Source organism: Sulfobacillus sp. TH-112 (genome assembly GCF_057473405.1).
Map to the genome: position 1 here is coordinate 1 of NZ_JBYCKN010000164.1, position 46,020 is coordinate 46,020.

The following is a 46,020-nucleotide window of genomic DNA, read 5'->3' on the forward strand; positions in this document are numbered from 1 at the left end:
ATTGACGTTCTCTTCCGAGAACATCGAGGAAATGAGGGCGACCGCGGTGTGGATACGTCGTAGGGTCCCATCTTTTGACCATTCAACAAGCATAGTGAGGGTTTCTTCAACAGCGGACAAGGTGTCCGATGGAACAATATTTGCGGCATGTTCGACATAGTCAATCGCCACGCTCCCAAGAGGTCCCTCCAAGGCCTCATGGACAACATTGACCCACTCGCCCAGTTTCGCAATGCCCTGCCACTGCTCTTCAGATAATGGGCACACCGCGTGTGTACCAGACGCCATCATGGCACACTCCTTCCCAGAAGTTCGGCAAACAGGTCCGCAGCGGGCAGTCCCCACGGTGGCACCTTTCCATTAGTGCGAAAGAACATATTTTTGTATTGCAATTTTAAGAGGAAGGGTATTCGACCCATACGGAAAATCTCTCGGTCTCCCCCGTACCAGGTGTTTGAACTAATATAGAAGGCTTCATTGGCTCCCATGTCTCCAATACAATCGACAATAGGTATGAACTTACCCTCATCTGTGCCTAGGCGAATTAATCCTAAATCGTGACTAATTTGTTGCGCTACGACTTCCGCTTCCCGGTGTGCTAAAATGCCTAACTTAGGAACGGTGACGGCCGCGGCATCGCCGCATGCAAAGACATTAGAATATTTGGGATTACGCATCGTCATATCGGTTTCGATGAAGCCCACATCGTCGGAAATAGGGAGATCGTGAAGAAACGGATGAGCAACCCAATCCGGAAAAATAATCTTGAGCTCCGCTTCAATGGACGGCCCATGAATAAATTCAATGCCGTCTTTGGTCAGACGCTTGATGTCTCCGGTCTTATTAACATAGTGATATCCCATATCACCAGCGATTTTGAGGAGACCATGAACGATGCCCATCCCGGCATCTTCGGCAATCCACTCGGCCGGAGTAAAGACAGAAACATTTTCCGGCCCCCCATAGTGATGTGACTTTAACCAATTGCCCATGCTCAACATGACCTCAATCGGTGGTCCTTCACAACCGGCGTCTGCGCTAGGGACATATTGCGTAGAGTAGCTCCCTTGGTGAAAGTGGGCGGATCCTACGGCCACTGGTCCTCCTTGGTATTGCCCGTATAGATAGCGTCGCAATTGATTGCCGTAATAGGTATCACTGACGGTGTGCCCGAATTCCGCAAACCCTTCGATTTGGTCATAGGCTAATCGCGCGCCCAAAGCTACGACCAAGTAGTCATAGTGAACTTGAGCCACTGCACTGCCCAATCTTTCCGTAGGCATGAATTCTACGACTTGTCGTTCTACGTCGATCGAGTGGACATCGCCTAAGATAAAGTTTAGATTGTCCTCTTGCATGGCGGGGAGGAGAGGCATCTGCATAGAATACAGTGGATTACGATTTTCTAATACCTCGATACCAATATTCGGTACAAACAACAAGTAGGGCTTTCGATCGATGACCGTAATATCCGTGTTGTCCTGCGTTTTTTGACGCAATTCCTGCGCCACTCCCAATCCAGCGAAATTGGAACCAAGCACCACAATATGCGGTTTTGCCATAAAATACTTCACCTCCGTGAATTGGTATTCCCATTAGAAGTCATCGCACTCTGGAATGATTTGTATCCGCAACTCCAACGTGCCACTTCTTTTGGCCCCGTGGGAATGGGATTTCGCAGACCATCCGGAAATCCGAAAACTACACGCAGATTAATGCAACAAAATGTAAATGCTGTCCCGGACGCTCCAACAGTCACTGCACCTTGGTGAGTGGTTCTCTCCACAAACAGGGCGCCGTTCTCAGCCGAGGCAACGGTGACCGTGGCTCAAAGGACGCGACGTCGAAACCCGATGATAGTCAACCAATTAGTGAAAGGGTTACTCCCCGATCATGAAGCGGTGCAAGGTCCTATGTCCTCTAATCCCAATAGAGGCCGATTATGGCCCTCCCTATCCATGACAATTTACAGGCATTGAGTCCATTAAAGGCGAAGACAGACCTTGAGGAGATCGCATAAAACGCTGGGGGTACAAGATGCACCCTCACCTTGTCCGAACGCCACACGGCACGATTTAAAGTCCCAGCCTGGTTTCTCTACCATCACGATTGTCGCCCTATCATTTAGACGCTCTGTAGAGTGTACTTGAGGCAGTCACATCTGGCAGCGCCTTTCCATCAGATTGATTATAACCCCATCATATTGTAATATCAGAATATGAGCGCGTGGAGGTATCCAATGAACGACTATACTATCCAGAACTATCCATTGTGGGCTGACTTTTGGCAGGCTTTAGGTCATCCGATCCGCTTGCAGGTATTAGAAGCTCTACGCAGAGAAGGTAACCTTAATGTGGGGCAGTTGGTAAGTCATCTCAAAGTGGGACAGGGTCACTTGTCGAATCATCTTGCTTGCCTCAAGAACTGCGGCTTGGTCACCACGGAGCCTCGAGGGCGCTATGTATACTACCGATTAGCGGATGAGCGCGTTCATACGCTATTGGACCTCGGCGCTGCCATCTTCGGCGACCATTGGACAGCAGTGGCAAGCTGTACCATCGTCAGCCGGCATCCGTGACAAATAATTTGTAAAGTACGGTGAATACATTTCCCTTTCAACTGCCCTGATAGAGAGATTCGGTACCATGAATCGATAACGGAGGAAGATATCGTGTCCAGTACCCAACACTATGAGATGACGATTGATGGAATGACGTGTAGTGACTGTGAATTCCACATTAGTCAGGCACTCGCGCTCTGTGGCGCTGAAGATATCCACGCCAATTTTCATCGTGGCGAGGCCACGTTTGTTGCGAGCGCGGATGTCGCCTACCACGAAGCACGCCTCGCCGTAGAAAAAATAGGTTATCATGTGGTGGGTATTCGACAAAATCAGTCATTCCCGGTCCAAGAGGTGCTACCTAATCCGGCTTTTGACTATGACTTAGTCATCGTGGGATCCGGAAGCGCAGCCTTTGCGGCAGCCATCGAAGCTCGCGGTGCGGGTGCGCGGGTAGCCATCATTGAACGCGATACGCTGGGGGGGACCTGTGTCAATGTGGGTTGTATTCCATCGAAAGCCCTCCTGCGCGCAGCCGAGGTACATCACCAAGCGTCACACAACCCGTTTCTGGGTTTAAGAACTAGCGCCGAAAGACCGGACTTGAGCACCCTAGTGAAAGAAAAAGACGCTCTCGTGAACGTGATGCGCCAAGAAAAGTACGCCAATCTCATTCGTGAATATCACATTGACCTCATCTCAGGTGAAGCGCGATTCCTAGACGATCAGTCCCTCGTCGTCGGCGATCGCATCATTAAAGGAGACCGCTACATCATCGCCACAGGCGCTCGCCCGCATATCCCAAGAATTGCGGGATTAGCTGATATCCCGTACATGACAAGCACATCCATACTCAACCTATCTGAACCGCCGCGCCATCTCATTGTCATCGGTTCGGGCTATATCGCGATGGAATTAGGACAATTGTTTCGTCGTCTGGGATCAAAAGTCACCTTGATTCAGCGCGGAAAAGAACTGATGCCAACTTATGATGTCGAGGTGCGTGAAGTCATTACCAAGATGCTCAATGACGCCAAAATCAATATTATCTCGGGAGCGCAATACCAACGTGTGGCAGGAAAGGCACAAGATATCAACGTGGTTCTCACTGTAAAGGGAAGAGAGCAAGTGATTCATGGCGATGCATTGTTGGTCGCGGCGGGTCGAGATGCCAATATTGAGGCGCTCAATCTTTCCGCTGCACGAGTTGACATGGACGTGCATAATCAGCCACTCTTTGATGCTCATTTAAAGACCAGCAATCCGCGCATATACTTGGCGGGAGATGTCACCTTGGGTCCCCAATTTGTGTACGTGGCCGCCTATGAAGGAAAAATCGCCGCGCAAAATGCGCTTGGACTCACTCCCTCACCCGCAACCCTCAATTTGGAGGTGGTGCCCACGGTCACTTTTACACAGCCTGCCATAGCGTCTGTGGGACTCACCCAAGGAGAAGCAGAGCACCAGGGCATCCCGGTAAAATCTTCGATTTTGCCGCTTTCTGCTGTGCCTCGAGCCCTGGTGAACCGTGATACTCAAGGAGTCATCAAATTAGTAGCCGAGATTGATACCGGGCGCATCCGCGGGGCCCAAGTGGTCGCCGAAAATGCTGGAGATCTCATCTATTCCATGGTACTCGCGATTAATCATCGACTGACCATTACCGATTTAACGAATACCCTGGCACCATATCTTACGATGTCGGAAGGGTTGAAGCTAGCAGCCCTGGGTTTTGATACCGACATCACCAAGTTGTCGTGCTGTGCTGGGTAGCACGCCAGATTGGCCTACTGCGCTGTATCCAACCTTGGACGCGAACGAAAATAGAAAAGTGCGCGTAATGCCCAAAGCACGGCCAGTTCCATGACTAAATAATATCCCGCCAGCGGGTCGAACCCCTTCACTAAAAATCGACTCGATGTTTGAGGGGAGGTGATGGCGAGCGCAATACCCCCCCAAAGAACCACTGCAGCAGCAGTCAGTCCCTGGCGCCAATGAAGCGTCAGGGGTTTTAGCATCAATCCGATTCTAAGATGAATAATGAGCCCCAACGTGACGCCGAGGGTCCACGTAAATACAACCACGATTCCCACACGTGACAGGAAAAAGGTACTGTCCAATGTGACGTTTTCCATCGTCATCACCACCGGCCAACGGCTAGCAATAATCCCATCAGGTCCGAGTGATCCCATTGCCACAGCATACAGTGCAACCAAAAATACCCACGGCAATCCTACAGCCAGCACCCGCCACTTGGCCGATGGCGGCTCGGCCAAGCGCGCGCCGATGCGGCGCAACGTCAGGCCCAGTGGAAGACCCATATACGCCATGGCGCGTAGTCCGTGAATAAGGGGAAAAATCGCGATGACCTGGTTTGGAAAGAGAACCCGAGGATGATGGACATTCAGGCTCGCCAAGGCAAAGAGCCCGAACGACACGACCAAGAGAATGGGCACCCAGAATTGGCTCAGACGCCAGGCTGTCGACGCAGACCGATTGACCGCCCACCATACCGTGCATAGCAACGGCGCCATCAAGGCCCATCGAGGTGTATTGAAGTAATAGAACATTTGTAACATGCCGCCTAGTTGGTTTAGCAAGAGACCATCCAAAAGCCACACTCCGGCTAACGCCACTCCATCCAACATCAATGTGACTTTCGGATGCCCACTCTTTCCGGGGACACTGAGCGCAATGGTGATTCCCCAGGCGAGTGCCATCATTAATATCAACCCGGCATTCTGCCCAGCTGCTTTCACAATGTAGAGTGGCCAAATGAAGAGTCCGGCCGTGAGCATACTCGCTGACATGATCCACAAGAGATTGAGCCGATTGAGCTGCTCCACAGCTATTGTAAGACCCCCTCTTCCCGTAAGTGAAAATGAACCGTGGTGACCACCGACCACCCTCTCCACGATAGCGGGCCGCCCTCGTCTTTGGAGTGTTCCCACAATTCCGCGCGGTGCCATCCCATGGGGTCAGTGTGCGTCTCTTTGGCCTCCTGCCATGCCGCTGCCACTCGTTTGAGAATAGCTTTTGCTGCGGCATTTTCGACCTCCTGGTCTCGGGCTATACTGTCAGATGGTGTGGTAGTCCCTAACACCACCCCGGAATAATTGAGTGTCACGTGCATGACCACCTGACGCCCGTGTCGCGAAAATTGCCATCTCCGTGAGCCTCGAATGAGCCCCACGACCAGCGGCACGTGCTGCATCTCAATATTGATACTATCTTTGAGCACGCGACCCGTGAGATACGCCCAGCCAGCCGTCGCCTGGGCGGGCCAGGCGACCATCCGATTCGATCCCATCACTGCGAGCTGTGTCAAGCGGAATCGTTCCCCCTTTGCCGCAATCATGACCACGGCGGGAGAGATTCCGGACGTAGCATCGGCGTCCCACAATCTCCACGCGCGCCCAGGCCAGCGAAATGCTTGACATCGACACACCATCGCATTGTATACAGCAACCTCGGGAACGACTTCGGTTGGAGGCGCTAATGCTGCCACCGCTCCTGCATGCTGCGCTCCAACAACCCAAGTGGTGAGTACAAATCGCCCGGAGTCGGCCATGGTGTTCAGTATCGAGCGCCACGTTTGCGGTGCCAAACGAGTGGACAGACACAGCACTCGCACTTGACCTAAATACAACGTCCGGCTCTCTTCTCGTTGAGCCGCCAGGAGTGCCTGAATAAGATTTCTACCGGTCACGTGAACGGTATAAAACTCCTGCGACTGGGGAGTTGTAGCCAAACTTCCCGCCGTCGCGGTCACATTCGGAAAGGTAAATGTATAGTCTTCGGTGCCGCGACGACTTCCGGGATCAATACCGATGGCAGAGACGGCGGCCCGCGTTTCGACCGGATGTTGGTCCCAGCACCCTCCCAGACATAGTGTCAGGCAAACCAAGCCCAGAGCGAATGCCTTTTTCTTCCTCACGAAAAGTCGTCCATCCACTGCAGTTCCGTGGCTTGGCTCTCAGTCAAACGCCGTCCCAAGTGGCGCCAGGGAATTCTCCATAGCGAATTCGTTAAATCTTTTGGACGCCACGGGCTAAATGGTACTAAATAGGGGGTCCCAAAAGAGGTCAAACTCAGTAACTCAATCGACAACAAGAGGGTCACCAAAACCATGCCGTAAATCCCCAACACAAAAGCACTCAATAAAAGAGCCCAGCTCACCAGGCGCCAACTGGCTAAGAGTTCATATGTCGGCACGCTGAAGAGGCTAAGTGCCGTAAAGGTCATAAGCACAATAATCTGAGGGCTGACAAATCCCGCCTTAATGACCGCGGTGCCCACCACGATCGCTCCCACCGTACCGATGGTCGTCGCTAACACTTTGGGTAAGCGCACGGCCGCTTCGCGCAGAATCTCGATGACTAAGATCATCACTACCACTTCCACAAACGGAGTAAAGGGTAGTCCCGTGTGGCTGCCGGCTACGATATCAAACAGGGTGGGCGAGATGAGGTCAGGATTCACTTCCGTGAGCGCAATATACCAGCCGGGGAGCATGACGCCAAAGGCAAACGCCATCAGGCGAATAACGCGAACGAACGAGGCGTCATACCACGCCGCACTATAATCCTCCGAAGTTCGGTAGAAATCCCCGAGGCTACACGGGACCGTAATCATAAAAGGATCCCCATTGACCGCGACAGCCACCTTACCACTGGCCAATTGTAGCGTTACCCAATCAACTCGCTCGCTATATCGTACCGTAGGAAAGAGAGCCCAGGGTTCATCGCGAATGAGACTCCCGATACGCGTGGCATTAGTCGGCGTGTCGATTGATAGCTGTTGCAGCCGCGTTCGTACGGTATTAACCACCTGGGTGGAGGCCAATCCCTCCACATAGAGAAGAGCACAAGCCAAGGGAAACCGTGTCCCGATCGTGATTGTCTCCACATGGACTGACGGCTCGGGTAACCGCTCCCGGACCTGTGCGATCTTAAGGGCATTCGGTTCCACAAACGCTTCTTGTGAGCCGCGGATGGACTGCTCCGTTCCTGGTTCGTTGACCGCACGGTGCGGAGGATTCGCGACATCTAGCGATACCGCCCCCGACACCCCATCTGCGACAAACACCGCTTGTCCCGTCCATACCGCATATAGTACCTGATGCCAGCCAGAAAGCTTGTGGCGAAGGAGGCCCGAGTGCATCATTTCTTGAAACGGTTTGCCCGCAGTCAAAATGGTGGCGAGAAGGTTCTGTTCGATGAGTCCGCCCAGATAGATGACACATCCGCCTTGAAGTGTCTGCACCACCAAATCTGCAGCCGTGGATCGATATTGCCCCAGTATGGTTATAAGCGCTTTCACATCTCCGCGATCCAAGGCTGCTTGAGCAACCTGGCCTTGCAGCGAAACGGTCCATGTCTCCAACATGGTGAGTAGTCGCTGAATCTCTTCCTGAGGAAACACCGCTCCGTTCATGTGGGTCCTCACTCTCAGATTTTCCCTTAGCATGGCCGGATTAAATCGCAATATACACTATTGACACCTCTATACCCATCAAGAAAGAATCAGCTCAAAGTCCGCCTTTCGATAAACTCAGTGGCAGATCTTCCGACAGGCTCCGCACGAGCGGTTGAGGTATATTCTGTCCCATGTCCTCGTCAATATCTCGGTACCTCTGATGGTCCTCTACCATGGTCACTATGGTCTGGTACACGAGCGAAGCCAACCTACTATCTTACTCAGTGCTTCTGGATCAAGTGACGTACCGTCTGCATTGTAGCGACGAGCCACCTCCGGAGCACTTAATGCTGACCGTTCTACTGATTCATACTTTAAGAGATGATTGGCATTGGACGGATAGACAAAGGCGATATGGGGCATATCGGCGGTGGCCACCTCTAACGGCTCACCATCACTCCGCCAATCTACCTGAATATCCTTCTTCCCAATCACCACCAATACCGGAACCTCAATCTTCGTAATCAAGGGCACTGTATTTTCTCGCCACAATTCCCGCGAAAACGGAAGATTCATCGGCGATTCCAGTGAGGCAATGAGGGCTTGAACGCCTTCCGGAAGCGCAGCATCGGGACTCGCCGGTTCCCCGTTCTCAAACCGCCCGATGGCTTCATCATATAACGCCAAAAGGGCATCGCCATTGGACACCATTTGTGCCTGCTCGGCCAATTGCGAACGCGCAACCACTGCCACCGGACGGCCGGGAGGCGCGGCTAATATGATGCCTGCCAAAGGAATAGCGGGCTCTTCCAACTGATAGTGAAGAACGTGCAGGGTCCCCTCACTATTACCCAATCCAAAAATCTCCTCGGGTCGTATAAAAGGCATGGATGCCAATTTTGCTACTGCCCCCGCATACTCCTCGCGGTGCGAATTCATACTTAAGGCGCCGGCTAGAGAACGCATATTCTCCATCGCATGCGCTCCCGAAGCGCGCTTATCATACCGTAATGTGGCAAATCCGTGTTCTGCTAGGGACTCAGCCAAGAGCCGAGCACTACCATTTTCCCCAGGCAACAATGGCGAATTCCACTCTCGATCGGTCGGACCACTACCCGCGGCCATAACCACGGCGGGAAACGGCCCTTCACCGTCAGGGACGACGATACTCCCGTACACCGTGGTCGACTCTAATGGCCATTGCACTTCAAGACTCTTTGACATTGATTCAGCCCTCCAATACAATCTTGATGCCACCGAACCATCTACCGTAAGATGTTCCGCCGACATCAATCGCTATTCGTGAGCACCCATGCCGGTTGCACGCGGCTCCAAAATCACTGCGGTTCCGTAGGCAACAATTTCACTCATGGTTTGACCTAATTCCGATGAATCGAACCGCATGGCCACGACACCATTAGCACCGAGTTCCGCGGCATTCTGCTTCAGCCGGTCTAATGCATGGCCTCGCGCTTGTTCCAGCATCTCCGTATATTCCTTAATCTCCCCTCCGGCTAGTGAACGCAATCCTGCGACAACATTGCCCCCAAATCCACGACTTCTCACCACCACCCCAAAGACCGTCCCCAGTGTCTTTACCACAGACATTCGTTCTACCGTCGGTGTTGTTACCGTCACCACGTCCATAGCATCACTCATAGTTGATCCCTCCCATGATAAGGTACAAATTCCTGATTTCCCGCCACCCAAAGACTGATGAGCCCCACCCCTATCGTCATCACCACAGCAAGTGCTAAATGTTCCCATAGTAATGACAGGTGCGCATATGGAGAGGTATTCGCGATATATTTTAATGGCGAGAACACGCCCATCGCGGGCACACTCGCCGTAATCACACTCCACACAAAAATCCCTAGTCCAACCCCCATAACCGAATAGCCACTGTGTAAAAGCCACACGACGGCACTCATGAGCCAAAGCACTCCAATAAATCCGACCGTGATCAAAACCACCGATAGCACATAGGGAATAATAGGTAGGTAGTGTCCTGTGAAAAGGCTCATTAACCACAATACTGCGCTCGAAGAGCAAGCGATGAACGCCACCTCTCCTGTGCCAATCACCGCTTTTCGCCAAGCGACTTGCCACCGCGTTAGTGGCAACTGCGCCAAAAATTCCACGGTACCTGATTGCCACTCTCGAGCGATGCTCCCATACGCCCAAGCCACCACAGCGACCAAAAGAATTTCCGGCAAATCCTCACCAAACCATCCGTAGGCAAAATGCGGATACTGAAGTAAAAGCAACATACTGTGGGGCAATCTCTGTGACGATGATGGATGAATGAGTCCGAACAACAGCGGAAATATCACCGCAATCAGCCATCCACTCCCGGTAAGAATGGGTACGCGCCACCTCCCTTCCCACAACTCCTTATTCCACATGGTCAGCCACCCGATCTTCAAACAGTTGCTCCAATGATACGGGATAGTGCGTCCAATCCACGATGCGTCTGTACTCTAACCAAGCGCGAACCTTTGTCTCGTCGAATCCTCGAACATATACGGTTGCTTGCTGCTCACTGCACACGATACGGTGAGCACCGGGAAGTCGAGCTAAATCGAGCACCTCCTCATGATGTCTAAGCGTTACCAGATGGTCCTCTTCTAAGAGTGTTTCAAGCGATCCAACGGTAACTAACCGTCCTTTGTGCAAAATAGCAACATCCTGTGCGACATCGCGAATTTCCTCGATCCTATGCGACGACATAATCACGGTCCGTCCGTTATCATACGCCCCTTCGATTAACTGAATGAGGAATTCTCGTCTCACTAGAGGGTCTAATCCGTTGGTCGGTTCATCCAACAACAGGAGTTCAGCCTGATGGGCTAGTGCAAAGGCCAACGCTACGAGAACCCGCTGCCCTTGACTCATCAAGTAGACGCGCTTGTCCCGAGGAACGGAAAAACGTTTAAGTACGCGATCAAACTCGCCGCTATCCCACGAAGAAAATACGGATCTGCCGATTCGCTCCAGTCGATTGGCCGTGAAGGACGCTGGTATAGTACTTCTTTCGGCAATATAACCGACACGCTGACGCATGGCTGGAGAATCAGCGACAATATCATGGTCACCAATCCATCCACTTCCTTCACTGGGGCGCACAATGCCCATGAGCAAGCGTAAGAGGGTTGTTTTCCCTGCTCCGTTCAATCCCAAGAGCCCGACAATGTGTCCGACTGGAACAGCCCACGATATGTCCTTCAAGATGGACACGCCATCATACTCCTTGCCGATACTCTGCAAACGCACCGCCGATGCCGACCCCATGGTCAATTTTCCTCGCTTTCCATAGCTTGGAGCGCCTCAAGACACCAGTGTTTTACCTCTCCCGCAGTCCATCCCAATTCGTAGAGTTTCCGCATGCCCTCAAGAATGGTGTGCTTCCACCGACCAACCTCCTGAGTGGTATCTAATACAAATGACCCTCGTCCTATGACCGTCTCAATCACGCCCGACTTTTCTAGCTCTTGATAGGCACGAGCCACGGTATTAGGATTGACTACTAAGCTTGCGGCCACTGCACGGACTGTAGGCAGCCTATCACCAGGTTGATAGATACCGCGACGGATGTCTTCTTGAACCGCCATAACTAATTGGCGGTACAATGGTTCATTCCCCCCTGGCAACAAAAACACCCGGCTCACTCCTCTATTGTACTAGTACAATGTAAATGTCTACCACACCGATGTCAATAATCGGTGTGGTTAAAAGCCAATACGATTCTCCAACAACGCTTTCTTTTCCGCCTGTAACTCCCTCATTAATAGTCATCGTAAATCGGGAAGCTAAACGCAAGTTGGCTGCCATCAGACGGCTTCCACCCTGATTCGGACATGAAGTGAACTCCGAGCCTATTAGGGCTCTTCAGAAGCGGACCTCGGACTCTCTACTTTTTTAGGAGAAGGTCTAATGCCGGGTTCCTTCCGCACCGGTACCGTCACCGCACGCGAGTCAGGGATATGGAGCGATAGGGTCAGCCCGAAGACTCCATATAGTGCGAGCAATAATGCGACGATACCAGCCACAACCCAGGGCCACGGCAGTACGACTTTCCGCTGACTACTTTTTACACGCTGATGCCGATTTTCTTCCATATCATCCCTTCTTTCACACCCTTAATCTGGTAGGACGATGCTACGCATATCATCGAAGCCAAAACCTTTCGTCCCATAGCCGATGTAGTGCACTTCTCCAACGATCAATCGCCGTCACCATCAATTAAGAGCTTTGGGAGCCCACCATTCTTTTTGCCTCTGTTTTACCACCCGTCGCAAGCTCCAGGCAACCCCTATCGTGTAGGCGATGCCAGCAAGACTGGTTCCCAAAGCAAGCCCTCGACCTTGCAAAGGATGTACCAACAAAATATCAGCTACCACGTTAGTCGCGGTCGACACGAGACTCCATAAGGCCAGAGACTGAGTGCGCTGTAATGACACCAGTCCTTTCACCACTAACTGATTAATCGCCATGCTCACCAAGCCAATTGCGAAAAAAGGCAAAATGCCGCTAGTCAGAGCAATAGAGTGTTGATTAAAGGCCCCGTGGTGATAAATAATCCGGATAATCCACGTTCTCCCTAAGATGACCAATAAACTCAGTATCGCCATCGCCCCTCCAAGCATCAATGCTCCGAAGTTTAGCGTCTTGCGCCAATCCGCAAATCGCCCATGGGCAATATGCTGAGAAAGGCGAGTAAACACGGGCACCACCAAGGGGGTGACCGCAATGCCAAGTGGCAATTGCACAATGAGATAGCTATAGTTTAGTGCTGCAATCGTCCCTACCGGCAAACTGGACGCAAAAATCCGGTCAACAATGATGCCCAATGAACTGGTCAATGACGTCAGTACAATCGGGAAAGCCAATTTCACCAAGCGCCGAGTTAACGGATGGGAAAAAGACCAGGTAATACGGAAATGAATGTTTTGACGCAACATCGGTCCTACCATAATCAGAATTTGCACGCCAACACCCGCCGTAAATCCCCACGCCACGCCCCGAATGCCCAACCACTGCTTCAAAGCCAAGATGGACGTGATCCGCACCACATTTAATAGCACAGGAGCCCATGCCGGAGGCCCATAGATGGCGAGTGATTGCAGAAGCGAAGAGAACAGTCCTGCCCATAACCAGAACAGAAATGTCGGCAACATAATTCGCGTCATGCTTACCGTGAGGAGATATTGCTGACCTGAAAATCCTGGGGCCAACAAATGGACGATGATGGGCGTGGCCACGTAAGCCACTAGCGACAGGCTGATTGAGATTGCAGTTAAAAGCGTAAACACCTCTTGAATAAACTGGGTCGCATACGCTGCACTGGGATGGCGTTTAGCCTCAATATAGAGTGGGACAACCAAGTTCGCCACGGCCCCGTAGAGGGCACCGAATAGTAGATTCGGAAGCACACTCGCCATCAGCCAGGCGTCAGTGGCCATCGAGGTTCCGAAAAATGAGGCCATAAAAATTTCCCGAACATATCCTAGGACACGACTGACCAAAGTTGCGGATCCAATCGTGGTGGCGTTCTTTCGCAACTGACTGGTCCACATGCGCCCCATGCGTCGGACATTCGTGCGCAGTCGATTACTTACATGCTCTTGCAAGGCATACCCTCACCCAAAAATCGATTGGCTGCGTTCATACGATATGGATCCCTCTGAACGACAGCAATACCTCTTTATCTCCATCATACTGCAAATCGGATTCTCAAAACCGGTTCAAGGAGGCATTACCAACATTTCACCTTTCCCGACTTATTCAACCTATACGGATCCCTGGCACACTTGCCAGGGACCCGGTACGTTTCGTCCCTCATCGTGCCCTGGTGGTGCGATGTCCCACGTTGTATTCTCGTCAACCGCACGCGATAAGAAATCGCCACTAGGCTGAGCCACTTTCAAGAACCGGCATCGTGGGAGTATTGAGTCGTATGGTGTGCCCTCTGCCAGTCCAAGGCGATCTGTAGTTGGATGATCAGTTCTCGCGATAGAGGTTGGCCCAATTGCTGCTCGATCTGATTCAGCCGATTTCTAAGCGTGTTGCGATGAATCTGAAGTTTTGCGACCGTATCAGTGACACTCCCCATTTCTTCGATCCAGACCCTCAACGTGCCCTTAAGAGTTTGGTTGCTAATGCGATCCCAAGTCATGCTCAGAAGAACCGCCATAAATGTTTCGGGCAACCCCGACACCACCAACGGATAAATCATGGTATCCATAAAAGTTACCTTACCGCATTCAGCAAAAGGCACTAACCGCACCAGCAACTGGTACTGGGACGCAAGATCGTCCGGCCGTATGGCTGGCGCGACAACCACGGCGGCTTCAAGATTGTCTTCGAGCAACGAGGAGAGCCGTTCTGCGACATCACTCGGAACACCAATCTCTTCGTCCACGACCGCCACAAGCAATTGATGGATATCATCGACGGTGAGAAACGGATCAAACACCTTTAACCGTTCCCAAATCTCTAGACGAAAACGGCTCATGTCCGGATTTGGTCGGGAGGTTCCTGGGAGAGTCGCTAGGGGTAAGGTGACAGCAATGATACGATAACTGTGCCTGGAATCAAGATGCCATGGCCAACTTTCATAGCGCGAATGTCCCAACTCCGTTGAATCCGCGAGTAAGAACCTACTGATAAACCGGGAGCGAGCATCCCATTCCAATTGCCGCTCCACTTCCGCCCGTAGCATAAAGAGATTGGTGACCAAAGCAATCTGGCGACCTATATAGCGATCTACGTCGTGATCTCCGCTTGCGTCAAGAACAACTGCAGAGTCCGGCATAGATGGCAAAGGAAATCGCGTCATTGGGCCAGATTGGCGTCGCCCCAGACTCACAGAGCGACCCGTCAAATGGCGGATATTATCAATGAGCTGGGAGAGCGCGGGAGCAGTTAATGCTGCCTCAGTAATCTCTTGTTGCATGGTGATAAGGTCCTTCAATACGGTGGTCTGCTCGTCAATCAGGCACCGATGAACAGCGGCCGAAATGCTCAGAAACGGGATCTCCCACGGAATGACCATTAAAGGCAAGTCCCGATCGTTGGCCTCCTCCAGCATATCTTGGGGAATTTCCGAGAGATAGCGACCCAAGGCCACCGCGAGCGCTGATACCCCATGTGTCTGTAGTGCGGCCACCCATTGGCGACCAGTCTCGCCCCCATGGATGGGATGCCCGGTACTCAGCGCAAACAATCCCGGCCTCACCCACGCTTCGACATCAGGCTCCTCCACAACGTGACAAAATTCCACAGCCCGATCGAGTCCCCTCTCTCCCGCCACTACCCTCATGCTTTCTAACTCTGACAACGCCAAACATTCCCTCACTGTTAGCATAGATCGCCTCCCCGCTGTGAACATTGCACAAAAAATTATTTCATAACTGTGCATCATTTCCAAGGGACTTTGAGAGAAAATACCGAACATACTGGATTAGTGTTTATTGTCTCCGAATATTCTACTTAGCTTACGCATCGCCAATATGATCTACGTTCCACTTAAATCAAGGAGGTCATCATGGACATTCCCGGCACTAAGTCACAAGCCTTAGCCAAACGACGTCACCGAGTCATTCCCCGTGGACTCGCAAGCGCGACCCCAATTTACGTCGACAAAGCTGAGGGCACTGTGGTGTGGGATGTGGACGGTAACCAGTATCTTGATTTTGCCGGCGGTATCGGTGTGCAAAATCTTGGACATCGCTCGCCTCTCATCGTAGACGCCATGGCAAAACAGTTGAATCGCTTTATCCATACCTCTATCAACGTTCTCCCGTACGATCTCTATGTGGAAGCGGCGGAGAAGTTAGTAGCGATCGTTCCCGGACCTCCAGACAAAAAAGTTCTGTTTACTAACTCCGGTGCCGAGGCGGTGGAAAACGCGATAAAAATCGCCCGCACCGCTACTAAGAGACACGCTATCGTGGCATTTACCTATGGATTTCACGGTAGAACCCTTCTCACCATGACGCTTACTGGTAAAACGAAACCGTATCGGGCCGGTTTTGGTCCCATGGCTCCGGAAATCTACCATATTCCCTATCCTTATTCCTATCGAGATCCCTTGGGGATGTCGCCGCGTTTTGGACGACAAGCGGCCGATCGGCTGCTAGACCTCTTTGCCACCGAAATTGCCGCCGAAGAAGTGGCCGCGGTCATCGTCGAGCCAGTGGCGGGCGAAGGCGGCTTTATTGTACCCCCAATGGATTTTTTGCCCCGGCTACGAGAAATCACCGCGGCCCATGGTATTTTACTGATTGCCGACGAAATCCAAACCGGTTTCGGCCGAACCGGAACCCTTTTTGCCATTGAGCAATCGGGCATTGAACCCGATTTGATGACACTGGGAAAGTCGCTGGCCGCCGGAATGCCACTAGCAGCAGTCGTTGGAATCTCAAAGATCATGGATGCGCCAGAGCCGGGAGGTTTAGGTGGAACCTACGCTGGTAATCCGGTTGCGCTGGCTGCATGTCTCTCTGTGCTGAAAGAGTGGGAATCCCCCGAAACTCTTCTTCGTGGGGCCCGTGAAATAGGCGATAGAGTGCAAAGACGGTTTCAGGACTTTCATGCCCGACTAGACATTGTCGGTGAAGTGCGCGGTCTTGGGGCAATGGCAGCCTTGGAATTGGTCTGTTCCAAGAACACTCCACATCCTTGTGGTGCCGTTGCCAATCTGACTGCCCAGTATGCTTATGAACATGGGCTCATCTTGATGCGCGCCGGGATGGACAGTCACGTCATCCGCACGCTAATGCCCCTCACTATCCGCTCAGAGGAGTTAGATCGCGGTCTTGCCATTCTCGATGACGCATTGAGCTATGCCAGTCAGGAGATTCCGGACCACTCCCACGACGGTTAAGGGGATACCCTCTTCGCGAACAGCCATAGAGTGCATCGGCATTCGACCCTTCCGAACAAAATACAAATTACGAACTGAGGTGAATCATTATGATCAGAGCCGAATCCAAGCCACAGCACCACCAACGTCTTCATAAGAACACCCTAACCACAGCCGACATTCTAGGGGTGTCATTAGCAGACACGGCACCCGCAATGAGCTTCTTCTTTTCATTTGCGGTGATTGCTGGTGCTGCAGGAGTGGCCAGCCCACTAGCCATCATTGTGGCGGCAGTCGCTATTTTGCTAAAAGTTAATAGCCTGACGGAATTTACCAGAGTCACGCCAAGTTCGGGGTCATATATCTCGTACATTGGAAAGACCTTTGGCGCCATACCCGGGGTGTTAACGGCCTGGGCGCTGGCTTTTGGATACATTGTCGCTGTCGGTTATGTTATGGCTGTCATGGGCGCTTGGACCGCGCTCATTTTGTCACAGTTTCTACATGTCTCCGTTCCTTGGGAACTCATTACGGTGATCTTTGTCGGATTTGTGATGTTTCTTGTCTATCGCGGAGTCAAAGTGTCCGCCCGTTGGGCAATGGCCTCATTTTTCTTTGAGCTATTACTCATTGTGGTAAGTATGGTCGCCATGGTGGCTACCAATGCTTCGCACTTAAGCTTCGCTAGCTTTAATCCCAGCCACATTAAGAACGGCCTGTCTGGTTTGGGGCTAGCATTTCCGCTTGCTATCTTTATGTTTATTGGTGTAGGTAATCCCGGCGCTATGGTGGAAGAAACACGAAATGCCCGACGCGCCGTCCCTCGGGCTATCTACACCGCCACAATTTTTGTTGGCGTCATCTACGTACTTATGGCATGGACGACATCACTAGTATTCCACAATAACGCTACCACCATTGCCGGTCTCTCGGTGCCCTTCGTGACCGCCGCCAGCAAAGCACTAGGGCCATTTGCGATCTTAGTCTACCTGGCCGGATTAACCAGCACCTTTTCGTCACTACTCGGTGCTACAACGGCGCAGACGCGAATTATCTTTAGCGCTGGTCGTGAACAACTTCTCCCGCACGGACTGGGCAAGGTCAGTCAATATGGCACTCCTTGGGTCTCTCTTGTCGTCTATAGTATATTTGCACTGGTTCTCACCCTACTCTGGGCAAGCCACGGTTCTGCGATAAATGTTGCGGGAGAGATGGGGAGTTTGGGTACCATTCCCATTGCTTTGGTGTACGTAGCATTAAACGTAGCCCTTCCGGTCTACTTTCTTCGCCAACATCGCAAAAGCTTCTCAATTTGGCGCCATCTCATTATCCCCATTCTCGGGGTGGCTTTTCTTATTCTCCCTCTATGGGGACTTATCGAGCCGGGACAACCATCGCCATATAATCTCTTTCCTTGGATAATCCTAGCCATGCTTGTAGTGGGAATAGGATATGCATGGCTACGACAGCGACAGATTCCTAACCTAAAAGACAAAGTGGGAAGTATCGTCGCCGATGAGTGAGACCCAGGTTTCCCGGAGGCGACCATTGTCTCGCTTCATATTGATGAAATGGAATTATTGAGAGGTTCTATATCCCAATGAGTCTGACCAACACATCCCCGGAGACACTCGTGCTCTTCGGGGATCTTTACAAAGAAGGGGAGTACAATGAGCCAGTTAAAGATCGCTCTCGCGCAACTCCAATGTTCTGACGGAAAACCAGAAGACAATCTTGACAAGGTAGCCGTTGTGATGAAAACGGTTGGCCCGTCTCATGATTTAGTGGTCTTCCCGGAAGGATTTCTGTTGGGATTTCCCGACCAAGAAACCACCAAAGCGTTGGCCGAACCCCTTGACGGCCAAATGATAGCCCGCCTGATCCAGCTTTCTCAAATCCATCAATCGGCCATGGTCATAGGGCTCGCTGAGCGTGCCCAAGATGGGATTTACAATACTTCGGTGTTAATCAGCCCAGACGGGCTTCTATTAGCCTATCGCAAACTACATCTCTGGGTGGGAGAAAACCAGCGAGTGCATCCCGGCAAAAGGGTTTACGTGCGCTCATGGCATGGGACGCGACTCGGTATCCTCATTTGTTACGACGTGGAATTCCCCGAACCAGCCCGGGCCGTCGCGACTCTCGGTGCCGATTTAATTGTCCTCACCAATGGCAATATGGCGCCTTATGGAGACACCCATCGCGTCGCCATTCGTGCGCGTGCCCAAGAGAATCATCTGTTTATTGCCATGGCGAACCGCGTCGGAAGTGACGGTCCCATTCACTACCTCGGTGAAAGTTGCGTCGCAGGCCCGCACGGAGAAATTCTAGCATCGCTCAGCGGGGATAGCGAAGAGGTCTTATCGGCCACTATTGACACACAAACTGTCGATGCGAGCCGTGCCACTTATGACTATCTCAAAGAACGGCGTATTTTGCTGGATCTCACCTCGCCGATGACAACCACGGACGGTATTTCCTTTGTCGACATCGAGTAGCAATGGCTATCATAGAGTCAGGAGTGCATTGGTTGTGTGTAAACAGCTGTCGACAGGCATCCACTCACATAAGGAGGTTTGAAAGATGCATAAAGGACTACATATTGGTGGTCAAGAAGTTTTATCGAAAAAAACCTATTCGGTATTGCATAAATGGTCTGGAATGACCTTGGCGGACGTGTCCGAGGCAAGCGCGTCTGATGCAGCAGCGGCCGTGGATGCTGCTGCTGAGGCGACCCGAGGTCCTCTCTCCATTCCCGAACGCTGTCGTGTTCTAGAAACGGCCGCCACACTTTTGGCGCAAAGACGCGAAGATTTTGCACTGACCATTGCTCAAGAAGCCGGGAAGCCTCTCCGAGATGCTCGCGTGGAGGTCGATCGGGCTCAACAAACCTTGCGCTATTCGGCTCTCGCCGCTCGCACCTTACATGGAGAAGAAGTGCCAGTACGCGGCAACCCTGGGTCGGAAAATCGATTGGCATTCACGTTACGAAAACCCTATGGCGTAGTTCTGGCGATTACGCCATTTAATTTCCCACTCAATTTGGTCTTGCATAAAGTGGGGCCCGCATTAGCATCAGGGAACGCCGTGGTACTCAAACCCGCTCCTACCACACCTCTGACAGCACTTCATTTGGCCCATCTTCTGGAAGACGCCGGGCTACCGCCTGGATGGATCAATGTCGTCACCGGGGCTAATCCCGAAATCGGTGCTTGGCTGGTCAAGAATCCCGGGATCGGACTCGTTTCCTTTACGGGTTCTGCTGCTGTCGGAGCGCTCATTAAAGCTTCGGCAGGGATAAAGCCGGTACTCCTAGAATTGGGAAGCAATTCGGCTAATATAGTGCATGCTGACGCCGACTTATCACGTGCGAGTGAAGTGTTGGCGCAAAGAGCTTATGCCTATTCGGGTCAAGTCTGTATCGCAGTCCAAAGAATCTACGTTCATGATTCCATCTATGCCGCATTCCTGAGCCTCTTTGAAGCGCATATCACCGCGCTGAAGATGGGCAACCCCGAAGACCCATCGGTGGTTATTGGCCCCATGATTGATGAACCTGCCGCGGTACGCGTCACGTCTTGGGTGGAAGAAGCCCTCACGGAGGGGGCCACTGCCATCGTGAGAGGCACCCGCGATGGAGCTATGGTCTCGCCCTGGCTCTTAACGAACGTGAATTCCCAAGCTAAGGTCATGCAAGAAGAGGTATTTGGACCCGTGGCCATTATTATCCCTTACCACGACATTCAAGACGCCGTGGCCATGGCCAATGATAGTCGCTACGGACTGCAAGCTGGCCTCTTCACTCGTGACCTCAACATCGCCTTTTACGTCGCAGAGCACTTATCCGTGGGTGGCCTTATCGTAAACGACAGTTCAAGCTATCGTGCCGACAATATGCCTTATGGGGGAGTCAAAGACTCGGGCATCGGGCGGGAAGGCCCCGAATATGCCGTGAAAGAAATGACCTACGCGACCACGGTGGTATTTAATCTCGAATAATCCAACTCAACACAAAATCCGGAGGCTGATGGTACCCTCCGGATTTTTTCGCGACGTTTCCACATCCAATCGTCACTTCGTCCATCTCTTAAAGGAACCTTGCCTGTCATCTCTTCCACTATTAAAATTGCGGCAGCCACTGTGCCAATTGGGTGCGATAGTCCTCAAACAGCGCTTTAGCGACGCGATAAGAAGGGACCAAGGGATGCACCGTCAATGCTTCAATGGCCGTCTGGATATCCCCCGTCACGGCAGCTTGTACCGTTAGGCGTTCATATTCCTTCACGCTGAGCATGAGTCCTGCGATTTTTCGGGGTAACTCTCCCATGGCTAAGGGATGTGTCCCACTCGCATTGACCACGGCTGGCACCTCGACAACGTCAGATCTTTGAAGGCCGGTCACCGCTCCCCCATTGCGTACATTTAAAATGATGGGATAAAGCGCTTCTCCCCGCATCGCTTGGACCGCCTGCATCGCCACCCCAGCGTAACCGGTAGAGGGCCCGTCCTCTTCTCGATCGCCGCGTTCCTCAGTGGACGAATTCATCTCCCGCTGCATATAGGTCTTCGACCGCATGCCCATGGTACTTTGATATGACGCCCACGCCCGACTAAGATCTCCATCCCGGACCGCCTCACGCAAGTCGGAATATAAACGCTCCGCCAGCGTGACGATTTGTTCCCCCCGTGTCTCGCCAACCGATACCACGTTACGTACTGCTTCTGCCGAATAATAGTAGTAGTAAAGGTATTCATTGGGCAAAAGACCCATTTGCCTTACCAGCCCAGCATCAAACGCACCAAATTCAGCATCCGCTTGACTGAGATCTTCATAGTGGTGGAGCAATTCTTTGATCTTAGATTCGCCCCGATGGCGCACATCGGAAATCCACCCCAGGTGATTCAAGCCCACATAGTCCATCTCTAATTCCTCAGCATTGACGGCAAGATACCGTGCCAGTCGGTACTGAATACCAAGCGGTGAATCACAAATGCCGATGGCAGGCACTTCAGAATGATCTAGTAGCGCTTGGGTGATAATCCCCGCGGGATTGGTAAAGTTCAAAAGCCAGGCGTCGGGCGCCACCGCGCGAATAACCCGCGCATATTCTAGCGCCACAGGAATGGTGCGCAGCGCCATCGCAAACCCTCCGGGACCAGTAGTCTCTTGCCCCACCACTCCCTGGCGCAATGCCACTCGCTCGTCAATTACCCGACTAGCATTTTGTCCAACCCGGATGGCACTAAATACATACTGGGCGCCGCGAACCGACTCCGCAATATCTGTGCTCACTTCGAGTTGGACGGGGGATCCAGCTTGATCCAGCAGATATTGTGCCAACCGAGACATCACCCATAAACGTTCTTCGTCAACGTCAAAAAGCGTCACCTTATCAAATAACGGCTGAGACGCCCCGGTAATCCCTTTGACCAGAAGCGGAATACGAATACCGGCTCCTCCTAAGACTGCTAACTTCATGATCAGGTCTCCTGTTCTCCAAAATGCACATCATCCGGCGTAGTTGGGTAATTGCCACGACTGATTTGTCAAGAATTGGTTTGCCATAAGACGGGATGGGGATGCCGTTGACCCTCCCATGGCCTGAACCGATTGCGATGCACAAAAATCGGCCAATATTAAGGCATCCCGCAAAGACTTCCCGGCCCTGAGTGCGGCAATCAGGCCCGCGGCGAAATTATCGCCAGCCCCTGTCGTATCTAATACCGGTGCAGGAACGCCACGGTAGCGAATTGGCGACTGTCCCCGTTCTTGCGCGAGACATCCATCTTCCCCAAGCGTAATAATGACTCGATTGGCATCTCTCATAAGAATCGCGAGGGCCTGAGAGGCGCTCGCAACTCCCGTTATGGCCAGAGCTTCGGAACAGTTGAGGATGAAAAGATCCGCACGCACAATGCGATGTCTGAGTTCTCTATCGTGTAACCAAGACTCATTCCAACCCACATTAAGCGATATTTGGCTATGTGTTCTTTGACCGTGTTCAAATATGGCATCGCTGGCCAGCCGCGAACTCAGATGCACCCATCGCGAGCGTACCTGACCCATCACCCGTTCCAAGTGAGTGTGAAATTCGTCCTGTTCTCGTGGGTCATCGTAGGTCAAGAATCCCCGATCTCCTGCGTGATTCATCGCCACCGTCACAAAATCCAAGTCTGCTTGGGCCTCATAGAGAAGCTTCGTGTCGACTCCCTCACGCATCAATTGCTGCCGCATTACCTGTGGCAATACGCCACGGCCTAAGGGAGCAATTAACCCCACTCTGAGCCCCAAGCGGCTCGCAGCCACAGCGGTAATATAGACTCCCCCAAATGCCCATTGAAAGCCCCCACAAAACACCTCTTCGCCAGGCGCGGGGAGATGGGGAATGTCGCGATAAATGAGGTCCGTATAACACGTCCCCACCACCACTAAGTCATATTCGTCAAAACCCACTCTCTACCTCCTCTAGCTTATGATGTGCGTTAATGGGCTTTAAGGGGCCGCCTCTTCATTCCATTCACTGCCCCTTACCACTGCATATCTCTTTTTCCTCTGTATTGAATCGGTGCCGTTAATGGTTGTCAAGCGAAATTTTTGAAGTGCCCTGATGTTGATTTTCTTCAGTTCCCTATGGCGATAGACGATTCGTGGATTTGTAATAATACCTTTTCGCAGGAATTGTTTGACTAGACATAGAATTAGCTCGGCAGTACCGTGTCAGAAAGGTGGGAGTTTTCGTGGCGGAAATACCGATCTCCAAACGTCTTTACTACAGTTCTAACCAACTGGGGATCAATGTCTTGTGGTACGCATTTAGCACTGTGGCGGTATTTTTCTATGTCTCGCGGTTGCATGCGCCTGATGTAGTACTATCAGGAGCAATGGTCGCGTTCGGATTTATCAATGCCTTCTTGAATCTCTTAGCCGGCCACATCAGTGACCGCACCCAAACACGTTTTGGAAGACGCATCCCGTATATTGCGTTTGCCGGCGTTCCCTTCGGCCTAGCCTTTTTCTTTCTTTTTGTTCCACCCGGATTGCATGGCCTATCGTTAGTAGGATATTTCTTAGCGCTCACATTGGTATTTGATGCGTCATTTACCTTCGTCGCTCTCAATATTGGTAGTCTCTATCCCGAAATGTATCAAGAAAAGGGGCCCAGGGCCTATGTCGCCGCGCTAATGCAAGTCTTTGGTATTATTGGACTCATCGTCGGTGTAGCGCTCTCAAAATCGCTCGGAGTCACATTCGGATGGTCGATCATGGCTGGCGCATTCGCGATCGTGGCTGTAATGACTGTCTATCTCTCCTTATTGGGATCCTTTGAAAATCCCCAATATCGCAGCGAGTCCGCCTTTTTGCTCCGACCCGCACTCGCGGCGACGTTTAAGAATAAAACCTTCGTGTATTACGTAATTGCAAGCTTTTTCATCCAATTTTGCACCACGCTGTTTACCACCGTCTCATCGTTTTATACCCAATATGTCGTCCCGGTCTCGGCTTTCGACAGCACACTGTTTTTAGGAGGGATCTTTATCATAGCCCTACCATTTACTTTGGTGTGGGCCCGTGTCGCGGTGCGGGTCGGAACGGCCCGTGCCACAGTGATTACTACTATATGGTATGGCATTACGGTGCTAGGATTTCTCGTCGACCATTCGGCCCTTATGCTCATTGTGAATGGCTTGGTACTCGGCGTCGCGGTGTCGGGATTCCTGGTGTTGCTTAATATTTTATTGGCCGATGTTATTGATTACGATCAAAGGACCACGGGACGTCGCCGAGAGGGAATGTATCTCGGCATGAATGGCTTCATCGTGCGTCTTGGCCTCTCTCTCAACTACCTCGTCATGGCCCTTTACTTCGCTCTCAGTGGGTACAACGCGCACAGGACAGTACAAACTCTCCAAGCTCAATGGGGACTTCGACTCATTACCGGAGCTCTTCCGGCCATATTTGTCATCGTCGCTGTAATATTTCTACACTATTATCAACGTGCCCTATCTCAAGTCCCTTCCCTCCACGAGCCGTTATCTCGAGAAGGGGCTTAGTTGCAAACAGTGGACCATATTTCCTAAATGCCGCGCTAAATGACCAGCGCGGCATTGCCCCTACCCTATTTCGTGCCAGATGCCTTGGCCCCAGACGTTTCATCGTTAGGAACCCCAATCGCTGAAAAGACCACCGCTAAGAGATTCACCCCAGCCATCACCCAGAAGGTGGCGCGGATGCCGGACAGGAAATGCGGCAATATGGTACTGGCGTGAGGCAAGCGACTAGCGGTCCCGGTGAATATCGAGAGCATGGCGTCTCGGGGCACAGAACTGGCTACCACCGCAAATGCTAACGCGACCGACAACATCATGCCTGTATTGGTAGTCAGTGCACGAATCCCCGACGCTTCACCACGCCGCTCCGGGCCTGCCGCACTCATCATACGACTGGTGTTGGGCGAGTTAAAGAGTCCCGCACCGATCCCAATAATCGCCATCCACAATGCTAGCCAGAAATAGGCGGTATGGATTTCAATTCCCGCAGCCAGACCGATAAACCCAACGGTGGAGATGATAAGTCCGATGGTCGCGGGCCACGAGGTCCCGTAGCGGTCGGCAATCGCTCCTGCGATCGGTGCCAGGATCAACATTCCCGCAGCCAACGGAATCAGTTTGAGCCCCGCGATCAAGGCCGACTCTCCCTGCGCCCCCTGGAAATAGAAAATCATAAGAAAGATCACGGCCATACGCGCAATGGCGTTCAACGCCGCAGCAATCGATCCTAAGCCAAATGGTTTGATCTTGAGCAGCGGCAGATGCAAAAGCGGCCAGGGAGTGCGCGACTCAATCCAAATCCACAGCGGCATCGCCACGATAAAAGCCGCACCAGCGATAAATACCATCGTATGCGCCCAGCCCGTCACCGCACCTAGTGAGAGCGCATATAATAGTCCGGTGACGGCAATCACATAGGTGAAAATACCGTACCAGTCGAGTGGTCTCGCGCTCCCCTTCCCCTTCCAACCGAGCACAAAAAGCGCCCAAATCACAGCAAAAATACCAATCGGCACATTAAACCAAAAGGTCCATCGCCATCCATATTCAGTGGTTAACCAGCCCCCTACCACGGGTCCCAAAATTTGACCCACCGCTACCACCATGACATTAATACCGAGGGCTCGACTTAATTGTTTTTTGGGGAAAGCCTCGGCCACAATCGCGGTACTGTTGGCCATTACCATAGCCCCACCGATGCCTTGAAACACTCGTAGTACAATCAGTTCGGGAGCATTAGGGCTTGTCCCGGCGATAAACGATACCACCGTAAACAATGACAATCCTAAGATGTATAAACGACGACGGCCCCATAAGTCAGCCAGGCTCCCCCCCATCAGGACCATCACTGTCTGTGCCACCATATAGGCCATAAGGATCCAAACCCCTTGCAACACCGTGGCATGAAGCCCGCGCATCAACTGCGGTAGAGCAATAATCAATGTACTAAAATTGAGCGACGACAAGAGCGCGCCTAAGCTTGTCGTTGATAAAATTTGCCAACGATTTTCGGTCATATGCTCTCTCCTCCACTGGTCTCATTTTACCGCATGCAGCAAATTCCAGTGTTTCTTGCCTCCCCGGATATGCAAGTGCTCTAACGCATGGAATTGAAGTGGTGCCAGGCGTCATCGCGGACCTCTTCAAACGAGGACGCATTTCTCATAGCGGAAAAAGTCAAAAACTAAGAAACTATCGCCGGACTGTCAATGAGAGCGGGCCTTGCCATAAACGCATGGTGAGATGACCTTTGGTACGAGACTCATCAACGCATACTAAGGACGGCTACTCTACATCGGGTGGCTTCTGGAATTTATGTTCTTACGGAAGTCGAGCCACCATAATGGCTCTATTCCATCAAAATTGACAAGGATTGTAGTTCATCCATATAATAAATACAGTTTGATCAAGGAGTTGTGTCTATCTTGCCACTCTGCAGTTCGCTAATTATAAAGCGCTAATGCGCCATCCTAATTGAATCGATAATCTGTCACAGACATCCATTTCGGCGCCCCTCTTATGGGATGGGATGGGATTTTTCTCTAACGCGTTCCGCTCCATTGGGAAATCGCCTTAGGGTCGTTTGGTCTGGCGACAGATTAACGACTGAATGGAGCGAACTGTGGTGTCCCCAAGTATTATGCGTCATCGTGAGTTTCGTAAACTCTGGGCTGGTCAAGGCGTGTCGCTATTTGGTTCCCTTATTAGCCGTCTTGTGCTTCCTTTCTTTGTGATCTACACCCTTTCAGCTACTCCTTTGCAGGTAGCCTGGATTCGTATTGCTGAGGTGCTACCAGGCATTGCTCTCGGCCTTCTGGCAGGAGTCGTCGCCGATCGCTGGCGAAGGCGACATATTTTGATCGTGACCGATGGTCTGCGCGCAGTTCTTATTGGATTCATTCCCTTGCTGTTCGTATTGCACCAACTAACCCTAGGGCTGGTAATCGGCATAGCCGCTCTCCTGTCCCTCGCCGAGGTGTTGTTTGAGAGCGCGTACGACGCCTACCTTCCTACGCTGATTACTCCTGAACAACTTGTCGAGGCCAATGCCAAACTGTCTGCCCTCAGTTCCGTGGCCGAAGTCACCGGGTTTGGCATTGCCGGCGCGTTGTTTGAATGGCTTGGTGGACCTTTAAGCTTTGTGGTGGATATGCTCTCTTTTATTGCCTCAGCTGTGAGTCTCTTTGCCATCCACCACAACGAACCACCGCCAACATCTCCCGGGTCAAAGGGGGACCCGGACCGTTCTGTAAAAATCCTACACGGAGTATACATTTTGTGGAAGGAGCCCCTTTTACGGCGGCTTGTCCTCATGGATACCCTGAACAACCTTTTTTTCGGGCTCTCATCGGCCGTCTATATGCTCTACGTAAGTCGTGGCTTGCACGTTGAGCCTATCTGGCAAGGCGTTCTCTATGCAGCCGGCGGAGTAGGCGGTCTTCTGACAGCGAGTGTCACCACCCGGATTGTGGAGCGCCTCGGATATGCGCGCGCACTATTAGGCGGAGCTGGGATCGCTGTCGTCGGGACCGCACTGCTCCCCCTGGCGTTTGGCCCTCTCTGGCTCATCTTGCTCTTTATCCTCGGACAGCAAGTCGTGGGTGATGCTGGCGACACCCTAGTCCTGGTGGGATTAGCGACGCTCAGACAACAGCACGTCGCCAATCATGTCTTGGGCAGAATTCGCGGTGCCTGGTTGGTCGTGACGGGTCTAGGTACCCTCGTGGGAATTCTCCTGGGAGGGGAATTAGCCACCCTCATTGATTTACGGAACACGCTTTTCGTCGGGGTAGGAATTCGCGTAGCCATGGTCCTTGTGACGTTTTTCAGCATGAAGGTCATCACGCGCAAAATTACAGATTCCACATTGAGTTCATCATTATCACACCCAGATTAAAACACATCAGGCGAGAGTCCCGGCCAAACGGGGCTCTCGCCTGATTGTCACACGAGATTCACTGACAACACCATATATATCAAGGCCATTGCCATCCACGACAGAGCATCCTATCAAACCGATTCACAGCCTAGATACTTCGACGGAAGATATTTAATCTCTATCGAAAATGACCTATCTCGGTTTTTTCTAGGACTATACGATGCTTAGCTGGTTAATGCCCCGATAACGCTCCCGTAATTTCTGGCCACATGTTCTACCGAGAGAACTACCGTTCAAAATTCTCTTCACTTCCCGCTAACTCTTTCCTTCTACTAAACTGCCTTCTTCAGCGAACACTCATGGGTATTTGGGGGAGAAAACCACAGCTCACGCCAATTTTGGGTTTATTCGCCTTCATAAAAAAATTACCCTGCGCGATGAATAGGGCATCGATTAGTGCTAATGCCATCGTCACGCGCCCAGAGAAGAACAGGTGGGCTATAGGATTGCCAATACCGACAATTTCAGTTGTCTCCGCCCCGCCCAGCTTAATAATCGTGAAACGGGCCGTTCCCTCATCATCAGAATCCTTGGGTGTAGCCGTCGCCGCTAGTGCCTTTGATCGCATGAATGGGCCAGTGACCCACTTGGGCATCCACGCAAGACGCCTCGTGCAACAGTCTCGCACAAGCCCCTCAATGAGGGGTGTTCTGGCCATCTCGAAGGTCTCAAAGACCACTCTCCTCCAAAAATCCCAGAGGTGAAAAAGAGAGCCCCCAATCCCCATCAAAAGGATTCACCGCTCTTGCGGCGAATTCTTTCCCCATCAAGATATCTCACCGATCGATGTCGGTGAGAGAAAGGATGGTAGCCTTGTCCGTCATTAAGCCCACAACGAAACTCATATCTCGCGCTCTCAGTCAGGCTCAAACCTTACCCTCGTCATGGTACTTTGACCTCGCTATCGCGTTCAAGGAGCCCCATGCCATTTTCCATCACACCTGGCAATTGGTCGCCAAAGGGACCGATTTACCGAACCCCGGATCATTTTTCACTACCGAATTGGTAGGTGAACCCATTCTTCTCACCCGTGATGACGCGGGTACTGTTCGCGCCTTCTATAACGTCTGTCGACATCGAGCGGGTCCGGTGGCCGTCGGGTGTGGATCACGTCGGGCCCTCTCATGTGCCTACCACGGATGGACGTATGGGCTGGATGGTCACTTAATCAGTGCACGCGAAATGGAGGGAGTCGAAGAGTTTGACTATCACGACTATGGTCTACAGCCCATTAGTGTGGCGGAGTGGGGCCCGCTCATTTTTGTAAACTGCGATAGCTCCGCACCGTCATTCGAAGAAGATTACGGCGCCATTATAGCTGAAGTGAAGACCCTCGGATTTGATTTGAATGGTATGTGTTCTGTGGAACGACGTGACTACGATATCCGATGTAATTGGAAAGTCTATGTGGATAATTATCTTGAAGGCTATCACATCCCGATTGTGCATCCAGGCCTCTTCCAAGAGTTAGATTACGATCAATATCAGGTGATCACCTATCGGAACTATTCTAAACAGTGTGCCCCGGTCCGGCCTCATCAAGGCGAGGATGAGCGGCGCTATGGACGATATCTGCAGGACGATCCAAGTGCAGCACCCGAGGCCCTTTATTACTGGATCTTCCCTAATCTCATGTTGAATATCTATCCTGATAATATCTCAACCAACGTGATTTTACCAAAGTCGGTCGACCAAACTTTAACCATTTTCGAATGGTATAAAAGTCCCATCGCGTCACCGGAAGAGATGAAAGCCACTATTGACTTCTCCGAGGAAATCCAGCAAGAGGATATCCGTATTTGTGAATTAGTGCAAAAAGGACTCAAATCGCAGAGTTATGACCGAGGAAGATATAGTGTCCTCAGAGAAAACGGGGTGCATCACTTTCACCAACTCGTGGTGGAAGCTATTGCTGATTAGATCCGGACAATTCGGAGGCGGGCCAGTTCTTCTCAAGGGGTAGCGTCGTTCTCGTTTTGAGCATCGTCCATCCGCACTAGAGGCATCCCCTCCCTGTTCGTACCACTCACCTCTTTTGCGACAGGCGACTGGAATAGGCCGCCCCTCCGAACCCTTACCGCAAGGGACGGAGAGGCCAACCCTGGTCCTTAAGCCAATGCACGTCCAATGGCGGACCAAAACCACTGGTAGAAGGCTAAAACGTCAATGTCATGGGCCACCAACACCGGGGCTCGGTTAGCCTTGGCATTCATTTCAATCATCGTTCCACGCATGGGCCCCTCCATGGCTACCGTCACAGGTCGCTCCTCCCATTGAAATAGAGTGGGAGCATAAAGAGCAGCCACCGCCAAGACATCATATAAGACCAAAGCGGGAGAATTCAGTCCCTTAGTGGTCGCTTTTGCATATGGGGTGAGCAGTTGATATAGGAACAATCCAGCCTCGCCATAATCAGTGAGTGGGGTAAAGGTATCAATAGCCATCCGGGTTTTTCTTGCGACATCTAATCCCAAGAGGCGGATACGGCGATTTTCCGCATGTGCCAATACCCACTCTGCCGCGTGCGGATCGACGTAGAAATTAAACTCCGCAGTCGGTGTAACATTGCCATCCTGATATGCCCCTCCCATAATCGAGATGTCCGTGACGCTACCTAGAAGATGTGGGAGAGCCATAAACATTTTTGCCACATTAGTCAAAGGGCCTGTGGCAACGAGTGATGTGCCCTTCGCGTGAAACATACTGGTGGCAAAATCCACCCAACCAGGCTGGGGATTCTGGGGAAGGGGAATCGACTCGTCTCCCCCGAGTCCGGCAAGCCCATCGCCACCATGGACATCCTTCGCCTCAAAAAGCGGTACAAAAAGGGGTTCATCACTTCCTTGATAGACCGGTATATGCGGCCGACCGAGACGCTGAAAAATCTTCACGGCATTGCGAAAGGTATGGTCCCCTGCAATGTTTCCTGCGACCGTACTCATCGCCTGAATATCGAAACACCCTAAAGCCGTGGCCATTGCAAGGGCATCGTCCACTCCAGGATCGGCATCCATCCAAATTGACTGCATTCTTATGCTCCTTCGTCTCAAGACATTGGTGAAGCCAGCTAGCCATAGTAGAGAGCAGCCGCAATGCGCGCCATAGTTCCCAATGGAAGACACGCTTCATCCACAATAAATTTCGGTGAATGATGGTCCCCAGCCATTCGCTTGATGGCCGACATTCCAAAAACCCATACGCGCCGAGCGCCTATTGCAAAGAATAAGCCAAATCATCTCCCGCCAGCTTAATATGTTCGCCAGCACCCACGTCTAGTAGTCCAGGAGAATCGATCTCCTTGGACAATTCTCGCACGACAATGTCATTATTGACGACAATCGGAGCCCTTTATCAAACCGAAATATCGTTCGTGCGCGAGAGGTGCTAGCAATACCGTCGCACATGGCACTACGTTTATTGTCGACACGCTCTTGGGCACTATCCGACAATGTGTGCACCGTTCCGAAAAGGTATGCTCTCTCTGCAATGACATTACGTGCCGTTCCTGACGACATCTTTCCGTTGGTCAAGGCGAGAGTATCAAACGGACTAGTCACACGACTCAACACATAATGCATTGGCGTAACCACTTCACGCGCAACCCGCAGAGCATCAACCGTTCCCGGTGGCTCTGCCCCATGCCTACCACGCCCAACGATATTCCCATCAAATCCATCGGCATTGGCTAAGATGGTCCGTTTGCACATTGGCAGCGTTCCTGTCGGTTGAGTCACCAATAGATTGAGTAGAAAGACGTAGTCGATGCCACGCATCATATCGTGGCCGATTAACTCAGGCGCCCTTCCCGTTGGCATCTATTCCGCATGTTGAAAGACAAATCGAACGCATAAATCCCTCGCCATCCCGCGCTCACTAAAATATTTAGCGGCTCCCAAAAGCATGGCAGTACGGGCCTTGCGTCCGCAGGCCAGCAATCGCCCCTCCTTTAGAGAAACAACGGAAAGTCCGGTGTCTTCAGTAATCGGAAGTACGTCCATGTCGGCGTGCAACAATACCTTAGATCTAGCACTAACCTCCGCAACCACACGGGTCGGTGTCGGATGATGGGGCTTAACTCCCCAGTTTTGAAGGCGTGCCGTCACATTCGATACGGTGACATAGGCTTCATGACCAAGTTCGGGGTGTTGGTGAAGCCATCGCCGCCCCATGCTCTCACTCCTTCGTGAATCAGCACGTCGAGCCATGACCGTAGTGGTCATGGCTCCTCTATCGGTCACTATTGCGAAATGGTCCAATAGTTAGCATAAATGAAGTTAGTAACCGGATTGAAATACCTAACGGTCCCATGAATATCATCGCTGTGCACGTTTAAAGCCGGAACTCGGGCATACCCTTGAGGAAACCATGGCATCCACAAAGCGGCCAAGTCCTGGGCAGCAAATTTCTGGTAGGCATCCAATCGGGCACTTACCTGAGCCGGAGTTCCCGGACGATAGGTGTCCGCGATTAACGAATTCATGGTCGGATTGTTATAGTCGCCACCGTTTTCAGCCGCTCCGCCCACAAAGAGTTCTCCACCTGTTGGATAGTAGTCGAGTTGATAGGCATAACCGGCATTCCAATACGCTAGTGCCCACTTTGTGGGACTAGCCATTGTTCCAAATAATTGGTTCAAGGGCAAACTTTGTAAATTCAGTTGAATCCCTTCTTCCGCCCAATCCTGCTTGATCAGTTGCACCACATCGGTCTCGGTAGTACTCCCAGCTGCATAGAGCATGGTAAAAGAGAGCGACTTCCCTGCTTTGGTCATCACGCCATTGTGCAGCTTCCATCCATGGGCTTCGAGCAACGCTTTGCCCTTTGCCGGGTCAAAGTGATAGGGGAATGCGTTCAGTGCTTGATCATAGAACGGTGTTGACGGTCGTGGCGCAATAGGCCCATCGGTCGGCACGGCGTAGCCGTGGTAGAGTGAGGACACCATGCCGGCTTGATCAATCCCCATCTGCATCGCCTGGCGGATATAGAGTGTCTTGAGGAGAGGACCAGCCCCGTCTAACGCGTCATTATTAAAATTCGGCGAAATATAGTTCATCCCAAACACATAGCTGGCTGAGATTTTATCGTCCGTGAGTTCCGATCGTGCTCGCCACATCGAAGGAGGAAGATAGCCCACATTGACCTCGCCCTCCTTCAACTCCGTAAACTCGCTTGATGACGAGGTCTCGTACTTGAGAATCACCTTTTGAAGCGACGATTTGTGACCGCCAAATGACGGATTCGGGACAAACTCCCACTCATTGTTCGGAGACCAACTAGACAGACGATAGGCCCCATCGACAATGTCATATCCAACGTATAGAGGGCTATTCGCTTTGGACGCGATGAATTGCAACTCACTTTTCATGTTATGAGGATACTTGTTCCATACCGACTCAGGAACCGGACTGATTTGACTCAGACCATTGTGAATAAACCATGTGGGATTCACAGATTTCGTCAAAGTGACTACTACTGTCTTTGATCCCTGCGCGACGACGCTCGTCCAATCTTGTGGCACGCCTCCACTTCCACTATCACCATATCCCCACGGAGAATTCGATTGGCTGGCCGCTCGAATCAGATTCCAAGTAAACACCACATCTTGTGCAGTCACAGGATTCCCATTAGACCACTTGTATTTGTCCCCTAGAGAAATGGTAAATACCGTATCGTTAGCATTGGGGGTGATAGCGGTGGCTAGGGACTTCTGGTAGTCAACTTGATTGGTTTTCGTAATGTATACCAAGGGTCGATACATCAGAAAGTTGATCTGAAAATTAATCGAGGTATATCCTGACTCACTCACTACGGGAAAAAACCAGTTGGGTGCGGTTTCTGGAGCCAAGGCGACCACCGCTGTGTCAGACACATTGCGCCCAGTGGCCGCTTTAGTCTGAGAGCTTTGACCACACCCCGCTAATACTACTGCAGAACTCACACAGAGGGCACCTGCCCATGCAAAACGATACCGCGTCACTCAACCCCCACCTCTCATCGATGTCAGAATCTCTTTTCGGAAAACGCCAAAATATCGTTAAGCATTATATTGATGTGCTGGTGGGTGTCGACCTCCCAATGGACGACCCTTGCGCTATTACCGATTAATGTACGGACTATAAACCCGTTTGTCTACAAATATCTTCGGTCTTCACCAAGATTCGCTTCAAACGAAGTACCTCTGGTACCGAACGTGTTGCGGGTACGATGGATACGATACTTCACCAAGACTCTCCACGACTAGCCACGGGAAACTTCTGGCTCCTTCATGAGTTAGTCCCTTTTCAGGGAAGGATAAATGGATGCCTCACACGTACCGAAAGTACGAGCCACAAGGTAGGAAACCATGCTACCCTAGCTTGGAATAGCATTGACGGAAGGACGGTATCCCCGTTTCCTCGTCACCACACATAGAAGACCAAGCGATCCGCCAAGACATTTCCGGGTTACCCTTTGGGATACTGGGGCTTTACCGGCGTCGACACCAAAGAATGGCGTCACGGCTACCACAGTTATCCCGCTATGATGATTCCCCAAGGTAGCGCAAAGTCTCATCAACCTGGTCAAGGAGCACCAACCATGCATTCGCTCCCTTTTTGATCCTTTCATGGGAAGTGGTACGAGTGTCGTCGAGGGCCTCTTAGCGGGTCTCACCACCGTTGGTTCGGACGTGAATCCGCTATCGCGTTTAATGACTCAGTCCAAGCCCACGGCTTGGACTCCAGAGGCGTGAATTCCTGTATGGAAAATCTGATGGCCTATGTCCAAAACCTCAAACTTTCCGAAGCCGACTGGCCACATTTTACCCACTTAAGCTTTTGGCATAAACCGATGGTAATTAACAATCTCACCCTTCTTAAACGCGACATCGAAGACACTGTGCCCGAGCTACATGCAAGCCTTCTTCTGGGTCGCCTTTTCTGATACGGTACGCTGGGTATCTAACAGTCGCAACGCCGAATTTAAATGGTATCGGCTGGACGAAGCACGACTTTTGCAATGGAATCCAGATGTCCGCGGAACTTTTCGCAAGGTTCTCACGCGCAATCAGATCGATCATCGACGACTTTGGGAAAAAGGTCGGCCTCCCTCAGTCACTGTACACGCCTTTAATGCCATGGACCTCTCGGAACTTCCGGAAGAAACCTTCGACTTAACGATGACATCACCACCCTACGGCGGCAACCGTACCGCCGTCGCCTATGGTCAATTTTCGCGGTTGTCTTGCAATGGTTGAATTTGGAACATACTGAAGGCGAACCCGCCCCCACCAAGTTGGATCAAGCCATGCTACGCGGGCTTGCTGCCACAGCACTGCAACACACCGTGCCATCTCCGACCTTAGTGGAGGCGTTGAGGCAAATTGAGCACGTCGACGCCACTCGTGCTCGCAAAGTATTGGCCTTTTATCAAGACCTCGACATCGCCTTAAAAGAGATCGTGCGTGTCAGTCGCCCAGGTAGCTATCAATGCTGGGTGGTAGGCCGTCGCACGGTAAAAAAGTCAGCTCCCGAAAACCATGGTATTATAGCGCTGTCACAACGCCACAGCCTCATCCCGGTGACTCATTTCGCACGAGTCATTCCTCATAAACGCATGTCCAAAGAAAACAGTCCTACAAACGCTGTGGGAGAGAAGGTGACCACGATGAACGGCGAGAAGATTTTTATCTTAAGAAAGCGCTCTGTGTGAGGGCGCGGAACTTCAGTGAGCGTCTAAAAATCGAAAATCTCATTATTAGCTTGGACCCTACCAGACGATGAATGCCGGAAGACTCGGTACGGTTTTCCCAGTGTTTAGTTGAGTGAACACCTATAAGTGGTTCCCACGTCGCTCGCCTCTCGTTCACTTTTATGATATAGTTCCCCCAGCATCTCTTTTTGGCCAAAGCATCGCAACGCGATGCACGGGGGACCCATGTGTATTTGGGGCGCACCAGTTATGGAGAGCACTTTCCGCTCTAGCCCGTCAGCTTACCCCGTCGGCGTGGAAAGGTCCACATTTGTAGACCGACTTATTTCACATGTTGATATTTTTCGTGTGTCTCCGCGTTGACCTCAACACATGCCCCCCACAACATATTGTGGAGGCGATACTGGTTGCACCACCAAGACACTTTAATATTGGCATCGTCGATTATGTCCCCTCTTCAGCCCGCCTCACTCGGAAATGCCGTGTGGGTTCGCGACGGTCGCATTCACGCTATTGGGCAAAAGGACCACTTCAGATCCCAAAGATTTTCCGAGGTCCTTCATTTCGATGGATCTCATCTTTTGCCTGGTTTTGTTGAGTCTCACGCTCACCTGTGGTGGATGGGCCAGCTAGCCTCGCAAATTGATTGTGGACCGCCACACAATCAATGCGTAGCAGATATTTTAGAAAAAATACGACAGGCTGCGCATACTCAACCGCGTGGCACATGGATCTTAGGGCATCACTGGGATGACACCGTCTTACACGAAGAACGGCCTCCTACGAAATCCGAACTGGACCGAGTGGCTCCCCATCATCCGGTGTACCTTCTCCACAATTCGGGACACTTGGCCGTCGCCAATCAGAGAGCCTTTGAGCTTGCTGGTATTAATTCGCAGACCACCATCGAAGGCATCGTTCATGGTGAAGACCGACAATTGACCGGATTATTACTTGAGTCTCAAGCGTTAGAGTCGATTACCCGCCACATTCCTCTCCCCACTATTAATGAGATGGTTGCCGACATTGGCCGAGCGGTGGAGCTCTGTCATCGTGCGGGAGTGACCTCCTCGGCAGACGCTGCAATGGGTCTTGGAAATCCCGAATCGGTGCAACGCGTGTGGGAGGCGTATCAACTGGCTGAAGCACGCCAAGTCCTGCGCACCCGTACGACCTGCTATGTTCGTGCCCACGGTACCAAAGATGAGATTCCGAGCGATCCCTCCACACCGTTTTTATCTGTACCCGGTATAAAACTATTCTCAGATGGATCAATTCAAGGGCATACTGCCAAGCTTATCGCCCCGTACTTCGATCGAGCTGACGAGCATGGGATTCTGGTGTTGTCGCACTACGATTTAGTGAAACGCATCCAGTCCTACCACGAACAAGGTGTCCAAATAGCCATCCACGCGAACGGGGACGCGGCCATTGAGACCGTCATATCAGCGTACAAAGAAGCACTAGGGGAGCGTGGCGCACCCGAAAGGCGCCACCGCATAGAACATGCGCAGATGGCGCATTTCGGCCAACTCCAAGCGATGGAGCATTTGGGTGTTTTGCCCAACTTCTTCATTGGGCATGTCTTTCATTGGGGCGATCGGCACCGCGATCGATTCATTGGTCCCGAGAGAGCCGAAAACCTCGACCCACTGGCGTGGGCGGATTCTCTTGGCATACAGTTTGCCCTTCATTCTGACTCTCCCGTGACTCCCATTAACCCGCTAGCATCTATTCTGACTGCCACAACTCGAAAAACCTCCTCTGGAAAGCTCTTGGGGTCCTCTCAACGAATTTCTATTGCGCGCGCATGGAGAGCCTATACCACCGATGCAGCCTATTTGGGGTTTCGCGAGTCGGAGGTGGGAGACATTCGTGTAGGCCAATGGGCCGACTTTGTGGCGCTTTCGCAAAACCCTTTACTTAACGGTCCCGAAGCTTTTGACGATATAGAAATAGAGGCAACATTAGTCGGCGGTGAGGTGGTTTACCGCAAATAAACTAGCAATGGGAAAGAGGTGAATGTGATGGCTCGCATTTCGGCGGTGATTGTGGGGCTTATAGTCCCTTTTGTGGCTATTGTTGCGCTATTCCCATGGTATGACCGCATACATCCGATGGTGCTGGGATTCCCGTTTCTGTATTTCTGGATGTTTTTATGGTTTCCACTAACCACCATCTGTCTCTACATCGCATGGCGGCTCGAAAGCCGTAACGATAGACGATCGGAGGACGCATAATATGGGATTTGTTATTCTGATTTTGGCGATCGCCGTTTCATTACTGCTCGCCTGGTCATCTCAGTGGCGACGAGGCACACAAAACCTCGAAGACTTTCTGGTCGCAGGACGCTCCCTCAAAACGCCCCTCTTCTACTTGCTAGCTGTGGGTGAGATTTATAGTATTGGAACCATCATCGGATTCCCGGGCGGTATATACGCTGGCGGCGCAGTGTACGCGGTCTGGTTCCTAGGATATATCCTCTTAGCCTATCCGGTAGGATACTTTATTAATCCCCTGATTTGGCGTGCCGGACAATATCATGGAGCGGAAACAGGCCCCGATCTCTTTGAGCGTCACTTTCGGAGCCGAGGATTAATGCTGGTGGTCTCGATCACGTCACTGATTTTTGTAATTCCGTGGGGGCAATTGCAATTTTCCGGATTGGAAGTCGTACTCAAGGCGTTTGCACCTCACTTCAATCCGGTCATTGGCTTAACCATTGCCGGGATAGTGGCATTTTCCTATATCCTTATTGCAGGAATGCGAGCCCCCGCGATGGTGTCCATCTTAAAGGATACCCTCATGATTGCATCTATCTTGATTGTCGGCATCGCGGTCATTCTGCTCGTAGGTGGCATCCTCCCGATCTTTCATCACTTGGCCAAGGTCAGCCCGACTTTTGTGACTGTCCCAATCTCCGGTGTCAAAAACGCCATGCCCTACGTTCTTTCCACCATCGTGTTTCAAGCCCTAGGATTTTACACCAGCCCATTTGGGCTCCAATATACCTTCACGGCGAATTCAGAAACCTCCGTGAAAAAAGCTCAAATTGTCATGCCACTATACATGATTATGTATCCATTTCTGATCATCGCAGCATTCTTTAGCTTAGCCTTTTTGAAGGGACTGGCAAAGACTCCCGACCTCTCATTCATCGCAGCGGCCATGCATTTACTGCCCCCCTGGATGGTGGGATTGGTTGCTGCAGGTGCCGCACTATCCGCCATCTTAGTCCTATCTGGCGTGAGTTTGGCGATATCTTCTGTGGCTGCAAAAAATCTTATCCGTGGGTACTTAGCGCCGCAAGCGTCTGATGCCACCGTACAACGTTGGACCAAAGTAGCTGTCGGCATCTATCTTTTTATCAGCATCCTCCTGACGGTGGTCACCCCTACGCTCATGCTGAACCTCATCAATACGGCCTATTATGGATTTACACAGTTCTTTCCGGGACTCATGGCCATTTTGTTTTGGAAGAAGGCCACTCCAATCGGAGTCGGCGTGGGTCTAATTGCTGGCGATGCCTGCGCCCTCCTGTTCTACTTTCTACACTTGGAACCATGGGGCCTTAATTTAGGCTTGGTGGCACTAGTCGTCAATATACTCCTCACCGTTCTCGTATCCCTACTGACTAAAGGAGAGTACACTCCAGTAAGTCAGCTTCGCGCCAAGACCGTAACAAAGAAAAGCCAAGGTGTGACCGTAGACTAGCATGAAATCTTCCCCCGCCTCATCCCGTAAGGATAAGGCGGGGGTTTTCAGGATCGCTCCCGGACGTGCCTGACTCATTGACCTCATCGCCGGGGCCGTTGTCTGTCGCGGACCACATGGAGGCCAGGCTCCCCCAGTGGACAACCACATGCGCTACGGTGTGCCGAGTATCTCGCGAAAATTTACTGGAGGCCGCTCTTTTGGCATGGCGTCTAGGTGACGTTGGGAGAGTCGAAGGCGCCTCTTAAGAGGCAAGGCCCGGTATAGCGGCTTTCGAGGGACGAAACAAAAAATCCGCAATCGCTTGCGGTATCTGAAAACAATATGGCTGGGGAGGCAGGACTCGAACCTGCGAATGCGGGATCCAAAGTCCCGTGCCTTACCAACTTGGCGACTCCCCAATATTGGTGGAGCTTAGCGGGATCGAACCGCTGACCTCCTGCGTGCAAAGCAGGCGCTCTCCCAGCTGAGCTAAAGCCCCGTAGTTGGAGCGGGTGATGGGAATCGAACCCACGTGATCAGCTTGGAAGGCTGAGGCTCTACCATTGAGCTACACCCGCATTCAACAATCATAACACGCTGAGGCAGTGTTAGATCCACACTTTCTAAATCCCTCACCATCACAGCAAGGTCAAACTGGCAGGCCAGGAGGGATTCGAACCCCCAACAGGCGGATTTGGAGTCCGCTGCTCTACCAATTGGAGCTACTGGCCTATATTATGGTGGGCCATGAAGGACTCGAACCTTCGACACTCCGCTTAAAAGGCGGATGCTCTAACCAACTGAGCTAATGGCCCATGGTGACCCCACCGGGATTCGAACCCGGGTTACCACCTTGAAAGGGTGATGTCCTAGGCCTCTAGACCATGGGGTCATTGGTGGAGATGAGGGGAGTCGAACCCCTGACCTCTTGAATGCCATTCAAGCGCTCTCCCAACTGAGCTACATCCCCGCGTCTGTTGTTCGCCTCAGACCACGCTTGATTATTATACAAACCGAACGACCTCGGGTCAATACTGTTTATGCGAAATCCATAAGTTTCTCTCAAAATACAAATTTTCCCTTAAGTCGCTATCGCCACGCGGTTCTTGCCCATTTGTTTTGCCGAATACATGGCGCGATCGGCCGATTGAAATAAGGTATCTGCTGTCATGGGAGGAGCATAACTCGCGACACCAACGCTAATGGTGGCTCCCATCGTCTGTTCATCCCACGAGAGGCGATGTAGCTCAATCTCTTGACGAATGCGTTCTGCTACTTGTTGTGCATCCTGGGCATCAGACTTGGGTAAGATAATCACAAACTCATCTCCCGCGTAGCGACAGGCGATATCATCTTCCCGAATGTTATCGCGAATGACCTGCGCGACGCGCTGAAGATGCAGATCCCCCGCCTGATGGCCGAATTGGTCATTGATCAGTTTCAAGCTGTCGGAGTCGATTAAAATCAATGATAATGATTGCTGCGTTTCAATGGAAAGTTCAATCGCCGATTGCACCACCATATTAAATCGTCGCGAATTGCCCAGCCCAGTCAAATAATCGGTTAGAGAAATTTCTTGCGTCTGTTGATACATCTGCGCGTTGCGAATGGCAATGGACGCCTGAGAAGCAATAGCCGAGAGAAACTCCACATCGTCCAGGCCATATTCCATTCGATAGGATTGGACCGATATAGCACCTAAAGTGCGTCCTTCATGAATGAGAGGAACGACAATCATTCCTTGGGGCTCGCGACGCGATCCCGTCAATATCCCCGAATGGTCCGTACCGTTCAGCAGTAAGGGATTACCGGTGAGAATCACTCCTCCGGTAATCCCTTCAGGTTCAATCGGAAAGACTTCTGGAGGATATTCCTCCCCATCGTCCCATAAATATTGCATCAGGACATGGCTCGGATCATCAGGCAATGTGAGTGCCACAAAGAAGCTATCTGTGTCCAATACTTCCGATACTGCCTGGCGCAAGCTCTGAAGCAGATTCCCCATTTCCAGGTTACGATTGACGATGCGACCCACACGCTCAATAATGGTCAAGAGTTGTCCTCTCTTTGCAGCCACGGATTGGCTTTCTTGAAATCGAATTTGAGTGGACATGATGTCGGCAAGGCTCTGTACCACAAATTCTGAGGACACAAAACCTTCTAGCCCAGTGGTGGTCGCCATGCCCATCCAGCCATAATTGACTTCCTCATGTTGCAGCGGAACTTTAATGAAACTTTTCATTCCAGACTGCTCCAATAAAAGATGCAGAGGATCCTGGGCACGGTTGATCTGACTGGACGAAGTGACTTCTAGCGTTTGTGGAGGAACGCACTCATTAAGGTCAATCCCCTCCGGGGTCATCATGCCCGTCATGAGAAATCCTGCGGTGCGATGACTCGCATCTGTCCGGATGCAATAGGCGACGTCGGCTCGTAACATATCACGAGCTTCTTCTAGCAGTCGCAGTAGCACGGTTTCGATATCTTGGTCGCTCAAAATCGAATCTTGGAGGGCGCGCAATTGAGATATTTGCTCAAGTTTCATCCGGCTCTCGCGATTGCGATGCCGTGTTAACCGATACTCACGTCCCAACGCTCCCGCAGCCAAAAAATAGACGACAAAAGTGGCGATACGCCACCAAAATATTCTAGCATCCCATCCATTGGTGGCAAGGCCATAGGCCAATGTCACGATCGCACTTCCAGCCATCGAGTATCGCAGGGTGCCATAAGAGGTTAAAAATAGAGCTTCTCCGCCATAAAGGATATACGCCTGACTCTGAAGGCCTCCGGACATACTGATGGCTAACGAGAGAAGTGCCAAATCGAGGGGAATGCAGACTTGATTAAATACTTCCATGCTGTTTTGACGCCGCCACAAAATCAATCCCGACAATACTAATACTGCCCAAGAGAGCCATACCCACCCATATCCGGGATGGCCCCAGGCAAAAATTGCAGCGATAAACCATAATAAAGCGCGAAAGAAAAAGACCATATGGTGAAAACGCGCTCGATTCAGCGTATATGCGGTGGCTGGTTGTAACAACCTCTTTGACACCTGCCTCTATTCACCCATTGACTTATCATATTGGACAAAAGTCGGTAAAATCCTGCACAATGGTTAATTTTTCCCGTTGTGCTGGTACCGAAGGTCGCTTTCGCCGTGAAAAGGATGTCAACACTAGTGGTTTTGAGGCCAAGGTGCAATGGCCTGAACACGTAGTCCACTCGCCTCGCGCACACCGGCCACAGCAATTATTCTGCGCACTTTTCCAAACAGTAGATGACCAAACCGTTGATATCCTTTAGAGGAAAGACGTGCTTCCAATACCCCGGTCTCATCCACCAACGAAAAAAAGACCACCAATTGGCCGCTACGTGTTGGCGGACGATGGGGACGATAAAATAATGCCACTGTACGTACGGATTGGCCTATCGACACAGTTTCGATTTCTTGAATCGCAAGAAATCCCTCGCGCTTGACATGCGGACGCCACAATTCCATCCACTGTTGATGCTGTCCAAATCCCAAATATCGATAATCGGCAACAATCTTCTCCGCTTGACTCCATTCGTTCCCGGATTTTGCCACGGTCAACCGCAACCTGTTTTCTCCTTGAACATCGGTCAATAACCCGGTGCGATCTAAAGTTATACTGTCAAACGCTCCGATCTCAATAAACCGCCGCATATGTGGCCGCATATCAGGAATAGAATCCATAACATCCTCGGGATGGCGATATCCCGTCCGAGGACGGTGCTCGACAACCCGTTGAGCCAGTAACTGTCCCACCCCCTTCACAAACCCGAGCCCTATTCGTAATCCGTCCGCTCCTTCCTCCACCACTCCGATCCCACTCACATTAATATCTATAGGATAAATTTTAATACCACGGCGACGCGCCTCCACTATCAGCACATCAATCGGATAATACCCCAGAGGTTCGGCATTTAAGAGTCCCAAAAAATACTGACGAGGAAAGTGCTCCAATAAATAGGCCGTACGGTAGGAGGTTTCGGCAAACGCCGCCGCATGCGCCTCGTTAAATCCATAACTGGCATATCCGACAATCTGTTGAAAAACTTGCTCTGCAATCGCATCAGATACTCCACGAGCAACGGCCTTTTCCCGAAATCGCCTGCCTAATTCTTCCATTTCTCGTGTTGAGCGGGCGTGCGTCATCACTCTTCGCAACAAATCCGCCTCACCGTGTGTAAATCCCGCTAACGTACTCGCTATGGCAATGACCTGCTCTTGAAACAAGACCACACCATAGGTCTTAGCAAGGATCGGCTCTAAATCTGGATGCAGATAGGTCACCGGTTCAACCCCACGTCGACGGGCAATGAAGGGTTCGACCATATTCCCCTTAATCGGTCCCGGACGGATAAGAGCTAAACTGGCGACAATATCTTCCCATGTATCGGGTTCCAGTCGCTGCGCCAATGATCTTTGTGCGGGGCTCTCCAGTTGAAACACCCCAATACTCTCCCCACGTTGAAGTCGCTCAAAGGTGGCTTGGTCTTTAAGCGGGATCTGGTCATAGTCAAACGAATCAGTCGCACGAATGGCCTGACTCGCCATTTCCACCGCCGAGAATGTCCTTAAAGAGAGTAAATCTAACTTCACAAGCCCTAAATCTTCAACGTCCCGTTTATCAAATTGGAGGATTTCTATCCCCTTAGGAGAGCGTTCTCGAGGGCTTACCATTGCAAGTGGATCATGGGAAATGACCACACCACCTAAATGCGTCCCCATATGTCGAGGAATCCCTTCAAGTGCAGTAGCCCACGTTAATACCAATTTCAAACGATCGGATTCCATAAATTGAGACAGTTCCGGAATGTTGTCCCATCGGTCTAAAAGTTCCGCTATCGATAACTCTGGTAATGATTTAGCTAAAGCATCCAATTCTTGAGGCGGGAACCCCATCACCTTACCAATTTCTCTGACCGCTAATCGCTGACGATAGGTCTGATAAGTTGCAACGCGCGCCACATGACTTGCCCCATAACACATTTTCACATATTCTTCGACTTGGTCGCGATAACGCGCATCAAAATCAATATCGATATCGGGCATTTCTTGACGTTCCCGGCTCATGAAGCGCTCAAACAAAAGATTTCTCCGCCAAGCATCCACATCCGTAATGCCAAGACAATAGGCTACCACGGAATCAGCAGCAGAGCCTCGTCCGGAAAAACGAATCTTTTCCTTTCGAGCATAGTCGGCAATATCAGCTACCACTAGAAAATAATCGGAAAACCCGAGATCTCTAATGACAGATAACTCTCGAATAATGCGGTCGCGCACCTTCGGCGCCTCGCTTTGATAGCGCCATTGAGCGCCTTTAAGCACCTTATGCTGCAAGTATTGATCCGCATTTTCGTTATTCGGTGTGCGATAAAGCGGACGAAACTTCCGATGAAATAACTGAGGAGCTTCTAACCGTTCGGCCAAGCTCAGGGTGTTTGTCAATATCTCGGGTCTATCTCGAAACAGCTTTTCAAATACGCTCCACGGTTTTAAATAATTCTCGGCATTTAATCGTCTCCCAGGGAACACCTCTTCAATCCGTTTTCCTAACCGAATACAGGTCATCACATCTAAAAGACCAAACTGTGACTTTTGAGCATAATGCACTGCTCCCGTGGTAATAGTCTTCCATCCATAGCATTCGCCTAATTCACTCAATGCATGAAAGATTTGTCTATCACCCGGCAAAAGGCTCACCGCCCATTCAATAAAAAGGCGGTCCGATCCAAACACTTGATAGAGTTGCTGAGCAATCTGTGCTAAACGCTGGCGATTCCCTAATGGATAATTTTTAGCTAGGACTCCCTCGCGATCACCAGTTAATCCAATGAGAGACTTTCCCCACCGCTGCAGCATCTCCCAGGTCACCATAGGATGAGATCGCGGGTAATTCAAATGAGCTTCGCTCAAAAGAGCGGTTAGGTCCCCATACGCGGCAGTGTCAGGCACTAATAAAACCAACTTCCCCCACGTCTCTAAAACAACTTCCGCTCCTACCAAACCCTTAATGCCATATTGTTGGCAGGCTTTCAAAAAAGGCACAATGCCAGATAACCGCCAATCATCGGTTAATGCGAGTGTCTCTATTCCCTGCGCTTTCGCCTCTTTCACTAATTGTTCGGGCATAGAAGCCCCATTTAAAAAAGAAAACGCGGAATGTACGTGAAGATGTGCTCCGCTCACTCGTCATCCGCAACCACAGTAACAAAGTGCCAAAATCGGGCAGCCCAAGAATTCTGTCGAATTTGATAATGATGACGGCC

Annotated in this window: 38 protein-coding genes, 7 tRNA genes and 1 riboswitch; of the genes, 14 read left to right on the forward strand and 31 right to left on the reverse strand. The window is 51.4% G+C overall.

Annotation, left to right across the window (positions count from 1 at the left end):
• Positions 1-288 (reverse strand): hypothetical protein (locus tag ACOJWD_RS11460; protein WP_486993367.1); only part of this gene is annotated, 288 nt, incomplete at its 3' end.
• A complete protein-coding gene (locus ACOJWD_RS11465) occupies positions 288-1,562 on the reverse strand; it encodes an NAD(P)/FAD-dependent oxidoreductase (RefSeq protein WP_486993368.1) in 1,275 nt (424 codons plus the stop codon). The genes ACOJWD_RS11465 and ACOJWD_RS11460, both read right to left, overlap by 1 nt.
• 677 nt (positions 1,563-2,239) lie before the next feature.
• Between ACOJWD_RS11465 and ACOJWD_RS11470 the strand changes: the two genes are divergently transcribed.
• Together ACOJWD_RS11470 and merA are read left to right on the forward strand one after the other, a co-directional pair.
• Positions 2,240-2,578, forward strand: coding sequence for an ArsR/SmtB family transcription factor (locus ACOJWD_RS11470; RefSeq protein WP_486993369.1), 339 nt, complete (start codon positions 2,240-2,242; stop codon positions 2,576-2,578).
• A gap of 93 nt (positions 2,579-2,671) precedes the next feature.
• Complete coding sequence (merA, locus tag ACOJWD_RS11475; RefSeq protein ID WP_486993370.1) at positions 2,672-4,333, forward strand: mercury(II) reductase; 1,662 nt, start codon at positions 2,672-2,674, stop codon at positions 4,331-4,333.
• A gap of 14 nt (positions 4,334-4,347) precedes the next feature.
• On the opposite strand, the gene ACOJWD_RS11480 is transcribed toward merA, so the two are convergent.
• The 12 genes from ACOJWD_RS11480 to ACOJWD_RS11535 form a co-directional block, all read right to left on the reverse strand.
• On the reverse strand, positions 4,348-5,406 hold the full coding sequence (locus ACOJWD_RS11480) for a GerAB/ArcD/ProY family transporter (RefSeq protein WP_486993371.1): 1,059 nt from the start codon (positions 5,404-5,406) through the stop codon (positions 4,348-4,350).
• Between the two features lie 2 nt (positions 5,407-5,408).
• Positions 5,409-6,497, reverse strand: a complete 1,089-nt coding sequence (locus ACOJWD_RS11485; protein ID WP_486993372.1) for a Ger(x)C family spore germination protein — start codon at positions 6,495-6,497, stop codon at positions 5,409-5,411.
• A complete protein-coding gene (locus ACOJWD_RS11490) occupies positions 6,494-7,996 on the reverse strand; it encodes a spore germination protein (RefSeq protein ID WP_486993373.1) in 1,503 nt (500 codons plus the stop codon). Before ACOJWD_RS11490 ends, ACOJWD_RS11485 begins: the two co-directional genes overlap by 4 nt.
• 222 nt (positions 7,997-8,218) lie before the next feature.
• Entirely contained in the window at positions 8,219-9,202 is a 984-nt protein-coding gene (locus ACOJWD_RS11495) for an alpha/beta hydrolase family protein (protein ID WP_486993374.1), read from the reverse strand.
• Positions 9,203-9,274: 72 nt separating this feature from the next.
• Positions 9,275-9,619 carry a heavy metal-binding domain-containing protein gene (locus tag ACOJWD_RS11500; RefSeq protein ID WP_486993404.1) on the reverse strand — a complete coding sequence of 115 codons (345 nt, stop codon included), beginning with the start codon at positions 9,617-9,619 and terminating at the stop codon, positions 9,275-9,277.
• Between the two features lie 14 nt (positions 9,620-9,633).
• Positions 9,634-10,383, reverse strand: coding sequence for a hypothetical protein (locus tag ACOJWD_RS11505; RefSeq protein WP_486993375.1), 750 nt, complete (start codon positions 10,381-10,383; stop codon positions 9,634-9,636).
• Complete coding sequence (locus tag ACOJWD_RS11510) at positions 10,373-11,269, reverse strand: ABC transporter ATP-binding protein (protein ID WP_486993376.1); 897 nt, start codon at positions 11,267-11,269, stop codon at positions 10,373-10,375. The genes ACOJWD_RS11505 and ACOJWD_RS11510 overlap by 11 nt, the downstream gene beginning before the upstream one ends.
• Positions 11,270-11,271: 2 nt before the next feature.
• Positions 11,272-11,637 carry a GntR family transcriptional regulator gene (locus ACOJWD_RS11515; protein WP_486993377.1) on the reverse strand — a complete coding sequence of 122 codons (366 nt, stop codon included), beginning with the start codon at positions 11,635-11,637 and terminating at the stop codon, positions 11,272-11,274.
• 13 nt (positions 11,638-11,650) lie between these two features.
• Positions 11,651-11,809 (reverse strand): hypothetical protein, encoded by a 159-nt coding sequence (locus ACOJWD_RS11520; protein WP_486993378.1) that lies wholly within the window; start codon positions 11,807-11,809, stop codon positions 11,651-11,653.
• Between the two features lie 47 nt (positions 11,810-11,856).
• Positions 11,857-12,096: a hypothetical protein gene (locus tag ACOJWD_RS11525; RefSeq protein ID WP_486993379.1), complete on the reverse strand. Its 240-nt coding sequence runs from the start codon at positions 12,094-12,096 to the stop codon at positions 11,857-11,859.
• A gap of 120 nt (positions 12,097-12,216) precedes the next feature.
• Complete coding sequence (gene murJ / locus ACOJWD_RS11530) at positions 12,217-13,608, reverse strand: murein biosynthesis integral membrane protein MurJ (protein ID WP_486993380.1); 1,392 nt, start codon at positions 13,606-13,608, stop codon at positions 12,217-12,219.
• Positions 13,609-13,901: 293 nt separating this feature from the next.
• The gene (locus tag ACOJWD_RS11535) at positions 13,902-15,344 is read right to left on the reverse strand and encodes a PucR family transcriptional regulator (protein WP_486993381.1); all 1,443 of its coding nucleotides are present in this window, start codon (positions 15,342-15,344) and stop codon (positions 13,902-13,904) included.
• 180 nt (positions 15,345-15,524) lie between these two features.
• Here ACOJWD_RS11535 and gabT point away from each other — a divergent pair, with 180 nt between their 5' ends.
• The 4 genes from gabT (at position 15,525) to ACOJWD_RS11555 (ending at position 20,843) form a co-directional block, all read left to right on the forward strand.
• On the forward strand, positions 15,525-16,865 hold the full coding sequence (gene gabT, locus ACOJWD_RS11540; protein WP_486993382.1) for a 4-aminobutyrate--2-oxoglutarate transaminase: 1,341 nt from the start codon (positions 15,525-15,527) through the stop codon (positions 16,863-16,865).
• An 89-nt stretch (positions 16,866-16,954) separates the two neighbouring features.
• Positions 16,955-18,367: an APC family permease gene (locus ACOJWD_RS11545; RefSeq protein ID WP_486993383.1), complete on the forward strand. Its 1,413-nt coding sequence runs from the start codon at positions 16,955-16,957 to the stop codon at positions 18,365-18,367.
• Between the two features lie 147 nt (positions 18,368-18,514).
• On the forward strand, positions 18,515-19,342 hold the full coding sequence (locus tag ACOJWD_RS11550) for a carbon-nitrogen hydrolase family protein (RefSeq protein WP_486993384.1): 828 nt from the start codon (positions 18,515-18,517) through the stop codon (positions 19,340-19,342).
• An 85-nt stretch (positions 19,343-19,427) separates the two neighbouring features.
• The gene (locus ACOJWD_RS11555; protein ID WP_486993385.1) at positions 19,428-20,843 is read left to right on the forward strand and encodes an aldehyde dehydrogenase family protein; all 1,416 of its coding nucleotides are present in this window, start codon (positions 19,428-19,430) and stop codon (positions 20,841-20,843) included.
• A 121-nt stretch (positions 20,844-20,964) separates the two neighbouring features.
• On the opposite strand, the gene ACOJWD_RS11560 is transcribed toward ACOJWD_RS11555, so the two are convergent.
• Positions 20,965-22,323 carry a family 4 glycosyl hydrolase gene (locus ACOJWD_RS11560; RefSeq protein ID WP_486993386.1) on the reverse strand — a complete coding sequence of 453 codons (1,359 nt, stop codon included), beginning with the start codon at positions 22,321-22,323 and terminating at the stop codon, positions 20,965-20,967.
• A gap of 30 nt (positions 22,324-22,353) precedes the next feature.
• Positions 22,354-23,298, reverse strand: a complete 945-nt coding sequence (locus ACOJWD_RS11565; protein ID WP_486993387.1) for a carbohydrate kinase family protein — start codon at positions 23,296-23,298, stop codon at positions 22,354-22,356.
• Between the two features lie 284 nt (positions 23,299-23,582).
• On the opposite strand from ACOJWD_RS11565, the gene ACOJWD_RS11570 reads away from it, so the two are divergent.
• The gene (locus tag ACOJWD_RS11570) at positions 23,583-24,896 is read left to right on the forward strand and encodes an MFS transporter (protein WP_486993388.1); all 1,314 of its coding nucleotides are present in this window, start codon (positions 23,583-23,585) and stop codon (positions 24,894-24,896) included.
• A 65-nt stretch (positions 24,897-24,961) separates the two neighbouring features.
• On the opposite strand, the gene ACOJWD_RS11575 is transcribed toward ACOJWD_RS11570, so the two are convergent.
• Positions 24,962-26,410: an MFS transporter gene (locus ACOJWD_RS11575; RefSeq protein ID WP_486993389.1), complete on the reverse strand. Its 1,449-nt coding sequence runs from the start codon at positions 26,408-26,410 to the stop codon at positions 24,962-24,964.
• Positions 26,411-27,018: 608 nt separating this feature from the next.
• Here ACOJWD_RS11575 and ACOJWD_RS11580 point away from each other — a divergent pair.
• The gene (locus tag ACOJWD_RS11580) at positions 27,019-28,290 is read left to right on the forward strand and encodes an MFS transporter (RefSeq protein ID WP_486993390.1); all 1,272 of its coding nucleotides are present in this window, start codon (positions 27,019-27,021) and stop codon (positions 28,288-28,290) included.
• A gap of 328 nt (positions 28,291-28,618) precedes the next feature.
• Here the strand turns inward: ACOJWD_RS11580 and ACOJWD_RS11585 are convergent, their stop codons facing one another.
• A complete protein-coding gene (locus ACOJWD_RS11585; protein ID WP_486993391.1) occupies positions 28,619-28,927 on the reverse strand; it encodes a hypothetical protein in 309 nt (102 codons plus the stop codon).
• A 218-nt stretch (positions 28,928-29,145) separates the two neighbouring features.
• Between ACOJWD_RS11585 and ACOJWD_RS11590 the strand changes: the two genes are divergently transcribed.
• A complete protein-coding gene (locus ACOJWD_RS11590) occupies positions 29,146-30,252 on the forward strand; it encodes an aromatic ring-hydroxylating oxygenase subunit alpha (RefSeq protein WP_486993392.1) in 1,107 nt (368 codons plus the stop codon).
• Between the two features lie 188 nt (positions 30,253-30,440).
• Here ACOJWD_RS11590 and ACOJWD_RS11595 read toward each other — a convergent pair whose 3' ends face one another.
• From ACOJWD_RS11595 to ACOJWD_RS11610, 4 genes are all read right to left on the reverse strand, one after another.
• On the reverse strand, positions 30,441-31,361 hold the full coding sequence (locus ACOJWD_RS11595) for a nucleoside hydrolase (RefSeq protein ID WP_486993393.1): 921 nt from the start codon (positions 31,359-31,361) through the stop codon (positions 30,441-30,443).
• Positions 31,362-31,604: 243 nt separating this feature from the next.
• Positions 31,605-32,147 carry a zinc-binding metallopeptidase family protein gene (locus tag ACOJWD_RS11600; RefSeq protein ID WP_486993394.1) on the reverse strand — a complete coding sequence of 181 codons (543 nt, stop codon included), beginning with the start codon at positions 32,145-32,147 and terminating at the stop codon, positions 31,605-31,607.
• Complete coding sequence (locus ACOJWD_RS11605; protein WP_486993395.1) at positions 32,148-32,501, reverse strand: M20/M25/M40 family metallo-hydrolase; 354 nt, start codon at positions 32,499-32,501, stop codon at positions 32,148-32,150.
• Between the two features lie 68 nt (positions 32,502-32,569).
• The gene (locus tag ACOJWD_RS11610; RefSeq protein WP_486993396.1) at positions 32,570-34,309 is read right to left on the reverse strand and encodes a peptide ABC transporter substrate-binding protein; all 1,740 of its coding nucleotides are present in this window, start codon (positions 34,307-34,309) and stop codon (positions 32,570-32,572) included.
• Positions 34,310-35,221: 912 nt separating this feature from the next.
• Between ACOJWD_RS11610 and ACOJWD_RS11615 the strand changes: the two genes are divergently transcribed.
• The 5 genes from ACOJWD_RS11615 (at position 35,222) to ACOJWD_RS11635 (ending at position 39,735) form a co-directional block, all read left to right on the forward strand.
• The gene (locus ACOJWD_RS11615; protein WP_486993397.1) at positions 35,222-35,566 is read left to right on the forward strand and encodes a hypothetical protein; all 345 of its coding nucleotides are present in this window, start codon (positions 35,222-35,224) and stop codon (positions 35,564-35,566) included.
• Positions 35,563-36,021 carry a hypothetical protein gene (locus ACOJWD_RS11620; RefSeq protein WP_486993398.1) on the forward strand — a complete coding sequence of 153 codons (459 nt, stop codon included), beginning with the start codon at positions 35,563-35,565 and terminating at the stop codon, positions 36,019-36,021. The genes ACOJWD_RS11615 and ACOJWD_RS11620 overlap by 4 nt, the downstream gene beginning before the upstream one ends.
• 180 nt (positions 36,022-36,201) lie before the next feature.
• Positions 36,202-36,331: riboswitch (cyclic di-AMP (ydaO/yuaA leader) on the forward strand.
• A 97-nt stretch (positions 36,332-36,428) separates the two neighbouring features.
• Positions 36,429-38,021 (forward strand): amidohydrolase, encoded by a 1,593-nt coding sequence (locus tag ACOJWD_RS11625; protein WP_486993399.1) that lies wholly within the window; start codon positions 36,429-36,431, stop codon positions 38,019-38,021.
• Positions 38,022-38,048: 27 nt separating this feature from the next.
• Positions 38,049-38,261, forward strand: coding sequence for a DUF3311 domain-containing protein (locus tag ACOJWD_RS11630; RefSeq protein ID WP_486993400.1), 213 nt, complete (start codon positions 38,049-38,051; stop codon positions 38,259-38,261).
• A 1-nt stretch (position 38,262) separates the two neighbouring features.
• Positions 38,263-39,735, forward strand: coding sequence for a sodium:solute symporter family protein (locus tag ACOJWD_RS11635; RefSeq protein WP_486993401.1), 1,473 nt, complete (start codon positions 38,263-38,265; stop codon positions 39,733-39,735).
• Between the two features lie 325 nt (positions 39,736-40,060).
• Here the strand turns inward: ACOJWD_RS11635 and ACOJWD_RS11640 are convergent.
• The 9 genes from ACOJWD_RS11640 to ACOJWD_RS11680 form a co-directional block, all read right to left on the reverse strand.
• Positions 40,061-40,136: transfer RNA gene (locus tag ACOJWD_RS11640), tRNA-Gln, on the reverse strand.
• Positions 40,137-40,140: 4 nt separating this feature from the next.
• Positions 40,141-40,216: transfer RNA gene (locus ACOJWD_RS11645), tRNA-Ala, on the reverse strand.
• 5 nt (positions 40,217-40,221) lie between these two features.
• Positions 40,222-40,295, reverse strand: a tRNA-Gly gene (locus tag ACOJWD_RS11650).
• Between the two features lie 77 nt (positions 40,296-40,372).
• A tRNA-Trp gene (locus ACOJWD_RS11655) sits at positions 40,373-40,449 on the reverse strand.
• Between the two features lie 6 nt (positions 40,450-40,455).
• Positions 40,456-40,532 (reverse strand) — tRNA-Lys (locus ACOJWD_RS11660).
• Position 40,533: 1 nt separating this feature from the next.
• A tRNA-Glu gene (locus ACOJWD_RS11665) sits at positions 40,534-40,609 on the reverse strand.
• Positions 40,610-40,611: 2 nt separating this feature from the next.
• Positions 40,612-40,687: transfer RNA gene (locus tag ACOJWD_RS11670), tRNA-Ala, on the reverse strand.
• Between the two features lie 111 nt (positions 40,688-40,798).
• The gene (locus ACOJWD_RS11675; RefSeq protein WP_486993402.1) at positions 40,799-42,766 is read right to left on the reverse strand and encodes a sensor domain-containing diguanylate cyclase; all 1,968 of its coding nucleotides are present in this window, start codon (positions 42,764-42,766) and stop codon (positions 40,799-40,801) included.
• A gap of 135 nt (positions 42,767-42,901) precedes the next feature.
• Positions 42,902-45,940 (reverse strand): DNA polymerase III subunit alpha, encoded by a 3,039-nt coding sequence (locus tag ACOJWD_RS11680; protein WP_486993403.1) that lies wholly within the window; start codon positions 45,938-45,940, stop codon positions 42,902-42,904.
• Positions 45,941-46,020 lie beyond the last annotated feature (80 nt).

What these genes read in the sequence shown, in the direction of transcription:
- ACOJWD_RS11465 (WP_486993368.1), bottom strand. Translation starts at nt 1,562, where the DNA reads ATGGCAAAACCGCATATTGTGGTGCTTGGTTCCAATTTCGCTGGATTG.
- ACOJWD_RS11470 (WP_486993369.1), top strand. Translation starts at nt 2,240, where the DNA reads ATGAACGACTATACTATCCAGAACTATCCATTGTGGGCTGACTTTTGG.
- ACOJWD_RS11490 (WP_486993373.1), bottom strand. Translation starts at nt 7,996, where the DNA reads ATGAACGGAGCGGTGTTTCCTCAGGAAGAGATTCAGCGACTACTCACC.
- ACOJWD_RS11495 (WP_486993374.1), bottom strand. Translation starts at nt 9,202, where the DNA reads ATGTCAAAGAGTCTTGAAGTGCAATGGCCATTAGAGTCGACCACGGTG.
- ACOJWD_RS11505 (WP_486993375.1), bottom strand. Translation starts at nt 10,383, where the DNA reads ATGTGGAATAAGGAGTTGTGGGAAGGGAGGTGGCGCGTACCCATTCTT.
- ACOJWD_RS11510 (WP_486993376.1), bottom strand. Translation starts at nt 11,269, where the DNA reads ATGGGGTCGGCATCGGCGGTGCGTTTGCAGAGTATCGGCAAGGAGTAT.
- ACOJWD_RS11520 (WP_486993378.1), bottom strand. Translation starts at nt 11,809, where the DNA reads ATGGCAGCCAACTTGCGTTTAGCTTCCCGATTTACGATGACTATTAAT.
- ACOJWD_RS11525 (WP_486993379.1), bottom strand. Translation starts at nt 12,096, where the DNA reads ATGGAAGAAAATCGGCATCAGCGTGTAAAAAGTAGTCAGCGGAAAGTC.
- ACOJWD_RS11535 (WP_486993381.1), bottom strand. Translation starts at nt 15,344, where the DNA reads ATGCTAACAGTGAGGGAATGTTTGGCGTTGTCAGAGTTAGAAAGCATG.
- gabT (WP_486993382.1), top strand. Translation starts at nt 15,525, where the DNA reads ATGGACATTCCCGGCACTAAGTCACAAGCCTTAGCCAAACGACGTCAC.
- ACOJWD_RS11545 (WP_486993383.1), top strand. Translation starts at nt 16,955, where the DNA reads ATGATCAGAGCCGAATCCAAGCCACAGCACCACCAACGTCTTCATAAG.
- ACOJWD_RS11550 (WP_486993384.1), top strand. Translation starts at nt 18,515, where the DNA reads ATGAGCCAGTTAAAGATCGCTCTCGCGCAACTCCAATGTTCTGACGGA.
- ACOJWD_RS11555 (WP_486993385.1), top strand. Translation starts at nt 19,428, where the DNA reads ATGCATAAAGGACTACATATTGGTGGTCAAGAAGTTTTATCGAAAAAA.
- ACOJWD_RS11560 (WP_486993386.1), bottom strand. Translation starts at nt 22,323, where the DNA reads ATGAAGTTAGCAGTCTTAGGAGGAGCCGGTATTCGTATTCCGCTTCTG.
- ACOJWD_RS11575 (WP_486993389.1), bottom strand. Translation starts at nt 26,410, where the DNA reads ATGACCGAAAATCGTTGGCAAATTTTATCAACGACAAGCTTAGGCGCG.
- ACOJWD_RS11585 (WP_486993391.1), bottom strand. Translation starts at nt 28,927, where the DNA reads ATGCCCAAGTGGGTCACTGGCCCATTCATGCGATCAAAGGCACTAGCG.
- ACOJWD_RS11595 (WP_486993393.1), bottom strand. Translation starts at nt 31,361, where the DNA reads ATGCAGTCAATTTGGATGGATGCCGATCCTGGAGTGGACGATGCCCTT.
- ACOJWD_RS11600 (WP_486993394.1), bottom strand. Translation starts at nt 32,147, where the DNA reads ATGCCAACGGGAAGGGCGCCTGAGTTAATCGGCCACGATATGATGCGT.
- ACOJWD_RS11605 (WP_486993395.1), bottom strand. Translation starts at nt 32,501, where the DNA reads ATGGGGCGGCGATGGCTTCACCAACACCCCGAACTTGGTCATGAAGCC.
- ACOJWD_RS11615 (WP_486993397.1), top strand. Translation starts at nt 35,222, where the DNA reads ATGCAAGCCTTCTTCTGGGTCGCCTTTTCTGATACGGTACGCTGGGTA.
- ACOJWD_RS11630 (WP_486993400.1), top strand. Translation starts at nt 38,049, where the DNA reads ATGGCTCGCATTTCGGCGGTGATTGTGGGGCTTATAGTCCCTTTTGTG.
- ACOJWD_RS11635 (WP_486993401.1), top strand. Translation starts at nt 38,263, where the DNA reads ATGGGATTTGTTATTCTGATTTTGGCGATCGCCGTTTCATTACTGCTC.